The 55,307-nt window shown below is 71.7% G+C and carries 54 protein-coding genes (2 of these 54 only partly in view); 33 read left to right on the top strand and 21 right to left on the bottom strand.

All coding sequences use genetic code 11. The features are described from left to right. The 3 genes from ACZ4XX_RS19695 to ACZ4XX_RS19685 form a co-directional block, all read right to left on the bottom strand. Positions 1-692: the 5' portion of a Cmx/CmrA family chloramphenicol efflux MFS transporter gene (locus tag ACZ4XX_RS19695; protein ID WP_468509126.1), read on the bottom strand. The gene continues 541 nt to the left of window position 1, outside the view; the window shows 692 of its 1,233 coding nt (coding positions 1-692); it begins with the start codon at positions 690-692; its stop codon lies beyond the left edge, outside the window. Between the two features lie 460 nt (positions 693-1,152). Then, positions 1,153-1,953: a DUF3097 domain-containing protein gene (locus ACZ4XX_RS19690; RefSeq protein ID WP_468509125.1), complete on the bottom strand. Its 801-nt coding sequence runs from the start codon at positions 1,951-1,953 to the stop codon at positions 1,153-1,155. A 10-nt stretch (positions 1,954-1,963) separates the two neighbouring features. Beyond that, positions 1,964-2,692: an MBL fold metallo-hydrolase gene (locus ACZ4XX_RS19685; protein WP_468509124.1), complete on the bottom strand. Its 729-nt coding sequence runs from the start codon at positions 2,690-2,692 to the stop codon at positions 1,964-1,966. 148 nt (positions 2,693-2,840) lie between these two features. Here ACZ4XX_RS19685 and hrcA point away from each other — a divergent pair, with 148 nt between their 5' ends. From hrcA to ACZ4XX_RS19665, 4 genes are all read left to right on the top strand, one after another. Then, complete coding sequence (gene hrcA / locus ACZ4XX_RS19680) at positions 2,841-3,860, top strand: heat-inducible transcriptional repressor HrcA (RefSeq protein WP_383579909.1); 1,020 nt, start codon at positions 2,841-2,843, stop codon at positions 3,858-3,860. Then, positions 3,861-4,997: a molecular chaperone DnaJ gene (gene dnaJ / locus ACZ4XX_RS19675; RefSeq protein WP_468509123.1), complete on the top strand. Its 1,137-nt coding sequence runs from the start codon at positions 3,861-3,863 to the stop codon at positions 4,995-4,997. A 147-nt stretch (positions 4,998-5,144) separates the two neighbouring features. Then, positions 5,145-6,224, top strand: a complete 1,080-nt coding sequence (locus ACZ4XX_RS19670; RefSeq protein ID WP_468509122.1) for a nitronate monooxygenase — start codon at positions 5,145-5,147, stop codon at positions 6,222-6,224. Continuing rightward, a complete protein-coding gene (locus tag ACZ4XX_RS19665; protein WP_468509121.1) occupies positions 6,221-6,964 on the top strand; it encodes a 16S rRNA (uracil(1498)-N(3))-methyltransferase in 744 nt (247 codons plus the stop codon). The genes ACZ4XX_RS19670 and ACZ4XX_RS19665 overlap by 4 nt, the downstream gene beginning before the upstream one ends. 77 nt (positions 6,965-7,041) lie before the next feature. Here the strand turns inward: ACZ4XX_RS19665 and ACZ4XX_RS19660 are convergent, their stop codons facing one another. Then, positions 7,042-7,425 carry a hypothetical protein gene (locus tag ACZ4XX_RS19660; RefSeq protein ID WP_468509120.1) on the bottom strand — a complete coding sequence of 128 codons (384 nt, stop codon included), beginning with the start codon at positions 7,423-7,425 and terminating at the stop codon, positions 7,042-7,044. A gap of 76 nt (positions 7,426-7,501) precedes the next feature. On the opposite strand from ACZ4XX_RS19660, the gene ACZ4XX_RS19655 reads away from it, so the two are divergent. The 5 genes from ACZ4XX_RS19655 (at position 7,502) to ACZ4XX_RS19635 (ending at position 12,308) form a co-directional block, all read left to right on the top strand. Continuing rightward, on the top strand, positions 7,502-8,845 hold the full coding sequence (locus ACZ4XX_RS19655; protein WP_468509119.1) for an ATP-binding protein: 1,344 nt from the start codon (positions 7,502-7,504) through the stop codon (positions 8,843-8,845). Beyond that, entirely contained in the window at positions 8,842-9,936 is a 1,095-nt protein-coding gene (locus tag ACZ4XX_RS19650) for a tetratricopeptide repeat protein (protein ID WP_468509118.1), read from the top strand. The genes ACZ4XX_RS19655 and ACZ4XX_RS19650 overlap by 4 nt, the downstream gene beginning before the upstream one ends. Before the next feature lie 75 nt (positions 9,937-10,011). Then, positions 10,012-10,371, top strand: coding sequence for a histidine triad nucleotide-binding protein (locus tag ACZ4XX_RS19645; RefSeq protein WP_468509117.1), 360 nt, complete (start codon positions 10,012-10,014; stop codon positions 10,369-10,371). 13 nt (positions 10,372-10,384) lie between these two features. Beyond that, positions 10,385-11,287 (top strand): ribonuclease Z, encoded by a 903-nt coding sequence (locus ACZ4XX_RS19640; protein ID WP_468509116.1) that lies wholly within the window; start codon positions 10,385-10,387, stop codon positions 11,285-11,287. Between the two features lie 10 nt (positions 11,288-11,297). Beyond that, entirely contained in the window at positions 11,298-12,308 is a 1,011-nt protein-coding gene (locus ACZ4XX_RS19635) for an adenosine deaminase (protein ID WP_468509115.1), read from the top strand. Positions 12,309-12,367: 59 nt separating this feature from the next. Here the strand turns inward: ACZ4XX_RS19635 and ACZ4XX_RS19630 are convergent, their stop codons facing one another. Next, positions 12,368-13,696: an MFS transporter gene (locus ACZ4XX_RS19630; RefSeq protein ID WP_468509114.1), complete on the bottom strand. Its 1,329-nt coding sequence runs from the start codon at positions 13,694-13,696 to the stop codon at positions 12,368-12,370. 268 nt (positions 13,697-13,964) lie between these two features. On the opposite strand from ACZ4XX_RS19630, the gene ACZ4XX_RS19625 reads away from it, so the two are divergent. The 5 genes from ACZ4XX_RS19625 (at position 13,965) to ACZ4XX_RS19605 (ending at position 18,448) form a co-directional block, all read left to right on the top strand. After that, the gene (locus ACZ4XX_RS19625) at positions 13,965-15,083 is read left to right on the top strand and encodes a carbohydrate kinase family protein (protein ID WP_468509113.1); all 1,119 of its coding nucleotides are present in this window, start codon (positions 13,965-13,967) and stop codon (positions 15,081-15,083) included. A 144-nt stretch (positions 15,084-15,227) separates the two neighbouring features. Next, positions 15,228-16,271 (top strand): PhoH family protein, encoded by a 1,044-nt coding sequence (locus ACZ4XX_RS19620; RefSeq protein ID WP_468509112.1) that lies wholly within the window; start codon positions 15,228-15,230, stop codon positions 16,269-16,271. A gap of 29 nt (positions 16,272-16,300) precedes the next feature. Next, positions 16,301-16,798 carry an rRNA maturation RNase YbeY gene (gene ybeY, locus ACZ4XX_RS19615; RefSeq protein ID WP_187624566.1) on the top strand — a complete coding sequence of 166 codons (498 nt, stop codon included), beginning with the start codon at positions 16,301-16,303 and terminating at the stop codon, positions 16,796-16,798. 4 nt (positions 16,799-16,802) lie between these two features. Next, the gene (locus ACZ4XX_RS19610; RefSeq protein ID WP_468509111.1) at positions 16,803-18,098 is read left to right on the top strand and encodes a hemolysin family protein; all 1,296 of its coding nucleotides are present in this window, start codon (positions 16,803-16,805) and stop codon (positions 18,096-18,098) included. After that, positions 18,095-18,448, top strand: a complete 354-nt coding sequence (locus ACZ4XX_RS19605; protein ID WP_468509110.1) for an MmcQ/YjbR family DNA-binding protein — start codon at positions 18,095-18,097, stop codon at positions 18,446-18,448. The genes ACZ4XX_RS19610 and ACZ4XX_RS19605 overlap by 4 nt, the downstream gene beginning before the upstream one ends. A gap of 18 nt (positions 18,449-18,466) precedes the next feature. Here the strand turns inward: ACZ4XX_RS19605 and ACZ4XX_RS19600 are convergent, their stop codons facing one another. Continuing rightward, positions 18,467-19,882: an MFS transporter gene (locus ACZ4XX_RS19600; RefSeq protein ID WP_468509109.1), complete on the bottom strand. Its 1,416-nt coding sequence runs from the start codon at positions 19,880-19,882 to the stop codon at positions 18,467-18,469. 157 nt (positions 19,883-20,039) lie between these two features. Here ACZ4XX_RS19600 and ACZ4XX_RS19595 point away from each other — a divergent pair, with 157 nt between their 5' ends. The 7 genes from ACZ4XX_RS19595 (at position 20,040) to ACZ4XX_RS19565 (ending at position 27,006) form a co-directional block, all read left to right on the top strand. After that, positions 20,040-20,861 carry a helix-turn-helix transcriptional regulator gene (locus ACZ4XX_RS19595; protein ID WP_468509135.1) on the top strand — a complete coding sequence of 274 codons (822 nt, stop codon included), beginning with the start codon at positions 20,040-20,042 and terminating at the stop codon, positions 20,859-20,861. Between the two features lie 74 nt (positions 20,862-20,935). Continuing rightward, positions 20,936-21,298, top strand: a complete 363-nt coding sequence (locus tag ACZ4XX_RS19590) for a cytidine/deoxycytidylate deaminase family protein (protein WP_187624571.1) — start codon at positions 20,936-20,938, stop codon at positions 21,296-21,298. A 240-nt stretch (positions 21,299-21,538) separates the two neighbouring features. Continuing rightward, positions 21,539-22,015, top strand: coding sequence for a hypothetical protein (locus ACZ4XX_RS19585; RefSeq protein WP_055598771.1), 477 nt, complete (start codon positions 21,539-21,541; stop codon positions 22,013-22,015). Positions 22,016-22,231: 216 nt separating this feature from the next. Continuing rightward, positions 22,232-23,563: a beta-xylosidase gene (locus ACZ4XX_RS19580; protein WP_468509108.1), complete on the top strand. Its 1,332-nt coding sequence runs from the start codon at positions 22,232-22,234 to the stop codon at positions 23,561-23,563. Between the two features lie 62 nt (positions 23,564-23,625). Beyond that, positions 23,626-24,594, top strand: a complete 969-nt coding sequence (locus tag ACZ4XX_RS19575; protein WP_468509107.1) for a DUF916 domain-containing protein — start codon at positions 23,626-23,628, stop codon at positions 24,592-24,594. Positions 24,595-24,615: 21 nt separating this feature from the next. Continuing rightward, a complete protein-coding gene (gene era / locus ACZ4XX_RS19570; RefSeq protein ID WP_374115426.1) occupies positions 24,616-25,566 on the top strand; it encodes a GTPase Era in 951 nt (316 codons plus the stop codon). Positions 25,567-25,605: 39 nt separating this feature from the next. Continuing rightward, positions 25,606-27,006 carry a TerD family protein gene (locus ACZ4XX_RS19565; RefSeq protein ID WP_468509106.1) on the top strand — a complete coding sequence of 467 codons (1,401 nt, stop codon included), beginning with the start codon at positions 25,606-25,608 and terminating at the stop codon, positions 27,004-27,006. Between the two features lie 3 nt (positions 27,007-27,009). Here ACZ4XX_RS19565 and ACZ4XX_RS19560 read toward each other — a convergent pair whose 3' ends face one another. Together ACZ4XX_RS19560 and ACZ4XX_RS19555 are read right to left on the bottom strand one after the other, a co-directional pair. Beyond that, positions 27,010-27,261, bottom strand: coding sequence for a protealysin inhibitor emfourin (locus ACZ4XX_RS19560; protein WP_405872900.1), 252 nt, complete (start codon positions 27,259-27,261; stop codon positions 27,010-27,012). Between the two features lie 21 nt (positions 27,262-27,282). Continuing rightward, complete coding sequence (locus ACZ4XX_RS19555; RefSeq protein WP_468509105.1) at positions 27,283-28,335, bottom strand: M4 family metallopeptidase; 1,053 nt, start codon at positions 28,333-28,335, stop codon at positions 27,283-27,285. A 294-nt stretch (positions 28,336-28,629) separates the two neighbouring features. On the opposite strand from ACZ4XX_RS19555, the gene leuA reads away from it, so the two are divergent. Both leuA and ACZ4XX_RS19545 read left to right on the top strand, forming a co-directional pair. Further along, positions 28,630-30,402: a 2-isopropylmalate synthase gene (leuA, locus tag ACZ4XX_RS19550; RefSeq protein WP_468509104.1), complete on the top strand. Its 1,773-nt coding sequence runs from the start codon at positions 28,630-28,632 to the stop codon at positions 30,400-30,402. A gap of 340 nt (positions 30,403-30,742) precedes the next feature. After that, the gene (locus ACZ4XX_RS19545) at positions 30,743-31,435 is read left to right on the top strand and encodes a TerB family tellurite resistance protein (RefSeq protein ID WP_468509103.1); all 693 of its coding nucleotides are present in this window, start codon (positions 30,743-30,745) and stop codon (positions 31,433-31,435) included. A gap of 41 nt (positions 31,436-31,476) precedes the next feature. Here ACZ4XX_RS19545 and ACZ4XX_RS19540 read toward each other — a convergent pair whose 3' ends face one another. The 4 genes from ACZ4XX_RS19540 to ACZ4XX_RS19525 form a co-directional block, all read right to left on the bottom strand. After that, the gene (locus ACZ4XX_RS19540; RefSeq protein WP_468509102.1) at positions 31,477-32,856 is read right to left on the bottom strand and encodes an FAD-binding oxidoreductase; all 1,380 of its coding nucleotides are present in this window, start codon (positions 32,854-32,856) and stop codon (positions 31,477-31,479) included. A 79-nt stretch (positions 32,857-32,935) separates the two neighbouring features. Next, positions 32,936-34,747 (bottom strand): LuxR C-terminal-related transcriptional regulator, encoded by a 1,812-nt coding sequence (locus ACZ4XX_RS19535; RefSeq protein WP_468509101.1) that lies wholly within the window; start codon positions 34,745-34,747, stop codon positions 32,936-32,938. 63 nt (positions 34,748-34,810) lie between these two features. Further along, positions 34,811-36,181 (bottom strand): FAD-dependent oxidoreductase, encoded by a 1,371-nt coding sequence (locus tag ACZ4XX_RS19530; RefSeq protein WP_468509100.1) that lies wholly within the window; start codon positions 36,179-36,181, stop codon positions 34,811-34,813. A 149-nt stretch (positions 36,182-36,330) separates the two neighbouring features. Then, complete coding sequence (locus tag ACZ4XX_RS19525; protein ID WP_468509099.1) at positions 36,331-37,509, bottom strand: hypothetical protein; 1,179 nt, start codon at positions 37,507-37,509, stop codon at positions 36,331-36,333. A 296-nt stretch (positions 37,510-37,805) separates the two neighbouring features. Here ACZ4XX_RS19525 and ACZ4XX_RS19520 point away from each other — a divergent pair, with 296 nt between their 5' ends. From ACZ4XX_RS19520 to ACZ4XX_RS19500, 5 genes are all read left to right on the top strand, one after another. Continuing rightward, on the top strand, positions 37,806-38,027 hold the full coding sequence (locus tag ACZ4XX_RS19520) for a hypothetical protein (RefSeq protein ID WP_468509098.1): 222 nt from the start codon (positions 37,806-37,808) through the stop codon (positions 38,025-38,027). Further along, the gene (locus ACZ4XX_RS19515; protein ID WP_015033506.1) at positions 38,024-38,239 is read left to right on the top strand and encodes a hypothetical protein; all 216 of its coding nucleotides are present in this window, start codon (positions 38,024-38,026) and stop codon (positions 38,237-38,239) included. The genes ACZ4XX_RS19520 and ACZ4XX_RS19515 overlap by 4 nt, the downstream gene beginning before the upstream one ends. A 265-nt stretch (positions 38,240-38,504) precedes the next feature. Beyond that, positions 38,505-39,254, top strand: a complete 750-nt coding sequence (gene recO / locus ACZ4XX_RS19510) for a DNA repair protein RecO (protein ID WP_468509097.1) — start codon at positions 38,505-38,507, stop codon at positions 39,252-39,254. 17 nt (positions 39,255-39,271) lie between these two features. Beyond that, on the top strand, positions 39,272-40,096 hold the full coding sequence (locus ACZ4XX_RS19505) for an isoprenyl transferase (protein WP_468509096.1): 825 nt from the start codon (positions 39,272-39,274) through the stop codon (positions 40,094-40,096). A 7-nt stretch (positions 40,097-40,103) separates the two neighbouring features. Further along, the gene (locus ACZ4XX_RS19500; RefSeq protein WP_468509095.1) at positions 40,104-40,646 is read left to right on the top strand and encodes a YcxB family protein; all 543 of its coding nucleotides are present in this window, start codon (positions 40,104-40,106) and stop codon (positions 40,644-40,646) included. A gap of 112 nt (positions 40,647-40,758) precedes the next feature. On the opposite strand, the gene ACZ4XX_RS19495 is transcribed toward ACZ4XX_RS19500, so the two are convergent. The 4 genes from ACZ4XX_RS19495 to ACZ4XX_RS19480 all read right to left on the bottom strand — a co-directional run bounded on the left by ACZ4XX_RS19495 (position 40,759) and on the right by ACZ4XX_RS19480 (position 43,964). Next, positions 40,759-41,169, bottom strand: a complete 411-nt coding sequence (locus ACZ4XX_RS19495) for a Fur family transcriptional regulator (protein WP_055603560.1) — start codon at positions 41,167-41,169, stop codon at positions 40,759-40,761. 71 nt (positions 41,170-41,240) lie between these two features. Then, on the bottom strand, positions 41,241-42,134 hold the full coding sequence (locus ACZ4XX_RS19490) for a metal ABC transporter permease (protein ID WP_468509094.1): 894 nt from the start codon (positions 42,132-42,134) through the stop codon (positions 41,241-41,243). A 16-nt stretch (positions 42,135-42,150) separates the two neighbouring features. Next, a complete protein-coding gene (locus tag ACZ4XX_RS19485; protein ID WP_468509093.1) occupies positions 42,151-42,930 on the bottom strand; it encodes a metal ABC transporter ATP-binding protein in 780 nt (259 codons plus the stop codon). Positions 42,931-42,956: 26 nt separating this feature from the next. Further along, positions 42,957-43,964 (bottom strand): metal ABC transporter solute-binding protein, Zn/Mn family, encoded by a 1,008-nt coding sequence (locus ACZ4XX_RS19480; RefSeq protein ID WP_468509092.1) that lies wholly within the window; start codon positions 43,962-43,964, stop codon positions 42,957-42,959. A 166-nt stretch (positions 43,965-44,130) separates the two neighbouring features. Between ACZ4XX_RS19480 and ACZ4XX_RS19475 the strand changes: the two genes are divergently transcribed. Beyond that, entirely contained in the window at positions 44,131-45,513 is a 1,383-nt protein-coding gene (locus tag ACZ4XX_RS19475) for a glycine--tRNA ligase (RefSeq protein WP_468509091.1), read from the top strand. Between the two features lie 79 nt (positions 45,514-45,592). On the opposite strand, the gene ACZ4XX_RS19470 is transcribed toward ACZ4XX_RS19475, so the two are convergent. From ACZ4XX_RS19470 to ACZ4XX_RS19460, 3 genes are all read right to left on the bottom strand, one after another. Further along, positions 45,593-46,330: a VC0807 family protein gene (locus ACZ4XX_RS19470; protein ID WP_468509090.1), complete on the bottom strand. Its 738-nt coding sequence runs from the start codon at positions 46,328-46,330 to the stop codon at positions 45,593-45,595. A 104-nt stretch (positions 46,331-46,434) separates the two neighbouring features. Further along, positions 46,435-47,025 (bottom strand): TetR/AcrR family transcriptional regulator, encoded by a 591-nt coding sequence (locus tag ACZ4XX_RS19465; RefSeq protein ID WP_468509089.1) that lies wholly within the window; start codon positions 47,023-47,025, stop codon positions 46,435-46,437. A 43-nt stretch (positions 47,026-47,068) separates the two neighbouring features. Next, a complete protein-coding gene (locus ACZ4XX_RS19460) occupies positions 47,069-48,106 on the bottom strand; it encodes an aldo/keto reductase (protein ID WP_468509088.1) in 1,038 nt (345 codons plus the stop codon). 237 nt (positions 48,107-48,343) lie between these two features. Between ACZ4XX_RS19460 and ACZ4XX_RS19455 the strand changes: the two genes are divergently transcribed. Next, positions 48,344-48,604, top strand: a complete 261-nt coding sequence (locus tag ACZ4XX_RS19455; protein ID WP_468509087.1) for a DUF6243 family protein — start codon at positions 48,344-48,346, stop codon at positions 48,602-48,604. Positions 48,605-48,717: 113 nt separating this feature from the next. Here ACZ4XX_RS19455 and ACZ4XX_RS19450 read toward each other — a convergent pair whose 3' ends face one another. Continuing rightward, on the bottom strand, positions 48,718-50,187 hold the full coding sequence (locus ACZ4XX_RS19450; RefSeq protein WP_468509086.1) for an MFS transporter: 1,470 nt from the start codon (positions 50,185-50,187) through the stop codon (positions 48,718-48,720). 110 nt (positions 50,188-50,297) lie between these two features. Here ACZ4XX_RS19450 and ACZ4XX_RS19445 point away from each other — a divergent pair, with 110 nt between their 5' ends. After that, a complete protein-coding gene (locus tag ACZ4XX_RS19445) occupies positions 50,298-51,275 on the top strand; it encodes an MmyB family transcriptional regulator (RefSeq protein ID WP_468509134.1) in 978 nt (325 codons plus the stop codon). Here ACZ4XX_RS19445 and ACZ4XX_RS19440 read toward each other — a convergent pair. Continuing rightward, a complete protein-coding gene (locus tag ACZ4XX_RS19440) occupies positions 51,262-52,719 on the bottom strand; it encodes an MFS transporter (protein ID WP_468509085.1) in 1,458 nt (485 codons plus the stop codon). The two genes, ACZ4XX_RS19445 and ACZ4XX_RS19440, sit on opposite strands and share 14 nt — an antisense overlap. 52 nt (positions 52,720-52,771) lie before the next feature. On the opposite strand from ACZ4XX_RS19440, the gene dusB reads away from it, so the two are divergent. Together dusB and ppdK are read left to right on the top strand one after the other, a co-directional pair. Next, positions 52,772-53,908, top strand: a complete 1,137-nt coding sequence (gene dusB / locus ACZ4XX_RS19435) for a tRNA dihydrouridine synthase DusB (RefSeq protein ID WP_468509084.1) — start codon at positions 52,772-52,774, stop codon at positions 53,906-53,908. Positions 53,909-54,274: 366 nt separating this feature from the next. After that, a protein-coding gene (gene ppdK / locus ACZ4XX_RS19430; RefSeq protein WP_468509083.1) for a pyruvate, phosphate dikinase crosses the window boundary here: on the top strand, positions 54,275-55,307 show its start. The gene runs 1,679 nt beyond the window's last position; only the first 1,033 of its 2,712 coding nucleotides appear in the window; the start codon lies at positions 54,275-54,277; its stop codon lies beyond the right edge, outside the window.

Below are 55,307 nucleotides of genomic sequence, written 5' to 3'. Positions count from 1 at the left end.
GTCACGACGGGCGCCAGGAAGGTGAAGCTCGCGAAGGTCGCCGCGTTCACCAGGGCGCCGAGCAGCATCACCAGGAGCAGTCGCGGACGCCTGAGCAGTGCCAGCTCCGCGCGCAGGTCCGGCGCCTCGGCCGTGCCCTCCCGCGAGGGCCGCGCCGGGACGCCACGGAGGACGCCGAGTGCCGCGGGCAGGCAGAGGGCGGCGACGGCCCAGAACGTGGCCCGCCAGTCGAGCAGCGTGCCGAGCAGCGATCCCGCGGGGACCCCGGCGATCGTGGCCAGCGTCGTGCCCGACAGCAGGACGGCCAGCGCGCGCCCCTTCCGGTCCGGCGGCACGAGCCGGGTGGCGGTGGTCAGGGCCACGGCGAGGAACCCGGCGTTCGCGAGGGCCGCGACCACCCTGGTGGCGAACAGGACGGCGAAACTGCCGGTGACGGCGCCCAGGACGTGCGCCGCGGAGAACACGAGGACGAACCCGAGCAGGCCGGCCCGTACCGGCCAGGAGCGGGCGAGCGCGGCCAGGAGCGGCGCGCCGACGATCATTCCGACGGCGAAGGCCGAGGTGAGCAGACCCGCGCTCCCGACCGTGACGCCGAGGTCGGAGGCGATGTCCGGCACGAGGCCGGCGAGCATGAATTCGGACGTGCCCATGGCGAAGACCGCCAGGGCGAGCAGAAAGAGCGGGAGGGGCATCGAGTGGCTCCGGGGTGAGGAAATGACGACAGAGGCATCTCGTCACCGCGGTCAGCACCCACGGACCCACGGACCCACGCGTCCGGCCGCGGAGGGCGGCGGGACGGCGGGGTGGGCAGGACTTCGAACCCAGTGGTCCGTACGACCGAGGGGCGGCCGTACGGAGCGGACTCAGCGGTCCGGGAGAACTCGGGGGTCCAGGGGGCTGACGGCGTGACCGAAAGCCCCCGACGTGTCCGACTCGGGGCTCGACATGGCGCGCACGCTACCCGACCGCGCCCCGCCCGGGCACCCCGTGTTCCGCCCCCACCGGGCCGGCAGGGGGCGGACGACGGCGGACGACGGCGGACGGCGGCGAACAACGCCTGCGGCGCCGCCAGGGCGTGACCGCCAGAGCGGAACGTCCCCGGAATGCCCGGGGGCGTTACGCCGCCACGGCGTAACGCCCCAGGCAACACCCCTACGGCGCCGTCACGAAGTCGATCAGTTCCTCCACCCGACCCAGCAGCTCCGGTTCCAGGTCCTTGTACGTCGTCACCCTCGACAGGATGTGCTGCCAGGCCGCGCCCGTGTTCGGCGGCCAGCCCAGGGCCTCGCACACGCCCGTCTTCCAGTCCTGGCCCCTGGGGACCCGCGGCCAGGCCCGGATGCCCACCGACGCCGGCTTCACCGCCTCCCAGACGTCGATGTACGGGTGGCCGACGACCAGCACGTCCGGCGAGGTCACCTGGGCGGCGATCCGCGACTCCTTCGAACCCGGGACCAGGTGGTCCACCAGGACGCCCAGACGGGCGTCCGGGGCGGGGGCGAACTCCGCGACGATCGACGGGAGGTCGTCGACGCCCTCCAGGTACTCCACGACCACGCCCTCGATGCGGAGGTCGTCGCCCCAGACCCGCTCCACCAGCTCCGCGTCGTGCCGGCCCTCCACGTAGATCCGGCCCGCGCGCGCCACCCGGGCCCGCGCCCCCGGGACCGCCACCGAGCCCGACGCCGTCCGGGTGGGGCGGGCGGGAGCGGCCGACGGGCGGATCAGGGTCACCACCCGGCCCTCCAGGAGGAAGCCGCGCGGATCCAGCGGGAACACGCGGTGCTTGCCGAAGCGGTCCTCCAGGGTCACCGTGCCCGCCTCGCAGCGGATCACCGCCCCGCAGAAGCCCGTCGTGACCTCCTCGACGACCAGATCACGGTCGGCCGGGACCTCGGGGACGGGTGCCGACTTCTTCCAAGGGGGTGTCAGATCCGGGTTGTAGCTGCGCATTTCGGTGACGTTAGGCCACCTGGAAGCGGCGTGCCAGTTCCTCCCGCTGGAGTCGTACGAACGTGGCGTCCACCACCGCCCCGTGCCCCGGCACGTACACCGCGTCCTCGCCGCCGAGCCGCAGCAGCCGGTCGAGCGCGTCCGGCCAGCGGGAGGGGATCGCGTCCGGGCCCGCCTGCGGTTCTCCCGACTCCTCGACCAGGTCGCCGCAGAAGACCACCTCGCGCTCGCCCGGCACCAGGAGCACCAGGTCGTGGCCCGTGTGGCCGGGGCCGACGTTCGCGAGCAGGACCTGCCGTCCGCCCAGGTCGAGCGTCCACTCGCCGGAGACCACGTGCCGCGGGGCCACCAGGACGTCCACCGCCTCGGCCGCCGCCGTCTCGTCGAGCCCGTGCCGTACCGCGTCCGCGCGCAGCGCCTCCCGGTCCCGCACCCGGCCGAGGAGCTCGTCCGAGCCCACCGCGCCGAAGACCTCCGCGCCCGCGAACGCCGCCGTGCCGAGAACATGGTCGAAATGAGGGTGGCTCAATGCGATGTGCGTCACTCTGCGGCCGCCCGTGAGGTCCGCGATCCGTGTCCGCAGCCCGGCGCCCTCCGCGAGCGAGGATCCCGTGTCGTACAGCAGCACCGCCCGTTCACCCAGTACCAGTCCGACCGTGGCGTCCCACCCGGGCAGCCGTCGCCGGCCCACCCCGTCCGCGAGCCGCTCCCATCCGTGCGCTTCCCAATCCACGTCCATGCGGCGACGCTAGCCGGTGGAGGCGTCGCCACCTTGCCAGGAGCGACGCCCGCCGCCGTACACTGGCCGGGGGATCGCTGGCACTCGGACAGGGCGAGTGCCAAAAGCGGAGCAACCGGAACGACGACGACAGCTGGAGGTGCGCACGATGCTCAGCGAACGCAGACTCGAGGTCCTGCGCGCCATCGTCCAGGACTACGTCGGGACGGAGGAGCCCGTCGGGTCCAAGGCGCTCACCGAGCGCCACAAGCTCGGCGTCTCGCCGGCGACCGTGCGCAACGACATGGCCGTGCTGGAGGAGGAGGGCTTCATCGCCCAGCCTCACACCAGCGCCGGCCGCATTCCGACCGACAAGGGCTATCGCCTCTTCGTCGACCGGCTCGCCGGCGTCAAGCCGCTGTCGACGCCCGAGCGCCGGGCCATCCACAACTTCCTCGACGGCGCGGTCGACCTGGACGACGTCGTCGGCCGTACGGTCCGGCTGCTCGCCCAGCTGACCCGTCAGGTCGCCGTCGTCCAGTACCCCTCGCTGACCCGCTCGACCGTCCGGCACGTGGAGCTGCTCTCGCTGGCCCCCGCCCGCCTGATGCTGGTGCTCATCACGGACACCGGCCGCGTCGAGCAGCGGGTCATCGACTGCCCCGCGCCGTTCGGCGAGACCTCGCTCGCCGACCTGCGGGCCCGGCTCAACAGCCGGGTCGTCGGCCGCCGGTTCGCCGACGTGCCGCAGCTGGTGCAGGATCTCCCCGAGTCGTTCGAGGAACTGGAGGACCGCGCCACGGTCTCGACCGTGCTCGCGACCCTCCTCGAAACCCTCGTCGAGGAGCACGAGGAGCGGCTGATGATCGGCGGCACCGCCAATCTCACCCGCTTCGGACCCGACTTCCCCCTGATGATCAGGCCCGTCCTCGAGGCTCTGGAGGAGCAGGTCGTGCTCCTCAAGCTGCTCGGCGAGGCCAAGGAATCGGGCATGACCGTACGCATCGGGCACGAGAACGCCCACGAGGGGCTGAGCTCCACGTCCGTCGTCTCGGTCGGCTACGGTTCGGGCGGCGAGGCAGTCGCCAAACTCGGCGTGGTCGGACCGACCCGCATGGACTACCCCGGAACGATGGGAGCGGTACGCGCAGTGGCACGTTACGTCGGACAGATCCTGGCGGAGTCGTAAGTGGCCACGGACTACTACGCCGTACTCGGCGTGCGCCGCGACGCTTCCCAGGACGAGATCAAGAAGGCCTTCCGGAGGCTCGCACGCGAGCTGCACCCGGATGTGAATCCCGATCCGAAGACGCAGGAACGCTTCAAGGAGATCAACGCCGCCTACGAGGTCCTCTCGGACCCGCAGAAGAAGCAGGTCTACGACCTGGGTGGCGACCCGCTCTCGGCCTCCGGCGGAGGCGGCGCGGGCGGCTTCGGGGCCGGTGGCTTCGGCAACTTCTCCGACATCATGGACGCCTTCTTCGGCACGTCCCAGCAGCGCGGCCCGCGCTCGCGGACCCGCCGCGGCCAGGACGCCATGATCCGTCTGGAGATCGACCTCAACGAGGCGGCCTTCGGCACCACCAAGGACATCCAGGTCGACACGGCGGTCGTCTGTACGACCTGCTCGGGCGAGGGCGCCGCACCCGGCACCTCCGCGCAGACCTGTGACATGTGCCGCGGCCGCGGCGAGGTCTCGCAGGTCACCCGGTCCTTCCTGGGCCAGGTCATGACCTCCCGGCCCTGCCCGCAGTGCCAGGGCTTCGGCACCGTCGTCCCGACCCCGTGCCCCGAGTGCGCGGGCGACGGCCGGGTCCGGTCCCGCCGCACCCTCACGGTCAAGATCCCCGCGGGTGTCGACAACGGCACCCGGATCCAGCTCGCGGGCGAGGGCGAGGTCGGCCCCGGCGGCGGCCCCGCCGGCGACCTGTACGTCGAGATCCACGAGACGCCGCACGACACCTTCCAGCGGCGCGGCGACGACCTCCACTGCACGGTCACCATCCCGATGACCGCGGGCGCGCTCGGCACCAAGGTGCCGCTGCAGACCCTCGACGGCGTCGAGGAGATCGACATCCGCCCGGGCACCCAGTCCGGCCAGTCGATCCCGCTGCACGGCCGTGGCGTCACCCATCTGCGCGGAAACGGCCGGGGCGACCTGATCGTGCACGTCGAGGTGCAGACCCCGGGCAAGCTCGACGCGGAGCAGGAACGCCTGCTGCGCGAACTGGCCAAGCTGCGCGGCGAGGAGCGGCCCACGGGGCAGTTCCAGCCGGGTCAGCAGGGTCTGTTCTCCCGCCTGAAGGACGCCTTCAACGGGCGGTAGGCAGCGCCGGAATCCGATGTACGGAAGGGCGGCACACGCGATCGTGCGTGTGCCGCCCTTTCCGTACCGCGGGTACCCCGCATCGCGCCTCCTCCGTACCTGACGTACGGATTCGGCCCGGAAGCAGGGGCATGACACGATGCCCATATGTCCACCACCGCACTGAACGATCTCTCTCGGTTTCCGATCGTGCAGGCCCCCATGGCGGGTGGCGCCTCCTCTCCCGAGCTGGTCGGAGCCGTGTGCGCGGCCGGGGCACTCGGCTTCCTGGCCGGTGGGTACAAGACGGCCGGCGGCCTCTACCAGGAGATCAAGCAGGTACGCGGGCTCACCGCACGCCCCTTCGGCGTCAACCTCTTCCTGCCGGAGTCCGGGCGGCCCGCCGACCTCGCCTCCGTCGAGGTCTACCGGCATCAGCTCGCGGGCGAGTCGACCTGGTACGAGACCCCGCTCGGCGAGACCGACGACTGCCGTGACGACGCGTACGACGCCAAGCTGGCGATCCTCCTGGAGGACCCGGTCCGCGTCGTCTCCTTCACCTTCGGCTGCCCCGCGCCCGAGGTCCTCGCCTCCTTCGCGCGTGTGGGAACGTTCACGATCGTGACCGTCACCTCCGCCGAGGAGGCCCTCGCCGCGCAGCAGGCCGGGGCGAACGCCGTCTGTGTGCAGGGCGCCGAGGCGGGTGGACACCAGGGCACGTTCCGCGACGACCCCGCCGACGACGCCCCGGGCACCGGGCTGCTCGCCCTGCTCGGCCTGGTCCGCGGAAGCGTGGCCCTGCCGATCGTCGCGACCGGCGGCATCATGCGCGGCGCGCAGATCGCCGCCGCCCTGGCCGCCGGGGCGGACGCCGCCCAGCTCGGCACGGCCTTCCTCTGCTGCCCAGAGTCGGGCGCCCACCCGCTGCACAAGCGGGCCCTGACCGACCCGCTGTACACCCGGACCGCCTTCACCCGGGCCTTCACCGGGCGTCCGGCGCGCGGCCTCGTCAACCGCTTCATGCGCGAGCACGGGCCGTACGCCCCCGCCGCCTACCCCGAGATCCACCACCTCACCGCCCCGATCCGCAAGGCCGCCGCCACCGCGGGCGACGCCCAGGGCATGGCCCTGTGGGCCGGTCAGGGCCACCGGCTCGCACGCGAACTCCCCGCCGGGCAACTGGTCGAGGTGCTGGCCGCCGAACTCGCCACCGCTCTCTCCGAGCTGCCCCACAGGAGCGCCTCATGACCGCACCCGTCTTCGTCGTCGACGCCGTTCCCGGCCCCGGGAGCTTTCTCCTGGACGGCCCCGAGGGGCGGCACGCCGTCTCCGTGAAGCGGCTGCGGGAGGGCGAGGAACTCGTCCTCGCCGACGGCCGGGGCCGCTGGGCCGCGTGCGTGGTGCTGGCCGCCGAGGACAAGGACCAGCTCACCGTCCGGGTCGACGAGGTCCACGAGGACCCCGACGAGGAGCCCCGCATCACCGTCGTCCAGGCGCTGCCCAAGGGCGACCGGGGCGAACTCGCCGTCGAGACCATGACGGAGACCGGGGTGGACGCGATCGTGCCGTGGGCCGCCTCCCGCTGCATCACGCAGTGGAAGGGAGACCGGGGCCTCAAGGCGCTCGCCAAGTGGCGGTCCACCGCGCGCGAGGCGGGGAAGCAGTCGCGCCGCTCCCGGTTCCCCGAGGTCGCGGACCTGATGACGACCAAGCAGGTCGCCACGCTGCTCGCCGGCGCCGATCTCGCGGCCGTGCTGCACGAGGACCGCGACCACCCGAGCGGGGCGCTCGCCACCGCCGATCTCCCGGAGAAGGGCTCGATCGTGCTGGTCGTCGGCCCCGAGGGCGGCGTCTCCCCGGAGGAGCTCGCCGCGTTCGAGGCGGCCGGGGCGAAGCCGTACCGGCTCGGCCGGAGCGTGCTGCGGACGTCGACGGCGGGCACGGCGGCGACGGCGCTCGTCCTGGGGCGTACGGGGCGCTGGAGCTAGTCGCTCCCGGCCGCGGTGCTCGCCGCTTCGGTGTTCACGGTCTCGGCGTGCGCGGCTTCGGTGCTTCCGGTCTCGGCCTACGCGGCCCCGTCGCTGCCGGGCGCGTCCGCCTTCGTCAGGGTGTCGTAGAGGGGCCAGCCGTCCTCGTCGTGGATGCCGTGGGCGGTCGGGAGCAGGCCATGGGCCGCGGCCTCGTCCAGGAAGCGGCGTACGACGCCCGGCTCGTTCAGGTTGAGGACGGCGCCGTCGCCGGTCGAGGCGATGTCACCGGCGCCGAAGGGGTAGCCGGACACGATGCGGCCCGGACCGTCCCGGAAGACCAGGCGGAGCTGGGCGTGGCGGTTCTCGGCGCGGCGCAGGGCGAGGAACGTCAGACAGTCCGGGGTGTGGCGGTGCCCGGTCGTCCACAGCCACACCGTGGAGTCCACCGTCAGCCGGCGCGGTACCCGGTCCCGTCTCATCCGGCGAAGTGTACGGAGTGTGCAACGGACCGAACCCGGTGGACCGCGGGCCCCGCGCGCTCCTTAGGCTGGCCGCATGGCCGACGAGTCCCCCCTGATCCGCAGTCTGCGCGCCGCCGTGGCCGCCGCCCCCGGTGACGTCCCCCTGCGTCTTCACTTCGCCGAACTCCTCCTCTCCGAGGGCCGGAACGACGAGGCCGTCGCGGAGGCGGCCGTCGCGCTCCAGCACGCGCCGGGGGACACGGACGCGCGGGCGCTGATGATGCGGGCCATGGGGATGCCGTCGGCCCCGGCCACCGCTCCCACGGAGAGCAACCCCGCGCCGACCCCGCCGTCCGCGCCGTCCGGGCTGCCTGAGCGGCCCGAGACGTCCGTGGCGCCCGAGCCGCCCGAGACGCCCGTGGCGCCCGTGGACAAGGCCCCCTCCTTCGACTGGGACGCCGCCGAGCAGCAGGTGCAGGACGTCGTCGGGCCCCGCTTCCTGGAGGACCCGCAGGCCGCCGACGGCGAGGGCGCCGCCGGGGACGCCGACGCCTGGGACGTCGACGCGCCCGGCGCCGTACGCCTCGCCGACGTCGGCGGCATGGACGAGGTCAAGGAGCGCCTGGAGGCCGCCTTCCTCGCCCCCATGCGCAACCCCGAACTGCGCAGGCTGTACGGCAAGTCGTTGCGCGGCGGCCTGCTCCTCTACGGGCCTCCCGGCTGCGGCAAGACCTTCATCGCGCGCGCCGTCGCCGGTGAGCTCGGCGCGAACTTCCTCACCGTCTCGCTCTCCGACGTCCTCGACATGTGGATCGGGGCCTCCGAGAAGAACATCCACGACATCTTCGAGACCGCCCGCCGCCAGGCCCCCTGCGTCGTCTTCCTCGACGAGCTGGACGCCCTCGGCGCCAAGCGGTCCCGCACCCACCACAGCGGACTCCGCAACGTCGTCAACCAGCTGCTCACCGAGCTCGACGGCATCGCCGGCGGCCCGGGCAACGAGGGCGTCTTCGTGCTCGCCGCCACCAACGTGCCCTGGGACGTGGACATCGCGCTGCGCCGCCCCGGCCGCCTCGACCGCACGCTCCTCGTGCTGCCGCCGGACGCCACCGCGCGCGAGGCGATCCTCCGCTACCACCTGCGCGAGCGGCCCATCGAGGCCGTCGATCTCGGCAAGCTCGTCAAGGCCACCGAGGACTTCTCCGGTGCCGACCTCGCCCATGTCTGTGAGACGGCCGCCGAGACCGCGCTGCTCGACTCCGCCCGCAGCGGCTCCGTACGACTGATCACCACCAAGGACCTGCTGGGCGCGGCCAAGCAGATCAAGCCGTCCACCGAGCCGTGGTTCGCGGCCGCCCGGAACGTCGCCATGTTCGCCAACGAGGGCGGTCTGTACGACGACCTCCTCGCCCACCTCAAGCGGAAGCGCAAGCTGTGACCACGCCGACCACGCTCCTGCGCGCCGAGGCCCTGTACGACACCGGGCGGTTCGCGCAGGCCGGGGAACTGGTCGCCCAGCACCTGGCGGGCGACCCGGAGGACGCGGGGGCGCTCGTCCTGCTGGCCCGCTGCCACCATCGCGCCGAGGAGCACCAGGCCGCCCTGGAGGCCGTGGACGCGGCCCTGCGCGCCGAACCCGAGCTGCTCATGGCCTGGCTGATGCGCGTCCAGATCCTCCTCGAACTGCGGCGGTTCCAGGACGCCGAGACCGCCGCCCGGTACTCGGTCGGCCTCGCCCCGCAGTACTGGGGCACCCACTACGCCCTCGGTACCGCCCTCGCGCAGTTCGCGGAGCACGCGCGTACGCCCGCGCGTACCGTCGAGGCGTACGAGGCGGCGCGGGCCGCCGTCAGCCTCGCCCCCGAGGAGGACGCGGCCCACTTCCTGGTGGGGCTCACCGCCCAGCGCCGGGGCGACCACGCCACCGCGCAGCGGGCGTACGAGGCCGCCCTGCGGCTCAACCCGCAGAGCAGCGAGGCCCACAACAACCTGTCGCTGCTGCGGCTGCGGCGCCGCTGGTTCCGGCGCGGCGCCTGGACCCAGGCCGCCGAGGGTTTCGTCGCCTCCGCCGCGCTCGACCTCCAGGACCGCAAGGCCCGCTACAACCTGGAGGCCATGGCCTGGAACACGGTGGCGGGGGCGCGCTGGGTGGCGCTGCTCGGCTTCATCGCCTCGACGTTCGGCGCCGCTCCCGCCCGGAACGGCGACACCGGCGCCGACGCGATCGTGCCGTTCCTGATCGGCGCGGCCGTGATCGTCGGCGCCTGGGGCGGCTGGGTCCTGTGGATGGCCCGCCGGGTGCCGCCCCGGCTGCGCCGCCCGATGTTCCTGGTGGCGCGCTCCTGCCGGCCGGTGATCGCGATGGCCACCGCCGTGGGGCTGCTCGCGCTCTACTCGGTGGTGTCGATGGCCCTCTGGTCCTTCGACGCGGGGGTGGTCGGCGGGCTCGGGACGCCGCTGTTCTGGGCCGTGATCATCACCTACTGGGTGAGCCGCTCTGCCCTCAACCGGCGCGCGCCCAAGGACTGACCTGGGACGCGGTGGCGGCCGTGGCGGCGGATAGCATGCGCGTGTAGCGACCGACGAGGCGAGGAGGCCCGGGCCATGGCCGGAGAGCCGCAGAGCGACTGCCTGTTCTGCAAGATCGTGGCGGGGGAAGTGCCCGCGACGATCGTGCGCGAGACGGAGACCACGCTCGCGTTCCGCGACATCAACCCGCAGGCGCCCAGCCACGTCCTCGTGATCCCGCGCCTCCACTACCCGGACGCCGCGTCCCTGGCCGCCGCCGCCCCGGCCGTCGCCGCCGACATACTGCGCGAGGCCGGAGAGGTCGCCGCCCAGGAGAAGGTCGACGGCAGCGGTTTCAGGATCGTCTTCAACACCGGCGCGGGCGCGGGCCAGACCGTCTTCCACGCGCACGCGCACGTGCTCGGCGGCCGTGGCCTGAACTGGCCTCCCGGCTAGAGCGGCAGTCGCCATGTCCGTACGGGAACTCGTCGTGCTCGGGACCGCCAGCCAGGTCCCGACCCGGCATCGCAACCACAACGGCTATCTGCTGCGCTGGGACGGACAGGGCATCCTCTTCGACCCCGGCGAGGGCACCCAGCGCCAGATGCTGCGGGCCGGGGTCGCCGCGCACGACATCGACCGGATCTGCGTGACGCACTTCCACGGCGACCACTCGCTGGGCCTCGCCGGGGTGATCCAGCGGATCAACCTCGACCAGGTCCCGCATCCGGTCACCGCCCACTACCCGGCGAGCGGGCAGCACTTCTTCGAGCGGCTGCGGTACGCCACGGCCTACCGCGAGACCGTGCGGCTGGCCGAGGAGCCGGTGGCCGCCGACGGGCCGCTCGCCGTCACCGACGCGTACACCCTCGACGCGTGCCGGCTCTCGCACCCGGTCGAGTCGTACGGCTACCGGATCACGGAGCCCGACGGGCGCCGCATCCTGCCCGAACGGCTCGCCGCGCACGGCATCAAGGGCCCCGACGTCGGCCGACTCCAGCGCGAGGGCGTCCTCGGCGGCGTGACCCTCGACGACGTGAGCGAGGTCCGGCGAGGGCAGCGGTTCGCCTTCGTCATGGACACCCGGCTCTGTGACGGCGTGCACGCGCTCGCCGAGGGTGCCGACATGCTCGTCATCGAGTCGACCTTCCTCGACGAGGACGTCCGCCTCGCCACCGACCACGGCCATCTGACGGCCGGACAGGCCGCGACGGTCGCCCGGGACGCGGGCGTGCGGCATCTCGTCCTGACCCACTTCTCGCAGCGCTACTCCGACCCGGCCGAGTTCGAGCGGCAGGCGCGGGCGGTCGGGTTCGACGGCGAACTGAGCATTGCCCAGGACCTCATGAGGGTCCCCGTACCGAAGAGATAGAGCACCACCCATGCCCCTCCCCACGGCTCTCCCCAAGGCCGAACTGCACCTCCACATCGAAGGCACCCTCGAACCCGAGCTGGCCTTCGCGCTCGCGGCGCGCAACGGCGTCACCCTGCCGTACGCCGACACCGCCGCCCTGCGTGAGGCGTACCGCTTCAGCGACCTCCAGTCCTTCCTTGACCTCTACTACGGCCTGATGGCGGTCCTGCGCACCGCCGAGGACTTCACCGAGCTCACCGACGCCTACCTGGAGCGGGCCGCCGCCCAGGGCGTCCGGCACGCCGAGATCTTCTTCGACCCGCAGGCGCACACCGCCCGCGGCGTCCCCGTCGGCACCGTGATCGAGGGCCTGAGCGCCTCCCTCGAACGCTCGGAGGAGCGGTACGGGATCTCCACCCGGCTCATCATGTGCTTCCTGCGCGACGAGTCGGCGGAGTCGGCGCTCGCGACCCTCGACGCCGCGAAGCCCTACCTGGACCGGATCACCGGTGTCGGCCTGGACTCGGCGGAGGTCAGCCATCCGCCGGCCAAGTTCCGCGAGGTGTACGAGGCCGCAGCGGCGCTCGGGCTGCGCCGCGTCGCCCACGCCGGCGAGGAGGGTCCGGCGGCGTACGTCCGCGAGGCGCTCGACGTCCTCGGCGTGGAGCGGATCGACCACGGGCTGCGGTGCATGGAGGACCCGGAGCTCGTCGAGCGGCTCGTACGGGAGCGGGTGCCGCTCACGCTCTGCCCGCTGTCGAACGTGCGGCTGCGGACGGTCGACGTGCTGGCCGATCACCCGCTGCGGGAGATGATGACGGCGGGTCTGCTCGTCACCGTGAACTCCGACGACCCGGCGTACTTCGGCGGCTATGTCGGCGACAACTTCGACGGGGTGCGGGAGGCGTTGGGGCTGACGTCGGAGCAGCTGCGCGAGCTGGCGCGGAACTCGTTCGAGGCGTCGTTCCTGGAGGACGACGAGGCGCGGCGGGCGCGGTATCTGGCCGAGGTCGAGGCGTACGAGTTCGGCGGGGAGTAGGCGGGCAGGGCGCGGGGGCGCCCGCGGGGGCGGATGGGAGGCCCGTCGCGGGCGCCCCGTCACCCCCGGTCGCTCGGCCTCGCCAGGCGGAAGGCCGACTTCGTCGGGCGTCGGCGGCCCGCCCGGACCCGCACCGGGGCGATCTCCTGTTCCGGGGCGCCCATCTGCGGGACCGTCGGCGGGGTCGCCGCCGCCGTGCCCGCCAGGACCGCGCCCGCGGCGCCGCCCCTGCGTCGCACCGAGCCCGGGACCAGGGGGCGGCCGGAGACATGGCGGGCCACCGCCGTCATGGGGATCGCGACCAGCGCCAGCAGGGCGCACAGGACCACGCCCATGCCCGGGTATCCGGCGCCCTCCGACAGCAGGCTTCCCGCCAGGGGGCCGCAGGCCACGCCCAGCGAGGACGCCGCGCCGACCAGGACCGCCCAGCGGCCCCGGGGGTCGAGGGAGGCGGCCAGGCCCAGGAGGTAGGAGAGGACCACCGGATAGCAGGCGTTCCAGAGGATCTCGCCGGTCGCGAAGGACGTGAGGTCCTCGGCCGCCGAGCTCAGCAGGACGCAGCCCGCGATGAGGACCGTGCCCACGCCGATCGGCACCGCCCGGCCCAGGCGGGAGCCGAGCGCGCCGGCCGCCGTGACGCCCAGGAGCCCCGCGCCGAGCGCCGCCGCGAAGACCGCGCCGACGGTGACCTCGGAGAGACCGGCCTGGGTGAGGCCGATGCGGCCGCTCACGCCCCACAGGGCGTTCTGGGAGAGGGACCAGAGCAGGATGCCGCCGGCCAGGACCGCACCCGCCGTGCGGTGGGGGAGGGGGCCGGTCGGGGCGGACTCGCGGGGCTCCCGGACCGCGCCCGGCAGCCGGCTCGTGAGCGGCCACACCAGGGCCGCCGCGCAGGCGATCGCGAGCAGCGGCGGCGCGTGGCCGCCGGACAGGTGCGGGAGGGTGAGGTAGAGCGCGCCCGCCGTGGCGGAGACGGAGAGCAGACCGAGCGTCGAGGCCCGGTGCGGGTCCCGCTGTCCGGCGATCCCGGCCGCGGCCACCGCCGTCGCCGTACCCGAACCGAGGCCGCCGAGGACAGCGCCCGCGACCACCAGGGGCACGACGCCGGTCGCGGCGGCGGAGCCGTATCCCACGGTCATCGCGAGCAGGCCCGCGCGGGCCGCCCCGCGGGGGCCGATCCGGTCCCCGCGCGCGGCGAGGGTGAAACCGGCGGTGGAGGAGCCGAGGAGCAGCACGGAGCCCACGAGGCCCGCCTGTGACGGGGAGAGGCCGAGCCCGGCGGAGAGCCGGCCGACGACGGTCGGCAGCAGGTACGGGGCGAGGTAACCGGCCGTGAAGAGGGAGACGAGGGCGACGAGGGCCCCCGGGACGCGCGGGCGCGACGACATGGGCGTTCCAGGAACTGAACAGGGAAGTGAGACGGCGCCCGGTGAACCACGGGGTCGCGGCACCATGTGTATCAAGCATCCGAGTGGGCGGAGAAGGTGGAATCCCGCGATTCTGTCCGTGATACGGGTCACAATTGGTTTGGAGTCGAAGGGGATGGGTATCGCGCGACCGTCGTGTCGTGTCACCCCGTCTCCCGAGACCCATCGGGCACACTGTCCAGATCGGCACCACGGTGCCGGTCCACGCACCACGACCGGGGAGTCCGCCGTGACCACAGCAAGGGGAGACCAGCCGCAACAGGACGCCGGGGTCGACCCGTTGGTGTGCCTGCGCGAACCCACCGACCCCGCCTGCGACGTCTTCCTGACCGGGACGGTCTTCCTCGACATCATCTTCACCGGCCTCGACTCCGCCCCCGTCCGCGGCACCGAGTCCTGGGCACGCGGCATGGGCTCCAGCCCCGGCGGCGTCGCCAACATGGCCACCGCCCTCGCCCGGCTGGGGCTCCGTACCTCCCTCGCCGCCGCCTTCGGCGACGACCACTACGGCGAGTACTGCTGGGACGCGCTCGAACAGGGCGAGGGGATCGATCTGTCGCTCTCCCGCACCGTCCCCGGCTGGCACTCCCCGGTCACGGTCTCCATGGCCTACGAGGGCGAGCGCACGATGGTCTCCCACGGCCACGAGGCCCCGCCGCTCGACGGCGCCCTGCCCGCCTACCCGCCGCACGCGCGCGCGGCCGTCGCCTCCCTCGTCCCCGGCCGCGACGAGGACTGGGTCGCCCAGGCCGCCCGCGGTGGTGCCAAGGTCTTCGCCGACGTCGGCTGGGACGACACCGGCCGCTGGGACCTGGCCGGCCTCACCGACCTCACGCACTGCGAGGCCTTCCTGCCCAACGCCGCCGAGGCGATGCGCTACACCCGGACCGACTGCCCCCGGGCCGCCGCCCGTGCCCTCGCCGACAAGGTCCGCTACGCCGTCGTCACCCTCGGTTCCGAAGGCGCCTACGCCGTCGACGGCGGTACCGGCGAGACCGCCGAGGTCCCCGCCATCCAGGTCTCCGCCCTCGACCCGACCGGCGCCGGGGACGTCTTCGTCGCCGGGTTCGTCACCGGCACGCTCGCCGACTGGCCCCTCGCCGACCGCCTCGCCTTCGCCGGGCTCACCGCGGCCCTCTCCGTCCAGGAGTTCGGCGGCTCCCTGTCCGCCCCCACCTGGGGCGAGATCGCCGCCTGGTGGCAGCACGTCCAGGGCCACGAGAGCCAGGACCCCGAGGCCCTGCGCGACCGCTACGCCTTCCTGGAGCGGCTGCTCCCCGCCCCCGCCCGCCCCTGGCCGCTGCGCCGGGCGGTGCCGACGATCGGTTTCCGCGCGGCACACCCGTAGACCGCGGGGGAAAACCGCTGCTCGTTCCATGTCCGTAAACCGCTATGGGCTTCTCCGCGCCAAGTCGTAGGCTTGGTAGCCCAGAGGTTGTCGAGCAGCGAGAACCCTGCAACGGGAGGTATGCGCAGGCCCCAGTGCCGGCCCATGACTCAGACACCCACAGCCCACAACGGATCGCCCCAGGACGGGGCGCCCGGACAGGCCCGCGCCCACTTCACCGTCCCCGCCAAGCATCCGATGGTCAGTCTGCTCGGCTCCGGTGACGCGCTGCTCCGTGTGATCGAGCGGTCGTTCCCGGAGGCCGACATCCATGTCCGGGGCAACCAGGTCAGCGCGGTGGGCGACGCGGCGGAAGTCGCGCTGATCCAGCGCCTGTTCGACGAGATGATGCTGGTGCTCCGCACCGGTCAGCCGATGACGGAGGACGCAGTGGAACGCTCGATCGCCATGCTCAGGGCGAGCGGGAACGGTTCGGAGGGCGGCGAGGAGACCCCCGCCGAGGTGCTCACGCAGAACATCCTCTCCAACCGCGGTCGCACGATCCGTCCCAAGACCCTCAACCAGAAGCGGTACGTCGACGCGATCGACGAGCACACGATCGTCTTCGGCATCGGTCCCGCCGGTACGGGAAAGACCTACCTGGCCATGGCCAAGGCGGTCCAGGCCCTGCAGTCCAAGCAGGTCACCCGGATCATCCTGACCCGCCCGGCCGTCGAGGCCGGCGAGCGCCTCGGCTTCCTGCCCGGCACGCTCTACGAGAAGATCGACCCCTATCTGCGCCCGCTCTACGACGCGCTGCACGACATGCTCGACCCGGACTCGATCCCCAAGCTGATGGCCGCGGGCACGATCGAGGTCGCGCCGCTGGCGTACATGCGCGGCCGGACGCTGAACGACGCGTTCATCATCCTGGACGAGGCGCAGAACACGAACCCCGAGCAGATGAAGATGTTCCTCACCCGCCTCGGCTTCGACTCGAAGATCGTCATCACCGGTGACATCACCCAGGTCGACCTGCCGAACGGGACGAAGAGCGGTCTGCGACAGGTCCGCGACATCCTGGAAGGCGTCCAGGACGTCCACTTCTCGACTCTCACGTCGCAGGATGTCGTCCGGCACAAGCTCGTCGGCCGTATCGTCGACGCGTACGAGCAGTACGACAGCCGCAACGGCCGCAACGGGCTGTGACGACTTAACGAGAGAAGCACACAAGCACCATGTCGATCGACGTCAACAACGAGTCCGGTACCGAGGTCGACGAGCAGGCGATCCTCGACGTCGCCCGCTACGCGCTCGCGCGCATGCGCATCCACCCGCTCTCCGAGCTCTCGGTGATCGTCGTGGACGCGGAGGCGATGGAGCAGCTCCACATCCAGTGGATGGATCTGCCGGGTCCGACGGACGTCATGTCCTTCCCGATGGACGAGCTTCGCCCGCCGGCGAAGGACGACCAGGAGCCCCCGCAGGGGCTCCTGGGTGACATCGTGCTCTGCCCCGAGGTCGCCACCCAGCAGGGCAAGGACGCGCCCACGGAGCACTCCATGGACGAGGAGCTCCAGCTGCTCACCGTCCACGGTGTGCTCCACCTCCTCGGGTACGACCACGAGGAGCCCGACGAGAAGGCCGAGATGTTCGGCCTCCAGGCGGCGATCGTCGACGGCTGGCGCGAGGAGAAGGGCCTCACCGGCCCGTCCCCGGCGCCGACCGTCTCCTGACCCGATGGACGTTTCGCTGATCCTCGGGGCGGTGGCCCTTGTCGTCGTGGCCTGGCTCGCCGCCTGCGCCGAGGCCGGTCTCGCCCGCGTCTCCAGCTTCCGCGCCGCCGAGGCCGTACGGTCCGGGCGGCGCGGGGCCGAGAAGCTCGCCCAGGTCGCCTCCGATCCCACCCGCTACCTCAACGTGGCCCTGCTGGTGCGCGTCGCCTGCGAGATGGGCGCCGGCGTCCTCGTCACGTACGCCTGCCTGGAGGCCTTCCCGGAGACCTGGGAGGCGCTGCTCGTCGCCATCGTCGTGATGGTCCTCGTGTCGTACGTGGCCGTGGGCGTCTCACCGCGCACCATCGGCCGCCAGCACCCGCTGAACACGGCGACGGCCGCCGCGTACGTGCTGCTGCCGCTGGCCCGGATCATGGGGCCGATCCCGCAGCTGCTGATCCTCATCGGCAACGCGCTGACCCCGGGCAAGGGCTTCCGCAAGGGCCCCTTCGCCTCCGAGGCCGAGCTGCGGGCCATGGTGGACCTCGCCGAGCAGGAGTCGCTGATCGAGGACGAGGAGCGCCGCATGGTGCACTCCGTCTTCGAGCTGGGCGACACGCTCGTACGGGAGGTGATGGTGCCCCGTACCGATCTCATCTGCATCGAGCGGTACAAGACGATCCGTCAGGCCCTCACCCTCGCGCTGCGCTCCGGCTTCTCCCGCATCCCCGTCACCGGGGAGAACGAGGACGACATCGTCGGCATCGTGTACCTCAAGGACCTGGTCCGCAAGACGCACATCAACCGGGACTCCGAGGCGGACGTGGTGTCGACGGCGATGCGGCCCGCCGCCTTCGTGCCCGACACCAAGAACGCCGGTGACCTGCTGCGCGAGATGCAGCAGGAGCGCAACCACGTCGCCGTCGTGATCGACGAGTACGGCGGCACGGCCGGGATCGTCACCATCGAGGACATCCTGGAGGAGATCGTCGGCGAGATCACCGACGAGTACGACCGGGAGCTGCCGCCGGTCACGGACCTCGGCGGGGGCAGCCACCGGGTCACCGCGCGCCTCGACATCGGCGACCTCGGGGAGCTGTACGGGCTGGGGCCCGACGAGTACGACGACGAGGACGTGGAGACCGTCGGCGGACTGCTCGCGAAGGCGCTCGGCCGGGTCCCGATCGCGGGCGCCAAGGCGGTCGTGGAGCTGCCCGACGGGCGCTCGCTGCGGCTGACGGCCGAGTCCCCGGCCGGCCGCCGGAACAAGATCGTCACCGTTCTCGTGGAACCCCTGGAACCGGAGGAGAAGCCGGCATGACCCCCGACGAGCTGCGCGCCTTCTGCCTGGACTTCAACGACGCGACGGAGGAGTTCCCGTTCGGGCCCGACGTCTCCGTCTTCAAGGTCGCCGGGAAGCTGTTCGCGCTCGCGTCGCTCGAGTCCGAGCCGCTGCGGGTCAACCTCAAGTGCGATCCGGACGACGCCGTACGGCTCCGCGAGGAGCATCCGGCGATCGCCCCGGGCTATCACATGAACAAGCGGCACTGGAACACGGTGACCGCCGGAGAGCTCCCGGACCGCATGGTCCGGGAGCTCGTCGAGGACTCGTACGACCTGGTGGTCGCGGGGCTGCCGAAGGCCGTACGGCTCCGTCTCGACAGGCCGTAGCTCTCCCGCCGGCGTGGTTCAGGACCGGCGCCGCAGACCGAGGCCGACCAGGACCGCCGCGCCGAGGACGATCGCCGCGTCCAGGACGAGGACCGTGCGGACGCCCCCGTACAGGTCGCCGCCCGTGGTGGCGAGCACGCCGAGCAGCGGGATGCCGATGGTGATGCCGACCTGCTGGGTGGTCGTCACCAGGCCGGTCGCCAGACCCTGCTCCTCGTCCGGGACGCCCGAGGTGACGGTCAGTCCGTACGAGATGATCGCGCCGAGGTGGCACATCGAGGCGAGCGAGACGGCGACGGTCGCCAGGACCACGCCCGACTCCTCGCCCAGGCCGAGCAGCGCGGCCGTCAGCACGCCCTGACCGGCCAGCGAGCCGACCAGGGTGGCGCGGGCGCCGATCCGGCCGATCACCTTCGGCGCGAGCATGCCGGCCGCGACCGACAGCACGCCCTGCACACCGAAGACCAGTCCGGTCGCGAAGGCCGACAGGCCCAGCGTCTCCTGCAGGTACAGGGTGAGGGCGAAGACGACGGTCGACATCATCGAGAAGGTGATCAGACCGCCCAGGTTGCCGAACGCGACCGTCCGGCGCCGCAGCATCGGCAGCGACACCAGCGGGGCCGCGTGCCGGGACTCGACCCGCACGAACACCGCGAGCAGCACGATCCCCAGCACCAGCGTGACCAGCACGTCCGTGCCGCCGAAGCCGCGCTCGGCCGCCGTCGACAGGGCGTAGATCAGGGCGAGCAGACCACCGGTGACGGTCACCGCGCCGGGCACGTCCAGGCGGGGCCGCTCGGGGGTGCGGGACTCGGGGAGCAGGCCGGGGGCCAGCGGCAGCACGATCACGGCGAAGAGGGCGAGCAGGCCCATGGTGGAGCGCCAGCCGAGGGTGTCCGTCATGACACCGCCGAGGACCATGCCGACGGTGAAGCCGAGCGACAGCAGGGTGCCGGAGATGCCGAGCGCCTTGTCGCGCAGCGGCCCCTCGGGGAAGGTCGTGGTCAGCAGGGACATGCCGGTGGGCACGATCGCGGCGGCGCCGATGCCCTGGAGGGCGCGTCCGGTGAGGAAGGCGGCCGGGTTCCAGGCGAAGGCGGCGAGCAGCGAGGCGAGGCCGAAGAGGGCGAGCCCGGCGAGGAACAGCTTCTTGCGTCCGTAGAGGTCGCCGACGCGGCCGAAGAGGAGCAGGAAGCCGCCGGAGGGCAGCGCGAAGGCGGTGACCGCCCACTGGAGGGCGGACTGGCCGAGGCCGAGGTCGGCGCCGAGGACGGGCAGCGCCACGTTCAGCACGGAGAAGTCCAGCGCGACCATGAACTGGGCGGCGCACAGCACGAAGAGGATGAGCCGGGTGCGGCCGGTGAGGGCCGGGGGACCGGCCGGAGGGGCGGCCTCGGTGCCGGTGTCCGCAGGGGGAGAGGTCAGGGTTGCCATGACCCCACCTTCGGCGTCCGGGAACAACGCTGGGGAGCGGGAACTTATCCTGTTGGTCGTACCACCAGGCATCCAGGGGGAGGAAGCACACGTGGCCACCGCTCTCGAGAGCAGCACGGCGAAGCAGCACCGACTCGGCGAACTGCGCGAGTTCCTGATGAGCCGTCGGGCACGGGTGAGCCCCGCGGAGGCGGGCCTCCCGGACGGGGGCGCGCGCCGCCGCACGCCGGGGCTGCGCCGGGAGGAGGTCGCGGTCCTCGCCGGCGTCGGCGTCTCCTGGTACCAGTGGCTGGAGCAGGGCCGGGACATCACGGTCTCGCCGCAGGTGCTCGACTCGGTGGCGCGGGTGCTGCGGCTGAGCCCGGCGGAGCGGCGCCATCTGTACGTCCTGGCGGCGCTGAACCCGCCGGCGCCGGAGACGGCCCCCGAGGACCGGGACATGTGCGACGGGCTGCGGCGGCTCATCGACGCGTGGATGCCGTTTCCCGCGCACATCATGGACGTGTACTGGAACACGGTCCTGTACAACGACGCTGCGGCGATCGTGCTCGGGATGGGTCCCGACGTCGCGCAGAACTGCCTGGTCACCTTCTTCACCGATCCGCTGTACCGCACCCGCATGACCCAGTGGGAGGAGATCGCCCCCCGGGTGGTCGCCCAGTTCCGTTCGGCGTGCTCGGAGAGCCCCGAGGACGAGGGTTTCCGGCAGGTCGTCGAGGAGGTCAAGGAGCTGAGCCCGGAGTTCACGGACCTCTGGGAGCGGCGGGACATCCTGCCCGGCGGCCAGAACCGCAAGGAGCTGGAGCACCCGCTGGTCGGCACGCTGTACGTCGAGGCGACCCAGCTCAGGGTCCCGGCCCGGCCGGACCTGGTGATCGTGCTCCACACCCCGCTGCCGGAGGCCGGCACGGCGGAGAAGCTGGAGTGGCTCGTGTCGCCGGAGGGGCGCCGCGGGGCGATGTACCCGGTCGCGGGCTGAGGCTCGGTCCGGTCGCCTCGCGTGCTTCGGGGGCGTCGCGGGCGGCGTTCCGGCGCGGACCTATGCTCAGGGGCATGACACTCAGCAGCGAGCACGGCGACCTCGGCGCCGAGGACCTCAAGATCATCACGCTGGCGCGCAGCGCCCGCGCCCGCAACGGTGTGCCCGAGGGGGCCGCCGTACGGGACGAGACCGGTCGTACGTACGTGGCGGGGACCGTGGAGCTGGAGTCGCTCAAGCTGAGCGCCCTGCGGACCGCGGTCGCCATGGCGGTGGCGAGCGGCGCCCAGTCCCTGGAGGCGGCGGCCGTCGTGTCGAGCGCGGAGTCCGCGTCGGACGAGGACCGCGCGGCGGTACGGGACCTCGGCGGCCCGGAGACCCCGGTCCTGCTGGCCGGTCCGGACGGTCGGCTGCGCGTGGCGGTCACGGCGGGCTGAGCGACGCGGCCGCCGCACGGGGCAGACACCTCGTGGCGGCGAGAACCGGACAGGGGACCCGGCGTTGGCGCCGGGTCCCCGTGCTTTGTGTGTTTGTGAAGGATCACCGCATCTTCTCTTGCCTTCCCATGCGGTCTGCGTCTCAATGAACAGCGGTCCGCCCGACGGGCCGTCAGATCTCCACCATTCACGCAGTGTCCGCACCCCTGCGTTCGCCATCGGAAGGGGTTCGAACTCGCCATGAGAAGCAGAAGCACCTTAGGGACCGTCGCGGTCGTCGCCGGAGGGCTCGCCGCCGCCTCGCTCGCCTTCGCGCCGACGGCCGCCGCCGTCTCGCCGGGGTCGGCCACGGCGACGTACGACTGCGGTTCGTGGGGCGGCGGCAGCGCCACCCTCGTCGCGACGCAGAGCGGCACCGCCGCCACCATCACCCTCACCTCGTCCGTGACGACCCCGATCCCGGTCGGCGCCGACCAGATCAACGCCACGCTGACGCTGGCCAAGGCCGGTGGCGGTACGCGGGTCTTCAGCGGCAAGAAGAACCCGGCGCTCCCCGTGGGGCCCGTGACCATCGGCCCCCTCAGCGGGACCGTGGCCTCCGGCGACAGCCTCAACTCGTACTTCGCGGGGGTCGCCCTCAAGATGGTGATCTTCGGGGTCACGGTGAACTGTGACGCGCTGACCTCGCAGTCGCCCGGCCCGTTCGTCTTCAGCTGAGTCCTGTACCCACCGGACCGGTGTCGCCCTGGGCGGCACCGGTCTCCGTCGTGTTCCGGCACCTCGGGAATCGGCGCTGACCTGGGGAAACTCCTCCCCTTCGAGGATCTTGACAGTATCTGATGGGTCATCAGTCGATGTCTTTCGTCTGCATTGACTTCTCTCCGCCCGCAGCCGTCAATGGCGCCCACTCATCCCTCAGGAGGGGGCACACCCATGGCACTCACCCGATCCCGGGCGGCGGCCCGAAGACGGCGCTGGACCGCCGTCCTCGGCGCCACCGCCCTCGCGGTCGCAGGAGGCGCGCTCGCGGCCCCGGCCGGCGCGACCACCACCTCCCAGCCGGTGGAATTCCAGACCCGCTGCGTCCCGCCGCCGATCGCCGGCATCCCGCCCATCACGGGCACCACCACCGCCGAGATCACCGTCGACAAGGCCAGCCCCAAGGTCGGCGAGACCGTCACGGTGACGTACACGATCACCAAGCCCGCCGCGTCCAACCCGGTCGACCTCGCGCTGCCGGCCGACATCATGACGCCCAGCGGCAAGGTCGTCCTCGGCGGCGCCCAGAGCGGCGCGGTCACCGTCAACGGCCCCAAGAAGAACCCGCCGGTCCCCGGCAAGGGCTCCTTCCCGGCCTTCTCGATGACCGGCACCTTCACCGTCACCGATGCCGGGTCGATCACCCTCTCACCCGGCGACTACAACATCCACACCAGCTACCTCATGGAGCTGGACACCCCCTGTACGGTGCTCAACCCGCCCGCCCCGGTCTCCGAGACGGTCGTCGCGAGCCCCGTGACCAGCCCCAACACCCGCGCGCTCGCCCTCGACACCGCGTCCGGCGACCCGGGCGTCCGGGTGACCGTCAACGGCTCCCGGTTCACCCCGCTCACCGAGGTCACCGTCGTCGGCCGGGCCGGCGCGGCGGAGACCGCGGACAGGATGACCGTCACGACCGACAGCGAGGGCTCCTTCGCCGCGCGCCTGAAGGTCGCCGACGTGGCGACCACCGGGATCGTGGCCTACGAGGGCGCGGCCTGGGACCCCGGGAAGGGTGCCGGACCCGCCGCGTACAAGGTGGTCGTACCGGCTCCGCCGAACAGCCAGACCATCACCGCGGCCGTCACCGCCGGTGAGCTCTCCATGACCCAGGCCGGGGACGCCGTCGAGCTGTCGTCCGTCGACTTCGGTCAGGGCGGCGCGGCGACCGGCGACCTCAGGACGGTGACGGTGAAGGACTTCCGCGGCGGCCCCGCGGGCTGGTCCCTCACCGGCAAGGTCACCGACTTCACCGGAACCGGCGGCTCCATCGGCTCCGGGAACCTCAGCTGGACACCGGCCTGCACCGCCAAGGCCGGCAGCCCCAGCGCCTGCGCGGCAGGCTCGTCCGGTCCGGTCGGCAGCGGCGGCGCGACCCTCGCCTCCACGCCGAACGGCGCTCTCACGGGCGGCGAGTTCACGATCGACGCGGGGCTCTCCCTCGACGTCCCGGCCTTCACGGCGCCGGGCTCGTACGCGGGCGTGCTGACGCTCACCCTGTCCTGACCACCGTGCCGGCCGGGCGCGCACCCGGCCGGCCCGCTCCGCACCCCGGGGGTTTTCGACTCGTGCGCACGCTGTACGTACTCCTCCTGAGCGTCCTGCTCCTCCTGCTGGGCGCCGCCCCGCACGCCCAGGCCGCCGAGAACGGCGAGTGGGCCGTCTATCCCGCCGCCCCCCGTCTCGGCAGCCGCCCCTACTTCTTCCTCACCGCCGATCCGGGCTCCACGCTCACGGACAAGGTCACCGTCGCCAACAAGACGGCCGCCCCGCTGACGTTCCGGCTCTACGGCGCCGACGCCTACAACACCGACCGGGACGGCGGCTTCGCCGTCCGCACCCAGCGGGAGAAGCAGACCGGCGCCGGTGCCTGGATCACGCCCGAGCGGACCCGGATCACCGTCCCGCCCGGCTCCGCCGTCACCGTCCGGTACACGCTGACCGTCCCCGCCGACGCCGACCCCGGCGACCACCCGGGGGCGCTCGTCGCCCTCGACGAGCGGATCAGCCCCGGCGGGAGTGGAGCCGTCGCCGTCGGCGTCCAGCGCGCCGTGGCCGCCCGCCTCTACCTGCGGGTCAACGGGCCCACCGTGCCCGCCCTCGGCGTCGAGGACGTCACCGTCGACCAGGACCGGCCGCTGGTCCCCGGCGCCGGCACGAGCAGCGCGGTCGTCTCGTACACGCTGCACAACCGGGGCAACGTCACCCTCAACCCCAAGGTCGCCCTCAAGGCGGAGGGCCTCTTCGGACGCACCCTCCTCGACCGCGACCTCGCCACGGTGCCGTCCGAACTGCTGCCCCGGCAGAAGATCCGGCTCACCGAGCGGTGGACCGGCTCCCCGCAGCTCGACTGGGGCGACATCACCCTCACCGCCACCGCGAAGGACGTCCGGGAGACGGGTACGGTCTCCTTCCTCGCCCTGCCCTGGCTCGCCGCCGCGACCCTGCTCGTCGGGGGCGCCGCGGGCCTCTTCGGCCTGCGGATCCGGCGGCACAGGGCGGCCCGCGCGGAGCCGAGTGCGCACGTGAGTACGTGAGGCGGGCGCTCATCGGGGACAATGGCCCCCATGAGCGCTCGCAACCAAGAAACCGAAGCCGTCCACCGGGCCGGCTTCGCCTGCTTCGTCGGCCGCCCCAACGCGGGCAAGTCCACCCTCACGAACGCTCTGGTCGGTCAGAAGGTGGCCATCACCTCGAACCGGCCGCAGACCACCCGGCACACCGTCCGGGGCATCGTGCACCGCCCCGAGGCGCAGCTGATCCTGGTGGACACCCCCGGCCTCCACAAGCCGCGCACCCTCCTCGGTGAGCGGCTCAACGACGTCGTGCGCACCACCTGGGCCGAGGTCGACGTGATCGGCTTCTGCCTGCCCGCCGACCAGAAGCTCGGCCCCGGCGACAAGTTCATCGCCAAGGAACTCGCCGGGATCAAGAAGACCCCCAAGGTCGCGATCATCACCAAGACCGACCTGGTCGACTCCAAGACCCTCGCCGAGCAGCTGATCGCCGTCGACCAGCTCGGCAAGGAGCTGGGCTTCGAGTGGGCGCAGATCGTGCCGGTCTCGGCCGTCGGCAACAAGCAGGTCCAGCTCGTCGCCGACCTGCTGATCCCGCTGCTCCCCGAGTCCCCGCCGCTCTACCCGGAGGGCGACCTCACGGACGAGCCGGAGCAGGTCATGGTCGCGGAGCTGATCCGCGAGGCCGCGCTCGAAGGCGTACGGGACGAGCTGCCGCACTCCATCGCGGTGGTCGTCGAGGAGATGATCCCGCGCGAGAACCGCCCGGCGGACCGGCCGCTGCTCGACATCCACGCCAACGTGTACATCGAGCGCCCCAGCCAGAAGGGCATCATCATCGGCCCGAAGGGCAGCCGCCTCAAGGAGGTCGGCATGAAGTCCCGCAAGCACATCGAGGCCCTCCTCGGCACCCCGGTCTTCCTCGACCTCCACGTCAAGGTCGCGAAGGACTGGCAGCGCGACCCGAAGCAGCTGCGCAAGCTGGGTTTCTAGCCCGTCGACATCCCCCCGGCCGCGTGCCAGCATGGCGCGATGACAAAGATCGTCAAGGGGGGAAACCTGCCGGTCCCCGAGCAGGTGTGGCGGATCGCGGTCGTCCGGCGGGACGCTGATGACGGAGTGCCGGAGGTCGACGCCTCGGCGCTGTTGCTCGACGCCTCGGGCAGGGTCAGGGGCGACGGCGACCTGGTCTTCTACAACCAGCCGGTGCACGCGTCCGGCGCGGTGCGCCTGCTCGACCGGGTGCGGGACGGGGAGCGGCGGGTCGCCGACTGGATGGAGATCGACACCGAGCGGGTCGAGCCCGCCGTCCAGCGCATCGTGATCACCGCCTCCAGTGACCACGGGACGTTCGGCCAGGTCCCGGGCCTGCACGTCCGGACGGTCAGCGCCGCCACCGGCGAGCAGCTCGCGCTGTACGAGGTCGACGACGCGAGCACCGAGACGGCGTTCGTCCTCGGCGAGTTCTACCGGCGCGACGGGGCGTGGAAGTTCCGCGCCGTGGGCCAGGGGTGGGACTCCGGCCTCGTCGGCCTCGCCGAGGATTTCGGCATCGTCGGCAGGGACCCGGAGCCCGCCCCCGACGACGAGCCCGTGCACGACGACGAGCCTGACCCGATCGACGGGCCCGTGCACGACGACGGGCCCGCTCCGATCGACGGGCCCGCTCCGATCGACGGGCCCGTCTCCGTCGGCGCCACTCCGGAGGCCATCCCCGAGGAGCTCCTCGCCAAGGTCCGGGAGGCCGAGGCCGAGGCCGCCCTCGTACGGACATCGCCGCAGGGCCCCGCACGGCGTCCCCCGCGGACCGGCCCGCAGTCGGACGCCGAGCTGTTCGGCGGGGACTTCCCGGAGTTCGTCCGCAGCGGCGAGGGCAAGGCCGACATCACCGTCGACGCGCCGATCCCGGCCGGTTACGTCGTCGTCGAATCGACCCGGAAGGGCGACGGCTACTTCGCCGTGCACAGCATCGACGAGAAGGGCGAAAGGGGCGCCCTGCTCGCGAACACGGTGATGAAGGACCAGGGGGCCCGTCGGGTCCTGCGGTACGACGGCAAGTCCCCGCTGCGCCTGCGCGTGAGCGCCTACGGCGAGTCGTGGACGGTCGCCGTCCGCCCGGTGAGCACCGTGGAGGTCCTCGACGGCATGGCCGAGGGACGGGGCTCCGACGTGCTGCTGTACACGGGCCCGGCCGGCCAGCTCACCTCACGCCTCCGTACGAGGCTCGGCTTCGAGTGGTTCAACGTGCACGGCTACGAGCCGGACGGTCGCGATCACCTGCTCGCCAACGAGGCGAGCAGGTTCCCCCGGGAGACGCGTCCCCTGCCCGAGGGGCCCCTGCTCGTGCAGCTCGTCAGCGCCGACGGGGACTGGTCCCTGAAGGTCCGGCCGCCGAAGGAGAACAGATTCTGGCGGCGTCACGCCTCCCGCTGAGGCCTACGCGCCTTCCTTGAGGACCCTCGTCACGAGGGTCCTCTGCGCCTCCGAGAGGCGGGGGTCGCAGCAGCGGACGGTGACGCCGTCGATCGTGATCTCGTAGGAGAAGCCGTCCGGGACGCCCCGGACGTCGCCGTCACCGTCGGCGAGCACGGTGGCGGCCAGGGACTCCCACTCGGCGTCCGTGACCACCACCTCCGCCGACCGCTCGATGCCCGCGAAACCGCCCGTGCGCCGCACTCGAATCCGCATGGGACCTGTGTACCAGCCGGATCAGTCGGTCGGTACGCCCACCGCGGACCAGGCCTTCAGAACGGCCTGGATCTCCTCCCCGTCGCCGTACCGCGCCCGCGCCGCCGCCACCGTGGCCGCCGCGAACTCGGAGAACCGGGCCTCGGGGGTCAGGGTCCCGCCGGTCATCACGTCGTACCAGATCTGCCCGGCCCGCTCCCAGGCGTTGCCGCCCAGCTCGGTCGCCGCCAGGTAGAAGGCGTGGTTGGGGATGCCGGAGTTGATGTGGACGCCGCCGTTGTCGCGGCCGGTGCGGACGTAGTCGTCCATGTGGCCGGGCTGCGGGTCCTTGCCCAGGATGTCGTCGTCGTACGCCGTGCCCGGGGCCTTCATGGAGCGCAGCGCCGACCCCTCCACGTTCGGGTGGAAGAGGCCCTCGCCGATGAGCCAGTCGGCGGCTTCGGCGGACTGGCCGAGCGCGTACTGCTTCACGAGGGAGCCGAAGACGTCGGAGACGGACTCGTTGAGGGCGCCGGACTGGCTGAAGTACTCCAGGTTCGCCGAGTACTGGGTGAAGCCGTGGGCGAGCTCGTGGCCGATGACGTCCACGGGGAGGGTGAAGTCGAGGAAGATCTCGTCGTCGCCGTCGCCGAACACCATCTGTTCGCCGTTCCAGAACGCGTTGCCGTACTTCTCGTCGTAGTGGACGGAGGCGAGCAGCGGCAGACCGGCGCCGTCGATGGAGTTGTGCCCGAAGGCGTCGAGGAAGAGGTCGAAGGTGGCGCCCAGGCCGGCGTACGCCCGGTTGACGGTCGCGTCCCCGGTCGCCGCGTCTCCCTCGCCGCGGACCTTCACCCCGGGCAGGCCGGTGCCGCGCTCGCAGTCGTAGATCGTGCGGTGCGGCTTGCCGGCCTCGGCCGGGCCGAGCGTGGGTGCGGTGCCGGGCAGCGGCAGGATCCGGAACGTACGGGCCGAGGCGTCCGCGACGAGCGTGCGGCGCGCGGCCTCGGCGACGGCCGGGTTCGCGGAGTGCGCCAGGTGCTCAAGGAGGTGCGGAGGGACGATCGAGCAGAAGACGGGCGTCTGGGGAGTCATGCTCGCAATGTGGCACTGAGTGAGCCCACTGTCACGGGCTGAGACGAGGATTGGCGAAATGGAGTGATGCGTCACTGTTCGGCCTTGACGCGGACGCCGTCCCGCATACTGATACAAGACGTCCGTCTCCGACGTCCCTGGGCTAGGCTGCGGCACATCATGCGTTTCGGGCTGCTTCTCCTTAGCTGCCGCGGCGAGGGCCTGTAGTCGTAGGCCGACCCCCTCCCCGCGGGACCTGGTGTTGCGTTCGACAGTCGGCCGTCCTTCTTGCTGGACCCGAGGAGCCCAACGCACATGACCCAGTCCCCGTTCGTCAGCCGCCCCACGCCGATCACCAACGCGACGCAGCTGCAGAAGCCGTCCGGGATGCCGATCCACAAGTACGGCCAGTACGAGCAGGTACGGATCCCCGACCGCACCTGGCCCGAGCAGCGGATCACCAAGGCCCCCCGCTGGCTGTCCACCGATCTGCGCGACGGCAACCAGGCCCTGATCGACCCGATGTCCCCGGCCCGCAAGCGCGAGATGTTCGACCTGCTCGTACGCATGGGCTACAAGGAGATCGAGGTCGGCTTCCCGTCCTCCGGCGAGACCGACTTCGCTTTCGTGCGCTCCATCATCGAAGAGGGCGCGATCCCGGACGACGTCACCATCTCCGTACTGACCCAGGCCCGCGAGGACCTGATCGAGCGGACCGTGGAGTCCCTGGTCGGCGCGAAGCGCGCCACCGTCCACCTGTACAACGCCACGGCGCCCACCTTCCGCCGGGTCGTCTTCCGCGGCTCGAAGGAGCAGATCAAGCAGATCGCCGTGGACGGCACCCGCCTGGTCATGGAGTACGCCGAGAAGCTGCTCGACGAGCGCACGGTCTTCGGCTACCAGTACAGCCCCGAGATCTTCACCGACACCGAGCTGGACTTCGCCCTGGAGGTCTGCGAGGCGGTCTGTGACGTCTGGCAGCCGGGCCCGGGCCGCGAGATCATCCTGAACCTGCCCGCCACCGTGGAGCGCTCGACGCCGTCCACGCACGCGGACCGCTTCGAGTGGATGTCCCGGAACCTGACCCGCCGCGAGCACATCTGCGTGTCGGTCCACCCGCACAACGACCGCGGTACGGCCGTGGCCGCCGCCGAGCTGGCGATCATGGCCGGCGCCGACCGCATCGAGGGCTGCCTGTTCGGGCAGGGCGAGCGCACCGGCAACGTCGACCTGGTGACCCTGGGCATGAACCTGTTCAGTCAGGGCGTCGACCCGCAGATCGACTTCTCGCAGATCGACGAGATCCGTCGCACCTCCGAGTACTGCAACCAGATGGAGGTCCACCCGCGCCACCCCTACGCGGGCGACCTGGTCTACACCGCCTTCTCCGGCTCCCACCAGGACGCCATCAAGAAGGGCTTCGACGCCATGGAGGCCGACGCGGCCGCCCAGGGCAAGACCGTCGACGACCTCGAGTGGGCGGTGCCGTACCTGCCGATCGACCCGAAGGACGTCGGCCGCTCCTACGAGGCCGTCATCCGGGTCAACTCGCAGTCCGGCAAGGGCGGCATCGCGTACGTCCTGAAGAACGACCACAAGCTGGACCTGCCCCGCCGGATGCAGATCGAGTTCTCGAAGATCATCCAGCAGAAGACGGACTCCGAGGGCGGCGAGGTCACTCCGGCCGCGATCTGGGCCGTCTTCCAGGACGAGTACCTGCCCAGCCCGGACGACCACGCGGCTCGCTGGGGTCGGATCCAGCTGCGCTCCGGCCAGACCACCTCCGACACGGACGGCACGGACACGCTGACCGTCGAGGCGGTCGTCGACGGAGCCGACACCGTCCTGACCGGCTCCGGCAACGGCCCGATCTCCGCCTTCTTCGCCGCCCTGCAGGCGATCGGCGTGGACGCCCGCCTGCTGGACTACCAGGAGCACACGATGAGCGAGGGCGCCTCCGCGCAGGCCGCCTCGTACATCGAGTGCGCCATCGACGGTCAGGTCCTGTGGGGCATCGGCATCGACGCGAACACGACCCGCGCCTCCCTGAAGGCGGTCATCTCGGCGGTCAACCGCTCCGCCCGCTGACCCGGTCCTCAGGAGACGGCCCCCGCACCCTTCCGAGGGGCGGGGGCCGTCCCGCTTTCCGGACCCGGTCATGTTTCCGGGCTCGGCGCCACCCCGGAGGGTGATCTCGCGACGACCCCTTCGGCCATCGAATCCAGCGCGATCGGCCCGGTGGAGGCGGCAGGCCGGGCCGATGGAGGCTTCCTGGCCTTCACAAAGCGCCGTCGCCGCGCTTCGCGGAGGATGACGTGTCTCGGCCAACTCCGCGGTGAAGTGCCGACGGGGTGCTGACGCCACATCAAGGATGTGGCTAACATCACGCCAACGCCGGCAGTGCAGCCGGGCCGTTGAGGAGGTGCGTGTGCGGTCTGCCCGGAATTCACGTGGTGGGAAAGTGGGCGTCTGCGGAATCCGCACCTCATGGAACACGGTCGGAGACGGCGAGTTCTTCTGCGAGGAGTGCGGTGGCGACCGCAACTACCGGCGCCGCACCGGCCGCCGCAGGTTCGCCGTCCTGGGGGTCCCGGTCCTGCCCCGGGGCTGTACGGGACCCGTCGTCGAGTGCGCCGCCTGTCACACGCACTTCGGCACGGAGGTGCTCGACCACCCCACGACCAGCCGTTTCTCCGCGATGCTGCGGGACGCCGTGCACACCGTCGCCCTCGCCGTGCTCGCGGCCGGCGGCACAGAGTCGCGCGCGGTCCTCGACCGGGCCGTGAGCGCCGTCAGGTCCGCCGGTTACGCCGAGTGCACCGCCGTCCAGCTCGTCGACCTCGTCGAGGCCCTGGAGGCCGACACCGGGCGCTTCATGCCCGAGGTCAACCCCGAGGGCGCGCTCCTCGCGATCGAGCTGCACGAGGCCCTGGAGCCCCTCACCCCGCACCTCGCGCCCTCGGGCCGGGAGTCGATCCTCCTCCAGGCCGCCGGGATCGCCCTCGCCGACGGGATCTACAGCCCGGCCGAGCGGGAGGTCCTGGGAACGGTCGGCAACGCGCTCGCGCTCGCCCCGGACGACGTCGTACGACTGCTCGCCTCGGCCCGGACGGTGTCGTAGGACCGATGCCCGCCTCGGCCCGGACGGTGTCGTAGGACCGCTCAGGGCGCGATGTTCTGGTTCAGCCGGAACACGTTGTCGGGGTCGTACCGGCGCTTGACCGTCCTCAGCCGGTCGTAGTTCTGGCGGTAGTTCACCCGTACGCGGTCCTGGTCGTCGGTGTCCATGAAGTTGACGTAGCCGCCCTCCTGGGTGTGCGGGCGCAGGGCCGTGTCGTAGGCGCGGGTCCAGGCGATGTTGTCCGCCGAGTCCGCCGGGTCGGTCCACGTGCCGCCGAAGGAGTGCGAGAAGGCGGCGTCCCGGTACGCGAACGCGGTCTCCTCCGGGCCCACCCGGTGGCAGGCGCCGTCGATCGGGAAGATCGCCGTGTCCGATTCGAGGGACGGCATCGTCGCGCCGTACTCCATGTGGGCCGCGATCGCCCCGTCCGACAGCTCGCGGCTGAAGTTGCCCTTCCAGTAGTGGTGGAGCCCGGCCGGCAGCTGCTCGTCGAAGAGGGTGTTGATCACCGGGTACGGCATCCGCTCCATGAACCGGCCGATGACCGGGCCGAGCCCGTCCAGGCGGGCGAGGACCTTCTCGTCCTCCGCCTCCGGGCCGCTGAAGCAGGTGAAGGCGGCGCAGATCGGGCGGCCGTGCCAGCGCTCGGGGAGGAACGGTTCCTCCGGGCCCAGCGCGAGGACCAGGATCGAGTTCAGCTCCTCCGGGGAGTCCGCTATCAGCTCGCGCCAGGCACGCGCCACGTCCCCGTCCAGGGGATAGCAGCTCAGCCCGCCGAAGACGTCCGCGACCGGGTGCAGCCGGTACGCGAGGGAGACGGCGACACCGAAGTTGCCGCCGCCGCCGCGCAGCGCCCAGAACAGGTCCGCGTTCCGCTCGGCGTCGCAGGACACCAGGGTGCCCTCGGCGGTCACCACGTCCGCCGCGACCAGGTTGTCGCAGCTCAGGCCGTAGCGGCGGGCCAGGTGACCCATGCCGCCGCCGAGCGTGAGGCCGCCGATGCCGGTCGTGGAGATCACCCCGCCGGTGGTCGCGAGCCCGAAGGCGTGGGTGGCGTGGTCGAAGTCGCCCCAGGTGGCGCCGCCCTCGGCCCGTGCCGTACGGGCCTCGGGGTCGACCCGGACGCCCCGCATCCGGGACAGGTCGACGACGAGGCCGTCGTCCACGGTGCCGAAGCCGGCGACCGAGTGGGAGCCGCCGCGCACGGCCAGCGGGAGCCCGTGCTCCCGGGCGTGGAGCACCGCCGCGATCACGTCGCCGGCGTCCACGGCGTGGACGACGACGGCCGGGCGGCGGTCGTGCAGGGCGTTGTAGACCCGGCGGGCCTCGTCGTACGACGGGTCGCCGCGGGTCACGACGGTGCCGCGCACGGCACCGCGGAGCGTGTCGGCGGTGGTCTGGGGGTAGGTCGTGGTGTTCATGTCTCCGGTGTAGCCCGGTGGGCTCCGGGCGCGCATCGCCCGAACCGCCCATACGCCGCCACCGGTCCGTATGGGCCGTTCAGACCAGGTCGTGCGCGTAGGCGTAGGCCGTCGCGGAGGCGCGGGAGCCGACGCCCAGCTTGGCGAAGATGTTGTTCAGATGCCGGGCGACGGTGTGCTCGCTGATCACCAGCGCACGGGCGATGTCCTTGTTCGTGCCGCCCGAGGCGACCAGCCGCAGCACCTCGGCCTCCCGCGCGGTGAGTCCGCCCGGGAGACGCCGCCGCGACCCTCCGCCGACCAGCGCGGCCGCGCGCCGGGCGTCCGGCACGGCCCCGAGCCGTTCGAAGACGGCACGCGCGGTGCCGAGCTCCAGACGGGCCGCCTCCTCGTCGCCCGCCGCCCGGCAGGCGGCCGCGAGCAGCATCCGTACCTGCGCGGCCTCGTACGGCACCCGCAACTCCAGCCATCCGGCGAGCGCCCGGCGCAGCGGGAGCAGCGCCCCGGGGCGTCTCTCGGCGAGGGCCACCGAGCCGAGGGCCGTGTCGGCCAGGGCACGCAGGAGGGGTACGTCCCCGTCGGCGGCGCCCGCGAGGGCGTCGAGGTCAGCCGCCGCCCCCGCTGCCCCGGGCAGGTCACGGACGGCGAGCGCCACCTCCGTACGGGCGGCGAGCAGACGGGCCCGGCCCAGGACGTCGTGGTCGGGGTCGCTCCGGCAGGCGAGCGCCAGGTCGACGCCCGCCACGGCCGCGTCGGCCCGGCCCTGCGCGAGGCGGAGCAGCGCGAGCCCCGGCTGCGGGATCCTGCCCAGCTCGTGGGCGTGCCCGTACGAGACGGCGGCCGCTTCGAGCCGGCCCTGGCGCCGCTGGACGTCCCCGGCGGCGTAGTACGCGGCGGCGGCGGACTCCAGACAGTCCACCGGCACCTCCCGGCAGGCCTGCCGGGCCTCGGCCTCGGCGAGCGCCCAGGCCCCGAGGAGGTCGAGGACCTCGACCCGGTGGGCCCGGCAGACGCCCCGGAAGGGGTTCTCGCCGGAAGGGACGGTCATGGGGAGCGGGGCCGCGACCGCAGGAGCGTCCGCCATGTTCGGGACCGTCGTGTCAGGGGTCGCCGTGTCCGTGTCCGTGTCCGCGTTCCCTTCCGCGTTCCCTTCCGCGTTCCTGTCCGGCGGGCGGCCCGTCCACGGCGGTGCGCACCACTCCATCGCCGCGTTCGTCCACTCCACCGCCCGCGCGAAGTCGGCGGCCTCCATGCACTGGGTCAGGGCGAGGCAGTACAGCCAGCCCGTGACCATGCCGCTCAGCTCGCCCGCCGACACCGCGCACATCGCGTCGTCGAGGAGGGCGAGGCCCTCGGCCCTGCGGCCGGCCGCCAGGAGCACCCGGGACTCGGCCTGGCGGCTGAGGGCGAGGAGGTCGGGGCTGCCGCAGGCGAGGGCCAGGGCGGTCATGCGGCGGGTCGCGGCGAGGGCGGTCTCGTGGTCGCCGTGCGCCGAGGCCTCCTCGGCGGCCGTCATCGCCAGGAAGCACTGCTCCGGGCAGTCGGGCAGGTCCTCCAGGTGGTGCCGGGCCCGGTGGAGCCAGCCGGCGGCCGCCGCGGGCCGCCCCAGGCCGGCGTACTCGTAGTACAGCCACCAGGAGGCGAGCCCGGCGCCCCGGTGGTCGTCCGCCGCGAGATAGGCGGCGTGCGCCCGGAGCCGGGCGGTCACGGACTCGTCGACGTGCCCGGACCACCAGGCGGCGTCGGCGAGGACGGAGAGGTCGTCGGCGGTCAGGCCGCGCGAGGGATGCCGGTCGTGGGCGTGGAGCAGCTCGTACGCCTCGGCCCAGGACTCACGGGCGGCGGCGTCCCTGGCGCGCTCGACCTGGTCGGTCGTGGTGGGTACGGACATGGCTCTCGCCCCTTCCCGGTCCTTTCAGGGTAGGACGGGGAAGGGGCGGGAGCCTGCGAAGTCCTACTTGATCGCGCCGCTCGCGCGCAGCATGTCCTCGCGCTCGACGATCTTGATGCGCTCGCGGCCCTGCGGCTCGCCGAGCGCCTTCTCGGCGGCGTCCAGGGCGTACCAGCCCTCCCACGTGGTGTACGTGAGGCCCTTGCCCTCCAGGAAGGACACGACGGCGTCCGCCTCCGGGGTGTCGGGGGTGAGCAGCCGGCCGTTCGCGAAGTCGTCCAGGAGGTTCGCCACGGTCTCGTTGGCGTCGCCCTTGGTGTGGCCGATGAGGCCGACGGGGCCGCGGCGGATCCAGCCGGTGCAGTACGTGGACGCCATGTGCTCGCCGGTCTCCTCGACGACCCGGCCGCCCTCGTCCGGGACGGTGCCGCTGACGGCGTCCCAGGGGAGCTTGGGCAGCTCGTCGGAGAGGTAGCCGACGGCGCGGTAGACGGCCTGGACGTCCCAGTCGGTGGTCCGGCCGGTGCCCTTCACGTTGCCCGTGCCGTCCAGCTCGGTGCGCTCGGTGCGCAGGCCGACGACCTGGCCGTCCTCGCCGAGGATCTCGACGGGCGACTCGAAGAAGTGCAGGAAGAGCTTGTGCGGGCGGTCGCCGACGTCGCGGATCGCCCAGTTCTCCAGGGTCTTGGCGACCATGTCGGTCTGCTTGTTCTTGCGCCGCTCGGCGATCGAGCCGTCGTCGTAGTCGATGTCCTCGGGGTTGACGATGACCTCGATGGTGGGGGAGTGGTCCAGCTCGCGCAGCTCCATGGGGCTGAACTTGGCCTGGGCCGGGCCGCGGCGCCCGAAGACGTGGATCTCGACGGCCTTGTTGGCCTTGAGACCGTCGTAGACGTTCGCCGGGATCTCGGTCGGCAGCAGCTCGTCGCCGGTCTTGGCGAGGATGCGCGCGATGTCGAGGGCCACGTTGCCGACGCCGAGGACGGCGACCTTCTCCGCTTCGAGCGGCCAGGTGCGCGGGACGTCCGGGTGGCCGTCGTACCAGGAGGCGAAGTCGGCGGCGCCGTACGAGCCGTCCAGCTCGACGCCCGGGATGCTGAGCGGGCGGTCGGCCATGGCACCGGTCGAGAAGATCACCGCGTCGTAGAAGGCGCGCAGGTCGTCGAGGTGTATGTCGGTGCCGTAGTCGATGTTGCCGAACAGGCGGACCTGCGGCTTGTCGAGGACCTGGTGGAGGGCGTTGACGATGCCCTTGATGCGCGGGTGGTCGGGGGCGACGCCGTAGCGGATGAGGCCGAAGGGGGCGGGCATCCGCTCGAAGAGGTCGATGGACACACCCGGCTCGGCGGCGGCCTCGGACTTCAGCAGCGCATCGGCGGCGTAGATTCCGGCGGGGCCGGCGCCGACGATCGCGACCCGGAGGGGGCGGGGCATGACTGGGTTCCCTTCGCAAGCGACGTGGCGGCGAAGCCGCCGACACTTAGGTCACCCTAAATAATGCATGTCGCGGAGTGGTACCCGCCCCCGGTCTATGGACTCATAAGGCGAACTTATGGGTTCTATAGGGCGAGCTATAGGGGTGGCTAGGACCCGCTCCCGGCGAGGGTGCTCCCGGTGAGGGCGTCGATCGTGATGAGGATCAACCCCACCGCACCGCCGAGCCCGCAGACGAAGGCGGAGGCCCCCACCCAGATGGCGAAGAGCTCCATGGGTCCCGGCGTCATGGTGAAGACGTCCGCCGGGTCCGCCGGGTCGTAGGCGACCTCGACGTACCCGGTGGACCCGTGGTGGGACACGGTGCGGTGCATCCCGGCCCCGTCGGTGTAGATGTACGCCCCCGGCCTGTTGGACGGGGAGGCGAATTCCCTGACACCGTGCTTGCGCACCCGCCGCCTATGGGCCCACGACCCCAGCTCGTGCGCGCCGACCACGACGAACAGACCCGTGATGCTCCCGATCAGGACGATGAAGACCGGGTAGACGGCGCCTCCCGCCATCCCGCAGATCACGGACAGGGCGATGATCGCCCCGAGCCAGCCGAGCGCGTGCCACAGCGACCGGCGCACGGCCCTCCGGCTCCGGCGCGTCCTGAGGGTATGGAGAACGAGCGAAGCGGTGCCGTCGACCTCCTCGTCCGGCTCGATCAGCAGCGAGTTCACACCGTCGGCGAAGGCGACGGCGGCGGCCTGGTCCACGCCCTCGATCCCATGGACCACCGGCGCGGTCCCGGGGAGGGCTCGCAGCTCGACGGCGACGGACCCGCCCTCGGCGCGCACGCGGGCCACGGCCTCGCCGGGGATCGTGAGCGACTCGTGACGGCTCCGCAGAAGCAGTCCATCGGGCCTGACGCTCAGCCGGGTGCCGCTGCGGTTCTTGAGGACGGGTATGGACGCGATGATCGACATGGCGGAGATCGTAGGGGCCGGGCGTGGGCGGTTGAACCCCTCGTCCACCCCCCGTGCAAACCCCGTCTCCGTAGAGGCGGTTGGCGGCTGGTCGGCGAACTCCATGAGCGTGAGTGAGCCGGTCATGCACGCGTGTCCGCCGACCGGGCGAGCCAGGACGGTCACCAGTGCCCGCCGCCCCCGGGCCGGCGCGGCGGCGTGGTCGAACGTCGCGGCCTCGCAGAACTTCGCCGCGATGTCCTCCAGGTCGGCTGCGGCCTGGAAATGGGACACGTACGGCGACGTGTCGATGAGCTTGCGCCACGTGCGTTCGAAAATACCGCCGGTTTGTAGGATCTCGTCGATTCGTATCGCCACATCCAGCTTCGGCTTTCGAATTCCCTGCTCGAACAGGCCGATGTGTCACCCGGATGCGAACACGCGTCTGCCCGGTTCGCCCTGCGTGAGGCCTGTCGCCTCCCGGCGCTCCTTCAGCAGATCACCGAAGAACTCCCACGCATCCTGCCGCTTGCCTCTGGCCATGGATTAACTCCCCAACCCTGCACCGCAGTTGTACGACCTGCGCATCTGTCGATTCTACGGATCCGCCCCCAGCCTGGTGAGGCGAAGCAGGAAATGGATTCAGAAAGGCATACGTTGGTGAGGAAGACATCATGAAGACGACCGCGGGGGCCATCGACATCGCTCAAGAGGCAGTGACGGAATTGCGCGAGGCGCTCGCGAGGGACGGAATCCGGCTTCCCCCGCTCGGGCTCGACGTCGTCACCCTCGCCGCCGATCCTCCGAGGCCGCTCGTCGAATTGGGATGCTGCACGGTGGAAACGGCTCGGCTTCTCGCCGCCGCCGTCCCGCCGGGGGAGGAGAACCGGTCATGACACTGCCCATCGGGTCGTACGTCGTCGAGATCCGCACCGGGCGGGTCGGGAGGGTCATGGGGCACGAAGGGCCCTACGTCCAGATCCGGCCGCTCGGTGGCGGACGGGAATGGGACGTGGAGCCCGACGGGGTACGGGAGGCCACCTCGGCCGAGCGGCTGAGCGCGGCCACGGCGCACGTGAACGCGCGGAGCCGTGGCGAGGTGCCCTGACTCCGTACGACGTGGAACGCGGAACGCCCGGCCGGGAGGGGACCTCCGGCCGGGCGTTCGTCGTCCGGGGGCCATCAGATGCGCCACGAGCGTGGCGTCCGACGCCTGCGGGGTCGGGGTCGGCCGCAGCTCGAGCTCGCCCCGGAGGCGTAGCTCTCCCGGTCGGGGTGGTGGAGGTCGGACAGCAGGTTGTGCATGTACTCCGAGCGGACGCCGTGCCGGGGACTCTGTCCGAAAGCCTCCTCCCGTACGCGAGAATGGCCGCATGAGTCTGTTCCGCGACGACGGCATCGTGCTGCGCACCCAGAAGCTGGGTGAAGCGGACCGCATCATCACGCTCCTCACGCGTGGTCACGGGCGCGTACGCGCCGTGGCCCGGGGAGTGCGGCGGACGAAGTCCAAGTTCGGCGCGCGGCTCGAACCGTTCTCGCACGTGGACGTGCAGTTCTTCGCCCGGGGGAGTGAGCTGGTCGGGCGCGGCCTGCCGCTCTGCACCCAGAGCGAGACCATCGCCGCCTACGGCAGCGGCATCGTCACCGACTACGCCCGCTACACCGCCGGCACCGCCATGCTGGAGACGGCGGAGCGGTTCACCGACCACGAGGGCGAGCCCGCCGTGCAGCAGTACCTGCTGCTGGTGGGCGGGCTGCGGACGCTCTCCCGGGGCGAGCACGCCCCCCATCTCATCCTCGACGCCTTCCTTCTCCGCTCGCTCGCCGTGAACGGCTACGCGCCGAGCTTCGACGACTGTGCCAAATGCGGCATCCACGGACCCAACCGGTTCTTCTCGGTCGCGGCGGGCGGCGTCATATGCGGCGACTGCCGCGTGCCCGGAAGCGTCGTACCCTCTCCGGAGGCCATCGGCCTGCTCGGCGCGCTGCTCACCGGCGACTGGGCGACGGCGGACGCGTGCGAGCCGCGTCACGTCAGGGAGGGCAGCGGACTCGTGTCCGCCTATCTGCACTGGCACCTGGAGCGCGGCCTGCGCTCCCTGCGGTACGTAGAGAAAAGCTAGGTAGGAGAGACCACGTCATGGCCATCGCACGACTGCTCGGTCGCCAGCGCCGGGAGTACAGCACCCCCGAGCCGCACCCGTCCGGCGCCCGCCCGCCGAAGCTCCAGTCCGAGCTGATCCCGGAGCACGTCGCGATCGTCATGGACGGCAACGGCCGTTGGGCGAAGGAGCGCGGCCTGCCCCGCACCGAGGGCCACAAGGTCGGCGCCGAGCAGGTGCTCGACGTGCTCCAGGGCGCGATCGAAATGGGCGTGGGCGCGATCTCGCTCTACGCCTTCTCCACCGAGAACTGGAAGCGCTCGCCCGAGGAGGTGCGCTTCCTGATGAACTTCAACCGCGACTTCATCCGCAAGTCCCGCGACCAGCTCGACTCGCTCGGCGTGCGGGTGCGCTGGGTCGGCCGGATGCCCAAGCTGTGGAAGTCGGTCGCCAAGGAGCTCCAGATCGCGCAGGAGCAGACCAAGGACAACACCAGGCTCACGCTGTACTTCTGCATGAACTACGGCGGCCGCGCGGAGCTCACGGACGCGGCGCAGGCGCTGGCCGAGGACGTGAAGGCCGGCCGGCTCGACCCGGCGAAGATCACCGAGAAGACCATCCAGAAGTACCTCTACTACCCGGACATGCCGGACGTGGACCTCTTCCTGCGGCCCAGCGGCGAGCAGCGCACCTCCAACTACCTGATCTGGCAGAGCGCGTACGCCGAGATGGTCTTCCAGGACGTGCTGTGGCCCGACTTCGACCGCCGCGACCTGTGGCGGGCCTGCGTCGAGTACGCCCAGCGCGACCGCCGCTTCGGCGGCGTCGACCCGGCCGACATGGCCGTCCTCGACAAGGGCTGAGCCGCGCGTGGACGCGACGGAGCGCAGCACCCAGGACGGGATCGAACTCCTCTACCCCGCCGTGTTCGCGGACGTGAGCGAGGCCGTGCGGGTGCGGCTGCGGGCCACTCGCTGGTGGCCCCTGCTGCGCTGGGCGGCCCGCGGCGCCTGCGTGCTCGCCTTCGGCGTCGCGGCCCTCGCGCTGTTCGTCCTGCGGGAGCCGGACCCGGGGACGGCGGTCGAGATGACCCTGCTCGGCCTCGTGGCCGTGGCCGCCGCGGAACTGGTGCCGTGGGGGACCGCGCGCAGCCTCTTCCTGATGATCCGGTCCCAGGGTGAGGCGAAGGCCGTCGTCGACGAGGACGGCGGGAGGTGGACCACCCGGGACACCGACGTCATGATCCGGTGGGCCATGCTGCCCCGATACGTCGAGACGCCCCGGCTCTTCGTGCTGCTCACCGCCCGGCGGACCGGCACCGGCTTCGCGTACCTGCCCAAGAGCGGACTCGCCGACCCGGCCGCCGTCGACCGGCTGCGGATGGTCCTGGACCGGAACTCCGCGCGGGGGTGACCCGGACGGGAGAAGGCCCGTACCTCTCGGTACGGGCCTTCTCCCATGTCGGGTCGCCGTATGTCAGGTCGCCGTTCGCCGGGTCGCCGTCCGTACGGTCACCGCGCGAAGATCACTTCCCGGCGCAGTCCGCGCAGGTGCCGAAGATCTCCACGGTGTGCGCCACGTTCACGAAGCCGTGCTCCGAGGCGATCGTCTCGGCCCACTGCTCCACCATCGGGCCCTCCACCTCCACGGCCTTGCCGCACAGACGGCACACCAGGTGGTGGTGGTGGTCGCCGGTCGAACAGCGGCGGTACACCGTCTCGCCCTCGCTCGTGCGCAGCGCGTCGACCTCGCCCGCGTCCGCCAGGGACTGGAGCGTGCGGTAGACGGTGGTGAGGCCGACCGAGTCGCCGCGGTGCTTGAGCATGTCGTGCAGCTCCTGGGCGCTGCGGAACTCGTCCACCTCGTTCAGCGCCGCGGAGACGGCGGCACGCTGCTTGGTCGAGCGGCCTCGTACGGGGGGTCCTGCCGTCACCACGGGGGCCTCCTTGAATGCTTGTCTGCCCCCGCCATTCTGCCAGCCCCCCACGGCCCTGAGTCCGGGCCGGATCAGACCTTCACGTCGTCCGTGGGACGACGGGTCGCCGGAACCGGTGCGTCACAGCTCTCCGCGCCCGCCTCGGCCGCCCGTGCCCGCCGTTTGGCGAGCGGCGTGGCGAGCAGGGTGAGCAGGACGAAGACGCCGATCGCGTACAGGACGATCGTCGCGCCGGGCGGCACGTCCTGGTAGTACGAGGTGACCGTGCCCGCCAGGGTGACCGTGATGCCCGTCACCACGGCGAGGACGAAGGTCGCGCGGAAGGACTTCGACAGCTGCTGGGCCGCCGCGACCGGCACCACCATGAGCGCGCTGACCAGCAGCAGGCCGACGACCCGCATGGCGACCGTGACGGTCACCGCGGCGGTGACCGCGATCAGCAGGTTCAGGGCGCGCACCGGGAGGCCGGTGACCCGGGCGAACTCCTCGTCCTGGCTGACCGCGAAGAGCTGCCGGCGCAGACCGACCGTGACCAGGACGACGAAGGCGGCCAGGATGCCGATCGCGGTGATGTCCTCCTCGGAGACCGTGGAGAGCGAACCGAAGAGGTAGGAGCTGAGGTTGGCGTTGGAGCCGGTCGGCGAGAGGTTGATCAGCAGGACGCCGCCGGCCATGCCGCCGTAGAAGAGCAGGGCGAGCGCCAGGTCGCCGCGGGTCTTGCCGTACGCCCGGATCAGCTCCATGCCGACCGAGCCGACGACGGCGACCAGGGTCGCCATCCAGACCGGGCTGGAGTTCAGGAGGAAGCCGAGGCCGACGCCGGTCATGGCGACATGGCCGATGCCGTCGCCCATCAGCGCCTGACGGCGCTGGACCAGGTAGATGCCCACGGCGGGCGCGGTGATGCCGACGAGCACGGCTGCGAGGAGCGCGCGCTGCATGAAGGCGAGATCGAGCATTTCCATGATCAGGTCAGCTTCCTCAGGTCAGCAGACCCGTACGGAGCGGCTCCCCGGCCGCGTGCGGATGGACGTGGTCGTGGCCCGGCAGCGCGTGCTGGCCGAGGGCCTCCGGCGGCGGGCCGTCGTGGACGACACAGCCGTCGCGGAGCACGACCGCGCGGTCGATCAGCGGCTCCAGGGGGCCCAGCTCGTGCAGGACGAGGAGGACGGAGGTGCCGCCGGCGACCTGCTCGCGCAGGGTCGAGGCGAGGATCTCCTGGCTCGCGAGGTCGACGCCCGCCATCGGCTCGTCCATGATCAGGAGCTCGGGCTCGGAGGCGAGCGCGCGGGCGATCAGCACGCGCTGGTGCTGGCCGCCGGAGAGGGCGGAGACGGAGTCCTTGGCGCGGTCGGCGAGCCCGACGAGCTCGATGGCCCGCTCGACGGCGGCCTTGTCGGCCTTGGTCAGCCAGCCGAACCTGCGGCGGGAGAGCCGGCCGGAGGAGACGACCTCGTGGATGGTGGCGGGGACGCCGCTCGCGGCCGTGGTCCGCTGTGGTACGTAGCCGACCCGCGCCCAGTCGCGGAACCGCTTCCGGTCCGTGCCGAACAGCTCGATCGTGCCGCCGGTCAGCGGCACCTGGCCGATGACGGAGCGGACCGCGGTGGACTTGCCGGAGCCGTTGGCGCCGAGCAGGGCGACGACCTCACCGCGGCGGACGGTGAGGTCGACGCCTCGGAGGACGGGCCGGGCGCCGAGGGCCGCGGTGGCTCCGCGGACGGAGATGACGGGTTCCCGTTCCGACGTCGGGGCTGCCATGGCGCGTACCTCCTGCTGTGCGGTGATCACTTCGCGCCGAGGGCCTTCTGCAGCGCGGCGAGGTTGGAGCGCATGACCTCGATGTAGTCATCGCCCTTGGACGTGTCCGTGATTCCCTCCAGCGGGTCGAGCACGTCGGTCTTCAGACCGGTGTCGCCGGCGAGGGTCTTGGCGGTCTTGTCGCTCGCGAGGGTCTCGAAGAAGACGGTGGTGACCTTGTCCTTCTTCGCGACGTCCTGGAGTTCCTTGATCCGGGCGGGGCTCGGCTCGGACTCGGGGTCGATGCCGGAGATGCCCTCCTGGTCCAGGCCGTAGCGCTCGGCGAGGTAGCCGAAGGCGGAGTGGGTGGTGATGAAGGTCTTCGTCGTGGTGTTCTTCAGGCCGTTCGCGAAGTCGGTGTTCAGGTCGCCGAGCTTCTTGACGAGCGCGTCGGTGTTCTTGCGGTAGTCGGCGGAGTTGGCCGGGTCGGCCTTCTCCAGGGCGGTGCCGACGCCCTTGGCGACCTCGGCGTACTTCACGGGGTCGAGCCAGATGTGCGGGTCGGCGCCGGCCTCGGAGCCGTGGTCGTGACCGGCTTCCGCTTCCGTGTGCTCTCCCTCGGCGTGCTCCCCTTCGGCGTGGTCGTGGCCTTCGTGGCCGACCTCGGTGCCGTGGGCCTCGAGCTTCGTGAGGGTGGCGGCGTCGACGGTGTTCTCGACGCCGGCCTGGGCGATCGCGTCGTCGACGGCGGGCTGGACGCCCTTGAGGTAGAGGACGACGTCGGCCTCGCCGAGCTCGCCGATCTGTCGCGGCTTGAGCTCCAGGTCGTGGGGTTCGACGCCGGGCTTGGTGAGCGTGTCGACGGCGACGTGGTCGCCGCCTATCTGCTCGGCCAGGTACTGCATGGGGTAGAACGACGCCACCACGTCCAGCTTGCCGTCACTGCCCTTGTCGGCCGCGTCGGAGGTTCCGGCGCAGGCGGAGAGGGTGACGATGCCGAGGGTGACGGCTGCTGCGGCGGCGGTGCTGGATATGAGGCGGCGACGTACGTTCATGACACTCATTTTCAACAAAACTGGAAACGATTGTCAATTGTCGTACGTGTGGCTCCGCCCACGAGGCCTCTCGCGCGGTCCCCTCACCGAACCGATTTGATACGGGGGGCGTGGGCGCCGGTAACCTGAGGCATTCGCACTTCGTCGTCGTAATGAAGAGAGCACCGTGGCCGCCGACAAGATCGACACCATCGTCAGCCTGAGCAAGCGCCGTGGCTTCGTCTACCCGTGCAGTGAGATCTACGGCGGCCAGAAGGCCGCCTGGGACTACGGACCGCTGGGTGTCGAACTCAAGGAGAACCTGAAGCGTCAGTGGTGGCGTTACATGGTCACCTCGCGCGAGGACGTCGTCGGCATCGACTCGTCGGTCATCCTGGCCACCGAGGTCTGGGAGGCCTCCGGTCACGTCGCGACCTTCACCGACCCGCTCACCGAGTGCACCTCCTGCCACAAGCGCTACCGCGCGGACCACCTGGAGGAGGCGTACGAGGAGAAGCACGGCCGTCTCCCCGAGAACGGCTTCGCCGACCTCAACTGCCCCAACTGCGGCAACAAGGGCACCTTCACCGAGCCCAAGCAGTTCTCCGGTCTGCTCTCCACGCACCTCGGCCCGACCCAGGACACCGGCTCCGTCGCCTACCTGCGTCCCGAGACCGCCCAGGGCATCTTCACCAACTTCGCCCAGGTGCAGACCACCACGCGCAAGAAGCCCCCGTTCGGCATCGCGCAGATGGGCAAGTCCTTCCGGAACGAGATCACTCCGGGCAACTTCATCTTCCGCACGCGCGAGTTCGAGCAGATGGAGATGGAGTTCTTCGTCAAGCCGGGCGAGGACGAGCAGTGGCAGGAGTACTGGATGCAGCAGCGCTGGAACTGGTACACCGGCCTGGGTCTCCGTGAGGAGAACATGCGCTGGTTCGAGCACCCGCAGGAGAAGCTCAGCCACTACTCGAAGCGCACCGCCGACATCGAGTACCGCTTCTCCTTCGGCGGCAGCGAGTGGGGCGAGCTGGAAGGTGTCGCCAACCGCACCGACTACGACCTGAACGCGCACTCCAAGGCCTCCGGCGCCAACCTCACGTTCCTGGAGCAGGAGTCCGGCGAGCGCTACACGCCGTTCGTCATCGAGCCCGCGGCCGGTGTCGGCCGCGCCATGCTCGCCTTCCTGCTCGACGCGTACAACGAGGACGAGGCCCCCAACGCCAAGGGCGTCATGGAGAAGCGCACGGTCCTGCGCCTCGACCACCGCCTGGCCCCGATCAAGGTCGCGGTCCTGCCGCTCTCCCGCAACGCGCAGCTCTCGCCGAAGGCCAAGGGCCTCGCGGCGGACCTGCGCCAGAACTGGAACATCGAGTTCGACGACGCCGGCGCCATCGGCCGCCGCTACCGTCGCCAGGACGAGATCGGCACCCCGTTCTGTGTGACCGTCGACTTCGACACCCTCGAGGACAACGCGGTGACCGTGCGCGAGCGCGACACCATGAAGCAGGAGCGCGTCTCCCTCGACCAGATCCAGGGCTACCTGGGCAGCCGCCTGCTCGGCTGCTGACCTCTGGTCGTCGATCGCTGATCGCGCAGGGGGAAGCCCCCGGTTCCGAGCGGAACCGGGGGCTTCCCCCTGCGTGGGGTCAGGCCGCCTGGGCGGCGGCCGCCTCGGCCTCCGCCTGGCGTCTCGCGCCCTCGGCGGCGCGCCGCTTGCCGAACCAGGCCGTCCACACCCCGAGGACGCCGAGCACGCCGTAGATCATGAGCGGGCTGAGCGTGACCATCGTCGAGGTGTCCAGGGTGTAGGCGAGCCCGACCCGGACGAGCGCCTCGGCCACGTACGCCACGCCCCACACCAGCGTCATCGTGCGCATGGTGGAGCGGAAGCCCTCGTACTGCCACATGCCGTTCCACCAGGCGGTGCTCGCCGGAGTGCCGTCGGTGGCGAACTTGCGCCCGAAGTAGAACATCAGCGGCCGCGGCGCGAGCAGCGTGGCCAGGCAGAGCAGCCCGAACAGGCCCGTCACCCCCGAGTCCTTGACCAGCAGCGCGCGGGCGGTGTGCGCGCCGATCAGCGAGACCAGGGCCGTGATCACCAGGAACACCAGGGTGACCACGGCGAATTCGTCGATCCTGCGGCGCCAGGCCACCATGATCGCGCTGTCCAGGACCGGCCAGGCGCTGCCGGCGAGCAGGGCGGCGAACTCGGACCAACCGTGGTCCTCGGTCAGGATGGTGTACGTGAGGATCGGTGCGACGACATTGAGCCCGATGGTCAGGACCCAGCCGACCGCCGAGGCGGCCCCCGAACGGGCCGGTGGCCCCGGTCGTCCGTCGGTCGTCGTGGCCTGTTCGGCCGAGAGTCGCTCGTGCGCGGACATGGTTCCCCCTGGAGGCGTTCGGGTCGCGGTGGGGGAGAACGCTAGTCAGGCTTCGGACAGGGAACGGGCAAGTCCACGGCAAATGATCTTCAAGCCGGTGCGGGTCAGGCCCGCAGCGCCCGCCGCGTCAGGGAGATGACCGCCGCGAACGCGTCCTCGATGTCCGTGGTCGACCAGTCGGCGGCGTGCGCCGGGTCGTGGAAGCGGTCCGTGGCGTCGAAGACCGCCCGGGCCGTCGTCGCGTAGTCCCGCTCCGGAGCGGCGAACACCCCCTCGCGGTGGCCGTCCTCCACGATGCGGGCGATCTGCTCCACCAGATGGTCCTCGTGCCGGTGGACCACCGCGCTGTTCTCGCCGATCAGCACCTGGAAGGTGGCCATCAGCTCCGGATCGCCGCCGGCCTTGCGGCGCTTGAGGGTGAACAGGGCGGTCAGCCAGCTGGTGAGCCGCTCGTCGGCCGAGCCCGTCGCCTCCACGTACGGCTCGAGGGCGACGATCGTCCGCTCCAGCCACCGCTCGGTCACCGCCTCGCGCAGCGCCGCCTTCGTGCGGAAGTGGCGGTAGACGCTGCCGTGGCTGACGCCGAGGACCCGTGCCACGTCCACGACGGTCGCCTTCGCCGGTCCGTAGCGGCGCAGCACCTCCTCGGTGGCTTCGAGGATGCGCTCGGCGGTCAGGGTCTCGGTGGCGGCCATGGAATGACACTACCTGTCAGCCATCGGGGCTCCGGGGCGCCGGTCAGTGCTCGCTGTCCAGGTGGGCCATCTGCGCCGCCGGGTAGCGGTCGCCGGCCGCCGCGCCCGCCGGGACGGCCTCCTCGATCGCCGCCAGGTCGGCAGCGTCGAGCGTGACGTCCAGGGCACCGAGCGCCTCCGCGAGGCGGTCACGGCGCCGGGCGCCGATCAGCGGGACGATGTCCGCGCCCTGCCGCTCGGCCTGCGCGAGGACCCAGGCGATCGCGGTCTGCGCGACGGTCACGCCCTTGGCCTCGGCGAGCGCCCGCAGTCGGTCGACGAGGTCGAGGTTCCGCCGGAGGTTGTCGCCCTGGAAGCGCGGGCTCATGCCCCGGAAGTCGTTCGCCGCGAGCTCCCGGTCGCGGGTGAAGTGGCCGCTGATCAGGCCGCGCGACAACACTCCGTACGCCGTGACGCCTATGCCCAGCTCCCGGGCGGTCGGCAGGATCTTCTCCTCGATCGACCGGGAGATCAGGGAGTACTCGATCTGGAGGTCCGCGATCGGGGCCACGGCCGCGGCCCGGCGCAGGGTGTCCGCGCCGACCTCGGAGAGTCCGATGTGCCGCACGTGCCCCGCCTCGACCAGTTCGGCGATGGCGCCGACGGTCTCCTCGATCGGCACGTCCGGGTCGACGCGGGCGATGCGATAGATGTCGATGTGGTCGGTGCCGAGCCGCTGGAGCGAGTAGGCCGCGAAGTTCTTCACGGCGGCCGGCCGCCCGTCGTACCCGGTGAAGCCGCCCTCGACCGTGCGCAGGGCACCGAACTTCACGCTGGTCAGCGCCCGCTCACGGGCGGCCGCCGGGGCCGCGCGCAGCGCCTCGGCGATCAGCAGCTCGTTGTGTCCCATCCCGTAGAAGTCGCCGGTGTCGAGCAGGGTCACCCCCGCGTCCAGGGCGGCGTGGATCGTCGCGATCGACTCGGCGCGGTCGCTCTCGCCGTACAGCGCGGACATGCCCATGCAGCCGAGGCCGAGAGCGGAGACCTCGGGCCCGCTGGTGCCGAGCCGGCGGGTGGGGACGGGGCGCCTGGTGGTGGTCATGGCTGTCTCCTCGGATTCGGGAAGCGGTGGATCGATCTGACGCATCAACCATGACATGACCGATGACAGATTTCAATATCTGTCATTCCTTCGAGTGGTGCGGGGAAAACCGAGTGCCCTCGCCCAGGGGCCGGGGTAGCGTCGCCGGCATGTCCTCGTTCTTCCAGATCTACGAGTGAGCGCCGTCTCCGGCAGCCCGAGTCAGACCACCGCCCACCTCACTGACGGGAGAACACCGTGGCGAAGAGCCGCAACAACCTCCTCGGCGTCGGAGGACAGCGCAAGAAGCTGTCCCGCGCCGACCAGCACGGCAACGACCAGAGCCGCACGGCGGCCCGGCGTTCCGCCGACGACCGCAAGCAGGACCTCCTGAAGAAGATGCGCGAGCGCACCCAGGGAGCCGACGCCGCCGGAGCCGACACGGCCGGGACGGCCGGGACCACGGCGGACGCCGCCGGCGCTGACACCGGCGACGCCGCCGGCACCGGCCGGGCGTAGTCACGTCACACCACCGCACGGCGAAGGGCCCGGGGCGTCTCCACGCCCCGGGCCCTTCCGCCGTCCGGCCCGCCTTCGTCCGGCACGGCTTGTTCCGGCCCGCCCGCCTTCCGCTAGGCCACCTTCCTCGGCAGGCGCGCGGAGAGCACCACCGTCACGGCCACCATGGCCAGCTGGACCAGGAGCGTCGTCGTCAGAGCCGTACCCGCGTCCGGGGCCGAGGCCGCGAGGCCCAGGTAGAGGGAGCCCAGGGTGGCGACGCCCAGGGCGAGCGCCGACTGCTGGGTCGTCACCATCACGCCGCTGCCCACTCCCGCGCGTTCCCCCGGGACCTCCGAGAGGATCACCCGGAAGAGCACCGGGAGCTGGAGGCCCTGACCCAGGCCCGCGATCGCCATGCCCGGGAGCAGGATCCCCACCGACAGGTCCGGCCAGGAGCGCCAGACCGTCACCGCGAGCAGCCCGATGCCGACGCCCTGGATCAGCCCGCCGGCCGTCACCACGCGCGTGCCCCAGCGCCGTACCAGCCGGGGACCCGCGAGCGAGGCACCGAAGAAGGCCACCGCCATCGGGACCAGGGCCAGGCCGGAGGCGATCGCGCCCAGGCCGAGGCCCTGCTGGAGAGCGACCGCGATCACGAACATGAAGCCGCCGAAGCCCATGCAGAGCGGCAGCAGCAGCACGAGCCCGCGCCGCAGCGACAGCAGGCCGAGCAGGCTCGGCGGGACCAGCGGCGTGTCGCCGCGGCGGTCCATCCGCCGCTCCACCCGCCAGAACGCCACCGCCGCGAACGGGAACACGGCCAGCGACACCCACGTCCACAGCGGCCAGCCCGCCGCCCGCCCCTCCGTCAGCGGCGCGAGCAGGGTGGTCAGTGCGAGGGCCAGCAGCAGCGTGCCCGGCACGTCCACCGGCGCCGGGCGGTCCGAGCGGGTCTCCGGGACCGTACGGAAGGCCAGGACCAGACCGACCACCGCCACCGGCACGTTCACCAGGAACACCGCACGCCAGCCCGAGCCCGCGAGGTCGGCGGCCACCAGGACCCCGCCCAGGATCTGCCCGGCCACCATGGAGAGCCCCGCGGTCGCCCCGTACAGGCTGAGCGCCTTGGCGCGTCGCGCGCCCTCCGTGGAGGAGTGGATGGTCGCGAGGACCTGCGGCAGCATCAGCGCCGCCGCCGCGCCCTGCGCCACCCGCGCCCCGACCAGCGTCCAGGCGTCCGGGGCGAGGCCGCAGGCGAGCGAGGTCAGCCCGAAGGCCGCCATGCCCGCGAGGAAGAGCCGCCGGCGTCCGAAGAGGTCGCCGAGCCGTCCGCCGAGGACGAGCAGGACGGCGTACGACAGGCCGTACCCGGCGACGACCAGTTCCAGGAGTGCCGGGCCCGCCGCCAGGTCGTGGTCGATCGACGGCAGGGCGACGTTGACGATGAAGAAGTCGATCAGGGGCAGGGCCGCGCCGAGCAGGACGGTGAACAGACCGAGCGAACCGAGGGCCGGTCGGTCGTGGACGAGGGGAGCGGCCCCGGGCGGGGTGCCGCCCGGGGGAGAGGCCGGAGAACGGGGAGAAGCGGAGGTCGTAGTCACGGCATCGACGATCCGCCGCTCCTCAGCCTGGTACCAGAGTGTCTTTATCCTGGTAGAAGGAGTACCTGGCACGGGGCTGACGGGCCCGGCACCCTGGGAGCGTGACGACCATGACGACGGCCGAACCCGGTACGCGGCGACACGAGCTCGCCGCCTTCCTGCGCAGCCGGCGCGAGCGCATCACCCCCGAGCAGGTCGGCCTGCCCCGGGGGCGCCGCCGCCGCACCCCCGGCCTGCGCCGCGAGGAGGTCGCCCACCTCTCCGCCGTCGGCGTCACCTGGTACACCTGGCTGGAGCAGGCCCGCGACATCCAGGTCTCCCCGCAGGTCCTGGACGCCCTCGCCGGAGCCCTGCTGCTCGACCCGACCGAGCGCAGCCACCTCTTCGCCCTCGCCGCCCAGAGCGATCCGCACCCCGAGACGGCCTGCCCGGCCGTCACCCCCGCGCTGCGCGAGCTGCTCCGTCAGCTGGAGCCCGTGCCCGCCTGCGTGCAGAACAGCCGGTACGACTTCCTCGCCTACAACCGCACCTTCGGGCGGCTCTACTGCGACCTGGACGCGCTGCCCCGCGAGGACCGCAACACCCTCTGGCTCGCCTTCACCCACGAGGACTTCCGCGCGGCCTTCGGCGACCTCCCCGACGTCCTGCGCGCGATGGTCGGCAAGCTCCGTGCCTCCATGGCCGAGCACTTGGCCGAACCCGCCTGGAAGGCGCTGGTCCAGCGGCTCCAGGACGCCTCCCCGGAGTTCCGCGAGCTCTGGGACCGGCGCGACGTCGCCGACCTCGCCGGGCGCGCCAAGGTCATCCGGAACTCCCAGGTGGGCGTGCTGCACCTGGAGCACACCAACCTCTGGCTGGGGCCGGCCGCAGGACCGCGCCTCGGCACGTACGTACCCCTCGACGAGGAGTCCCGGGCGCGGCTCGAACAGCTCCTGGAGCTGGTCGTCCAGGAGGAGGCGCAGACGGTCCGGGCCGACCGGGAGGCCCACCCGGACCGCACGGCCCGGGAAAGCCATGCGGCCCGGGAGACCCGCACTGCCCGGGAGTCCCGTACGCCCCGGGAGTCCCAGGGCCTCACGGCTGCCTGAGCGGCAGGTCCGCCCCGTCCGCCGCCTGCGGCTCGTCGTCCGTCTCCAGGCACCGTGCCGTCCGCTCCGCCGTGCGGCGGGCCCACTTTCCGCTGGTCAGCGCGCCGACCGCGAGGACGGCGAGGCCGCAGGCCGTCACCACCCAGTAGCCCGGCCGTGCCGCCGTCACGAAGTCCTCCGGCGACGTCCCCGCGCCCACCCCCGTCGCGAGCACCGTGCCGACGACCGCCACCCCGAGCGTCTGCCCCACCTGGCGGCTCGTCGAGGCCACCGCCGCCGCCACCCCGGCCTGCGCGCGGGGCATCCCCGAGACGGCCGTGTTGGTGATCGGCGCGTTCACCAGGCCGAAGCCGATGCCGAAGGCCACATACCCGGTGAAGAGCAGCGGATCGTGGGTCTCCGCCTCGAAGGCCGCGAAGAGCAGCGCCCCGGTCGCCATCGCCGTGCCCGCGAGCAGCAGGGGAAGGCGGGGTCCACGCGCGCCCGTGAGCCGGCCCGACAGCGGGGCGAAGACGAAGGTCATGCCCGCCATCGGCAGCACATACAGACCGGCGTCCAGGGGGGAGAGCCCGCGCACCTCCTGGAGGTACAGGGTGTTCAGGAACAGGAAGCCGGCGAAGCCCGAGAAGGCGCAGATCGCGACGACGGTGGCCCCGCTGAACGGCGCGCTGCGGAAGAACCGCAGGTCGATCAGGGGTTCGCGGCGCCTCGGCTCGTACACGAGGACCCCGCCGAGCGCCACGGCCGCGATGCCGGCGAAGAGCGGGTCGGTCTCGATGATCGCGTACGTGAGGGAGGCCAGGAGCGTCGCCACCAGGAGCTGCCCGATGGGGTCCGGGCGCCGGGGCCGGGGCGCGCGGGACTCGGGGACGTACCGCAGGGTGAGGAGCAGGGCGCCGAGGGCGACCGGCAGGTTGACCCAGAAGATCGCCCGCCAGCCGACCGACTCGACGAGCACACCGCCCACCAGCGGCCCCAGGGCCAGGGAGATGCCGACCACCGCGCCCCAGACGCCGATGGCACGCGCGCGTGCGGCGGGTTCGGTGAAGGTGTTGGTGATGATCGACATGGCGACCGGGTTGAGCATCGAGCCGCCCACCGCCTGCACCGCCCGGAAGGCGATCAACGTCTCCAGGTTCGGGGCGAGGGAGCAGAGCAGCGAGCCGAGCGCGAAGACGACGAGGCCTGTCACGAAGACCTTGCGGCGGCCGATCCGGTCGGCGGTGGAACCGGCCAGCATCAGCAGTGAGGCCAGGACCAGGGTGTACGCGTCGATGACCCACTGCAGGCCGGACACGGAGGCGTCGAGGTCGTGCCGCAGGGAGGGCAGGGCGACGTTGAGCGCGGTGTTGTCCAGGCTGACGATCAGCAGGCTCGTGCAGCAGATCGCCAGGACGACGAGCTGTCGGCGCCGGGGGAGCTGCGCGCGTGTGAGCTCTGGCATGTTCGGATAGTACGGCTAACTAATGACCGGCGCAGTGCGCGACAATGGGCCAATGACCGCGTTCTCCCCCCTCGCCATCGGGCCGCACATCGTGCAGCCGCCGGTGGTGCTCGCCCCGATGGCCGGCATCACCAACGCCCCCTTCCGTACCCTCTGTCGCGAGTTCAGCGGCGGCAAGGGGCTGTTCGTGAGCGAGATGATCACGACGCGCGCCCTGGTCGAGCGCAACGAGAAGACGATGCAGCTCATCCGCTTCGACGCGACCGAGCAGCCGCGCTCGATCCAGCTGTACGGGGTGGACCCGGTGACGGTCGGCAAGGCCGTGCGGATGATCGTCGACGAGGACCTCGCCGACCACATCGACCTGAACTTCGGCTGCCCGGTCCCCAAGGTGACCCGGAAGGGCGGTGGCTCGGCCCTGCCCTACAAGCGGCCGCTGCTGCGCGCGATCCTCAACGAGGCCGTGGGCAACGCGGGCGACCTGCCGGTCACGATGAAGATGCGCAAGGGCATCGACGACGACCACATCACCTTCCTGGACGCGGGCCGGATCGCCGTGGAGGAGGGCGTCACGGCGATCGCCCTGCACGGGCGGACGGCGGCACAGCACTACGGCGGTACGGCGGACTGGGACGCGATCGCGCGCCTCAAGGAGCACGTGCCGGAGATCCCGGTCCTCGGCAACGGCGACATCTGGTCCGCCGACGACGCCCTGCGGATGATGCGGGAGACGGGCTGCGACGGTGTGGTCGTGGGGCGCGGCTGCCTGGGCCGGCCGTGGCTCTTCGCGGACCTGGTGGCCGGCTTCGAGGGCACGGGCGCTTACGCGGCGCCGGGGCTGCGGGTGGTCGCGGACGCGATGGTGCGGCACGCGCGGCTGCTCGGGGAGTGGCTCGGCGACGAGGCACGCGGTGTCATCGACTTCCGCAAGCATGTGGCCTGGTACCTGAAGGGCTTCTCGGTGGGTTCCGAGATGCGCAAGAGGCTGGCGATCACCTCGTCCCTCGACGAACTGAGCGCTCAGTTGAGCGAGCTGGACCTTGATCAGCCGTGGCCGGTGGGTGCCGACGGTCCTCGGGGTCGTACGTCCGGAAACAACCGAGTTGTCCTGCCTGATGGCTGGTTGAAGGACCCGTATGACTGCTCCGGCGTGAGCGAGGATGCCGAGCTGGACACGTCCGGCGGCTGAGATTCGGCCTTGATTCGGCCTTTCCGGGGGAGTGATCCTCGCCACCCTTGAGGGGGGTGGTGCTCAGATGAGCAGGTTACGAACGGCTGCACCGCCTGAAGGGTGGCACGGGGTGCCACCCTTTTTGCGTTCAAGACTTGAACGCAAGTGCTCGAATGCGCGCTCGTATGAGCGACTTCCCTTTGGTTTGGGTCATGACGCCTTCGGGGCCTGAAAGCGGAAGCTACTTCTCGGTTACTTTCGAAGTGCTGGCGGACGGGTGGTTACGGCCACGTGACCGCTAGGCGTACCTCCCCAGAAGCCTTCGATCTGGGTATGTTCCTCGCCGTCAGGGCAGCCAACCGAGTCATCGAGGAGTCGGGACCCGTGTCGGAAAACAATGATCAGAAGTTCGTGTACGACTTCACCGAGGGCAACAGGGACCTGAAGGACCTGCTCGGTGGCAAGGGCGCGAACCTCGCCGAGATGACCAACCTCGGCCTCCCGGTCCCCCCCGGCTTCACGATCACCACCGAGGCGTGCAAGGTCTACCTCGAGAGCGGCTCGGAGCCGGTCGAGCTCCGCGACGAGGTGAGCGCCCACCTCGACGCCCTCGAGCAGCAGATGGGCAAGAAGCTCGGCCAGGCCGACGACCCGCTGCTCGTCTCGGTGCGTTCCGGGGCGAAGTTCTCCATGCCTGGCATGATGGACACCGTCCTCAACATCGGCCTCTCCGACGAGTCCGTCGTCGGTCTCGCCGCCCAGGCCGACAACGAGCGCTTCGCGTGGGACTCGTACCGCCGGCTCATCCAGATGTTCGGCAAGACCGTCCTCGGCGTCGAGGGCGAGCTCTTCGAGGACGCGCTGGACGAGGCGAAGGCCGCGAAGAAGGTCGCCAGCGACACCGACCTCGACGCCGCCGACCTGAAGAAGGTCGTCGAGCACTTCAAGAAGATCGTGAAGGCCGAGACCGGCCGCGACTTCCCCCAGGACCCGCGTGAGCAGATGGACCTCGCCATCGAGGCCGTCTTCAACTCCTGGAACACCGACCGCGCGAAGCTGTACCGCCGCCAGGAGCGCATCCCGGGCGACCTCGGCACCGCCGTCAACGTCTGCTCGATGGTCTTCGGCAACCTCGGCCCGGACTCCGGCACCGGCGTCGCCTTCACCCGCGACCCCGCCTCCGGCCACGCCGGCGTCTACGGCGACTACCTGCAGAACGCGCAGGGCGAGGACGTCGTCGCCGGTATCCGCAACACCGTGCCGCTGGCCGACCTCGAGTCGATCGACAAGGCGTCGTACGACCAGCTCATGCACATCATGAACACGCTGGAGACCCACTACAAGGATCTCTGCGACATCGAGTTCACCATCGAGCGCGGCCAGCTCTGGATGCTCCAGACCCGCGTCGGCAAGCGCA

Source organism: Streptomyces sp. NPDC029956 (assembly GCF_055574655.1).
Note: the sequence above shows the minus strand (reverse complement) of the source record. Positions and strands in the feature narration are given on the sequence as shown.

What these genes read in the sequence shown, in the direction of transcription:
- ACZ4XX_RS19540 (WP_468509102.1), bottom strand. Translation starts at nt 32,856, where the DNA reads ATGAACACCACGACCTACCCCCAGACCACCGCCGACACGCTCCGCGGT.
- leuA (WP_468509104.1), top strand. Translation starts at nt 28,630, where the DNA reads ATGACCCAGTCCCCGTTCGTCAGCCGCCCCACGCCGATCACCAACGCG.
- ACZ4XX_RS19460 (WP_468509088.1), bottom strand. Translation starts at nt 48,106, where the DNA reads ATGACCACCACCAGGCGCCCCGTCCCCACCCGCCGGCTCGGCACCAGC.
- ybeY (WP_187624566.1), top strand. Translation starts at nt 16,301, where the DNA reads ATGTCGATCGACGTCAACAACGAGTCCGGTACCGAGGTCGACGAGCAG.
- ACZ4XX_RS19440 (WP_468509085.1), bottom strand. Translation starts at nt 52,719, where the DNA reads ATGCCAGAGCTCACACGCGCGCAGCTCCCCCGGCGCCGACAGCTCGTC.
- ACZ4XX_RS19685 (WP_468509124.1), bottom strand. Translation starts at nt 2,692, where the DNA reads ATGGACGTGGATTGGGAAGCGCACGGATGGGAGCGGCTCGCGGACGGG.
- ACZ4XX_RS19490 (WP_468509094.1), bottom strand. Translation starts at nt 42,134, where the DNA reads ATGGAAATGCTCGATCTCGCCTTCATGCAGCGCGCGCTCCTCGCAGCC.
- recO (WP_468509097.1), top strand. Translation starts at nt 38,505, where the DNA reads ATGAGTCTGTTCCGCGACGACGGCATCGTGCTGCGCACCCAGAAGCTG.
- ACZ4XX_RS19630 (WP_468509114.1), bottom strand. Translation starts at nt 13,696, where the DNA reads ATGTCGTCGCGCCCGCGCGTCCCGGGGGCCCTCGTCGCCCTCGTCTCC.
- ACZ4XX_RS19595 (WP_468509135.1), top strand. Translation starts at nt 20,040, where the DNA reads ATGAGCCGTCGGGCACGGGTGAGCCCCGCGGAGGCGGGCCTCCCGGAC.
- ACZ4XX_RS19530 (WP_468509100.1), bottom strand. Translation starts at nt 36,181, where the DNA reads ATGCCCCGCCCCCTCCGGGTCGCGATCGTCGGCGCCGGCCCCGCCGGA.
- ACZ4XX_RS19645 (WP_468509117.1), top strand. Translation starts at nt 10,012, where the DNA reads ATGGCCGGAGAGCCGCAGAGCGACTGCCTGTTCTGCAAGATCGTGGCG.
- ACZ4XX_RS19670 (WP_468509122.1), top strand. Translation starts at nt 5,145, where the DNA reads ATGTCCACCACCGCACTGAACGATCTCTCTCGGTTTCCGATCGTGCAG.
- ACZ4XX_RS19660 (WP_468509120.1), bottom strand. Translation starts at nt 7,425, where the DNA reads ATGAGACGGGACCGGGTACCGCGCCGGCTGACGGTGGACTCCACGGTG.
- ACZ4XX_RS19640 (WP_468509116.1), top strand. Translation starts at nt 10,385, where the DNA reads ATGTCCGTACGGGAACTCGTCGTGCTCGGGACCGCCAGCCAGGTCCCG.
- ACZ4XX_RS19465 (WP_468509089.1), bottom strand. Translation starts at nt 47,025, where the DNA reads ATGGCCGCCACCGAGACCCTGACCGCCGAGCGCATCCTCGAAGCCACC.
- dusB (WP_468509084.1), top strand. Translation starts at nt 52,772, where the DNA reads ATGACCGCGTTCTCCCCCCTCGCCATCGGGCCGCACATCGTGCAGCCG.
- ACZ4XX_RS19555 (WP_468509105.1), bottom strand. Translation starts at nt 28,335, where the DNA reads ATGACTCCCCAGACGCCCGTCTTCTGCTCGATCGTCCCTCCGCACCTC.
- ACZ4XX_RS19590 (WP_187624571.1), top strand. Translation starts at nt 20,936, where the DNA reads ATGACACTCAGCAGCGAGCACGGCGACCTCGGCGCCGAGGACCTCAAG.
- ACZ4XX_RS19560 (WP_405872900.1), bottom strand. Translation starts at nt 27,261, where the DNA reads ATGCGGATTCGAGTGCGGCGCACGGGCGGTTTCGCGGGCATCGAGCGG.
- ACZ4XX_RS19480 (WP_468509092.1), bottom strand. Translation starts at nt 43,964, where the DNA reads ATGAACGTACGTCGCCGCCTCATATCCAGCACCGCCGCCGCAGCAGCC.
- ACZ4XX_RS19580 (WP_468509108.1), top strand. Translation starts at nt 22,232, where the DNA reads ATGGCACTCACCCGATCCCGGGCGGCGGCCCGAAGACGGCGCTGGACC.
- ACZ4XX_RS19520 (WP_468509098.1), top strand. Translation starts at nt 37,806, where the DNA reads ATGAAGACGACCGCGGGGGCCATCGACATCGCTCAAGAGGCAGTGACG.
- ACZ4XX_RS19620 (WP_468509112.1), top strand. Translation starts at nt 15,228, where the DNA reads ATGACTCAGACACCCACAGCCCACAACGGATCGCCCCAGGACGGGGCG.
- ACZ4XX_RS19470 (WP_468509090.1), bottom strand. Translation starts at nt 46,330, where the DNA reads ATGTCCGCGCACGAGCGACTCTCGGCCGAACAGGCCACGACGACCGAC.
- ACZ4XX_RS19535 (WP_468509101.1), bottom strand. Translation starts at nt 34,747, where the DNA reads ATGTCCGTACCCACCACGACCGACCAGGTCGAGCGCGCCAGGGACGCC.
- ACZ4XX_RS19610 (WP_468509111.1), top strand. Translation starts at nt 16,803, where the DNA reads ATGGACGTTTCGCTGATCCTCGGGGCGGTGGCCCTTGTCGTCGTGGCC.
- ACZ4XX_RS19585 (WP_055598771.1), top strand. Translation starts at nt 21,539, where the DNA reads ATGAGAAGCAGAAGCACCTTAGGGACCGTCGCGGTCGTCGCCGGAGGG.
- ACZ4XX_RS19600 (WP_468509109.1), bottom strand. Translation starts at nt 19,882, where the DNA reads ATGGCAACCCTGACCTCTCCCCCTGCGGACACCGGCACCGAGGCCGCC.
- ACZ4XX_RS19605 (WP_468509110.1), top strand. Translation starts at nt 18,095, where the DNA reads ATGACCCCCGACGAGCTGCGCGCCTTCTGCCTGGACTTCAACGACGCG.
- ACZ4XX_RS19515 (WP_015033506.1), top strand. Translation starts at nt 38,024, where the DNA reads ATGACACTGCCCATCGGGTCGTACGTCGTCGAGATCCGCACCGGGCGG.
- ACZ4XX_RS19655 (WP_468509119.1), top strand. Translation starts at nt 7,502, where the DNA reads ATGGCCGACGAGTCCCCCCTGATCCGCAGTCTGCGCGCCGCCGTGGCC.
- ACZ4XX_RS19565 (WP_468509106.1), top strand. Translation starts at nt 25,606, where the DNA reads ATGACAAAGATCGTCAAGGGGGGAAACCTGCCGGTCCCCGAGCAGGTG.
- ACZ4XX_RS19485 (WP_468509093.1), bottom strand. Translation starts at nt 42,930, where the DNA reads ATGGCAGCCCCGACGTCGGAACGGGAACCCGTCATCTCCGTCCGCGGA.
- ACZ4XX_RS19665 (WP_468509121.1), top strand. Translation starts at nt 6,221, where the DNA reads ATGACCGCACCCGTCTTCGTCGTCGACGCCGTTCCCGGCCCCGGGAGC.
- ACZ4XX_RS19690 (WP_468509125.1), bottom strand. Translation starts at nt 1,953, where the DNA reads ATGCGCAGCTACAACCCGGATCTGACACCCCCTTGGAAGAAGTCGGCA.
- ACZ4XX_RS19505 (WP_468509096.1), top strand. Translation starts at nt 39,272, where the DNA reads ATGGCCATCGCACGACTGCTCGGTCGCCAGCGCCGGGAGTACAGCACC.
- hrcA (WP_383579909.1), top strand. Translation starts at nt 2,841, where the DNA reads ATGCTCAGCGAACGCAGACTCGAGGTCCTGCGCGCCATCGTCCAGGAC.
- ACZ4XX_RS19635 (WP_468509115.1), top strand. Translation starts at nt 11,298, where the DNA reads ATGCCCCTCCCCACGGCTCTCCCCAAGGCCGAACTGCACCTCCACATC.
- ACZ4XX_RS19445 (WP_468509134.1), top strand. Translation starts at nt 50,298, where the DNA reads ATGACGACGGCCGAACCCGGTACGCGGCGACACGAGCTCGCCGCCTTC.
- era (WP_374115426.1), top strand. Translation starts at nt 24,616, where the DNA reads ATGGCCCCCATGAGCGCTCGCAACCAAGAAACCGAAGCCGTCCACCGG.